The sequence below is a fragment of the Streptococcus porci DSM 23759 genome, from assembly GCF_000423765.1.
GTDB lineage: Bacteria > Bacillota > Bacilli > Lactobacillales > Streptococcaceae > Streptococcus > Streptococcus porci.
Window position 1 is genome coordinate 1 of the sequence record NZ_AUIP01000018.1, and the last position, 57,671, is coordinate 57,671.

Annotated in this window: 51 protein-coding genes, 10 tRNA genes and 2 pseudogenes (1 of these 63 running past the window's edge); 49 read left to right on the forward strand and 14 right to left on the reverse strand. The window is 41.0% G+C overall.

What is annotated here, in order from left to right; translation table 11 throughout:
- The first annotated feature begins 87 nt into the window (after positions 1-87).
- The 10 genes from G576_RS0107945 to G576_RS0107990 all read left to right on the forward strand — a co-directional run bounded on the left by G576_RS0107945 (position 88) and on the right by G576_RS0107990 (position 924).
- Positions 88-160 (forward strand) — tRNA-Lys (locus tag G576_RS0107945).
- A gap of 5 nt (positions 161-165) precedes the next feature.
- A tRNA-Leu gene (locus tag G576_RS0107950) sits at positions 166-247 on the forward strand.
- Positions 248-258: 11 nt separating this feature from the next.
- Positions 259-331 (forward strand) — tRNA-Thr (locus tag G576_RS0107955).
- A gap of 12 nt (positions 332-343) precedes the next feature.
- Positions 344-415: transfer RNA gene (locus G576_RS0107960), tRNA-Gly, on the forward strand.
- A gap of 6 nt (positions 416-421) precedes the next feature.
- Positions 422-507 (forward strand) — tRNA-Leu (locus G576_RS0107965).
- 5 nt (positions 508-512) lie between these two features.
- Positions 513-593 (forward strand) — tRNA-Tyr (locus G576_RS0107970).
- 4 nt (positions 594-597) lie between these two features.
- Positions 598-668, forward strand: a tRNA-Trp gene (locus G576_RS0107975).
- 6 nt (positions 669-674) lie between these two features.
- Positions 675-747: transfer RNA gene (locus G576_RS0107980), tRNA-His, on the forward strand.
- 10 nt (positions 748-757) lie between these two features.
- Positions 758-829, forward strand: a tRNA-Gln gene (locus G576_RS0107985).
- 11 nt (positions 830-840) lie between these two features.
- Positions 841-924, forward strand: a tRNA-Leu gene (locus tag G576_RS0107990).
- 65 nt (positions 925-989) lie between these two features.
- Here G576_RS0107990 and G576_RS0107995 read toward each other — a convergent pair.
- From G576_RS0107995 to G576_RS0108020, 6 genes are all read right to left on the reverse strand, one after another.
- Positions 990-2,138 (reverse strand): tyrosine-type recombinase/integrase, encoded by a 1,149-nt coding sequence (locus tag G576_RS0107995; protein ID WP_027974155.1) that lies wholly within the window; start codon positions 2,136-2,138, stop codon positions 990-992.
- A 51-nt stretch (positions 2,139-2,189) separates the two neighbouring features.
- On the reverse strand, positions 2,190-2,525 hold the full coding sequence (locus tag G576_RS0108000) for a DUF771 domain-containing protein (RefSeq protein ID WP_027974156.1): 336 nt from the start codon (positions 2,523-2,525) through the stop codon (positions 2,190-2,192).
- A gap of 66 nt (positions 2,526-2,591) precedes the next feature.
- The gene (locus G576_RS0108005) at positions 2,592-3,842 is read right to left on the reverse strand and encodes a replication initiation factor domain-containing protein (RefSeq protein WP_027974157.1); all 1,251 of its coding nucleotides are present in this window, start codon (positions 3,840-3,842) and stop codon (positions 2,592-2,594) included.
- A gap of 313 nt (positions 3,843-4,155) precedes the next feature.
- Positions 4,156-4,899 carry a P-loop NTPase family protein gene (locus tag G576_RS0108010; protein WP_027974158.1) on the reverse strand — a complete coding sequence of 248 codons (744 nt, stop codon included), beginning with the start codon at positions 4,897-4,899 and terminating at the stop codon, positions 4,156-4,158.
- Positions 4,900-4,911: 12 nt separating this feature from the next.
- On the reverse strand, positions 4,912-5,382 hold the full coding sequence (locus G576_RS0108015; protein WP_027974159.1) for a hypothetical protein: 471 nt from the start codon (positions 5,380-5,382) through the stop codon (positions 4,912-4,914).
- A gap of 44 nt (positions 5,383-5,426) precedes the next feature.
- On the reverse strand, positions 5,427-5,723 hold the full coding sequence (locus G576_RS0108020; protein WP_027974160.1) for a hypothetical protein: 297 nt from the start codon (positions 5,721-5,723) through the stop codon (positions 5,427-5,429).
- Positions 5,724-5,933: 210 nt separating this feature from the next.
- Between G576_RS0108020 and G576_RS0108025 the strand changes: the two genes are divergently transcribed.
- A complete protein-coding gene (locus G576_RS0108025; protein ID WP_027974161.1) occupies positions 5,934-6,581 on the forward strand; it encodes a hypothetical protein in 648 nt (215 codons plus the stop codon).
- A 35-nt stretch (positions 6,582-6,616) separates the two neighbouring features.
- Here G576_RS0108025 and G576_RS0108030 read toward each other — a convergent pair whose 3' ends face one another.
- Positions 6,617-6,952, reverse strand: coding sequence for a helix-turn-helix domain-containing protein (locus G576_RS0108030; protein ID WP_027974162.1), 336 nt, complete (start codon positions 6,950-6,952; stop codon positions 6,617-6,619).
- Positions 6,953-7,111: 159 nt separating this feature from the next.
- Here G576_RS0108030 and G576_RS0108035 point away from each other — a divergent pair, with 159 nt between their 5' ends.
- From G576_RS0108035 to G576_RS0108105, 15 genes and pseudogenes are all read left to right on the forward strand, one after another.
- Entirely contained in the window at positions 7,112-10,075 is a 2,964-nt protein-coding gene (locus G576_RS0108035) for an SEC10/PgrA surface exclusion domain-containing protein (RefSeq protein ID WP_027974163.1), read from the forward strand.
- Between the two features lie 105 nt (positions 10,076-10,180).
- Positions 10,181-10,337: pseudogene (locus tag G576_RS13315) on the forward strand (putative holin-like toxin).
- A gap of 764 nt (positions 10,338-11,101) precedes the next feature.
- Positions 11,102-15,496: a PolC-type DNA polymerase III gene (locus tag G576_RS0108045; RefSeq protein ID WP_027974164.1), complete on the forward strand. Its 4,395-nt coding sequence runs from the start codon at positions 11,102-11,104 to the stop codon at positions 15,494-15,496.
- 141 nt (positions 15,497-15,637) lie between these two features.
- Entirely contained in the window at positions 15,638-16,183 is a 546-nt protein-coding gene (locus tag G576_RS0108050) for a hypothetical protein (RefSeq protein ID WP_027974165.1), read from the forward strand.
- A 2-nt stretch (positions 16,184-16,185) separates the two neighbouring features.
- Positions 16,186-16,548: a hypothetical protein gene (locus G576_RS0108055; RefSeq protein ID WP_027974166.1), complete on the forward strand. Its 363-nt coding sequence runs from the start codon at positions 16,186-16,188 to the stop codon at positions 16,546-16,548.
- 108 nt (positions 16,549-16,656) lie between these two features.
- Positions 16,657-17,094 carry a MarR family winged helix-turn-helix transcriptional regulator gene (locus G576_RS0108060; protein ID WP_027974167.1) on the forward strand — a complete coding sequence of 146 codons (438 nt, stop codon included), beginning with the start codon at positions 16,657-16,659 and terminating at the stop codon, positions 17,092-17,094.
- Positions 17,095-17,164: 70 nt separating this feature from the next.
- The gene (locus G576_RS0108065; protein WP_027974168.1) at positions 17,165-17,764 is read left to right on the forward strand and encodes an NADPH-dependent FMN reductase; all 600 of its coding nucleotides are present in this window, start codon (positions 17,165-17,167) and stop codon (positions 17,762-17,764) included.
- Positions 17,765-17,899: 135 nt separating this feature from the next.
- Entirely contained in the window at positions 17,900-18,727 is an 828-nt protein-coding gene (locus G576_RS0108070; protein WP_051178062.1) for a transporter substrate-binding domain-containing protein, read from the forward strand.
- A gap of 174 nt (positions 18,728-18,901) precedes the next feature.
- Positions 18,902-19,870, forward strand: coding sequence for a thiamine pyrophosphate-dependent dehydrogenase E1 component subunit alpha (locus tag G576_RS0108075; RefSeq protein WP_027974170.1), 969 nt, complete (start codon positions 18,902-18,904; stop codon positions 19,868-19,870).
- A 210-nt stretch (positions 19,871-20,080) separates the two neighbouring features.
- On the forward strand, positions 20,081-21,079 hold the full coding sequence (locus tag G576_RS0108080; protein ID WP_027974171.1) for an alpha-ketoacid dehydrogenase subunit beta: 999 nt from the start codon (positions 20,081-20,083) through the stop codon (positions 21,077-21,079).
- Between the two features lie 267 nt (positions 21,080-21,346).
- A complete protein-coding gene (locus G576_RS0108085) occupies positions 21,347-22,738 on the forward strand; it encodes a dihydrolipoamide acetyltransferase (protein ID WP_027974172.1) in 1,392 nt (463 codons plus the stop codon).
- A 223-nt stretch (positions 22,739-22,961) separates the two neighbouring features.
- Positions 22,962-24,728: a dihydrolipoyl dehydrogenase gene (gene lpdA, locus G576_RS0108090; RefSeq protein WP_027974173.1), complete on the forward strand. Its 1,767-nt coding sequence runs from the start codon at positions 22,962-22,964 to the stop codon at positions 24,726-24,728.
- Between the two features lie 207 nt (positions 24,729-24,935).
- Entirely contained in the window at positions 24,936-26,585 is a 1,650-nt protein-coding gene (locus G576_RS0108095; RefSeq protein WP_027974174.1) for a MutS-related protein, read from the forward strand.
- Positions 26,586-26,851: 266 nt separating this feature from the next.
- Positions 26,852-27,175 carry a PadR family transcriptional regulator gene (locus G576_RS0108100; RefSeq protein WP_027974175.1) on the forward strand — a complete coding sequence of 108 codons (324 nt, stop codon included), beginning with the start codon at positions 26,852-26,854 and terminating at the stop codon, positions 27,173-27,175.
- A complete protein-coding gene (locus G576_RS0108105) occupies positions 27,172-28,233 on the forward strand; it encodes a DUF4097 family beta strand repeat-containing protein (protein WP_027974176.1) in 1,062 nt (353 codons plus the stop codon). Before G576_RS0108100 ends, G576_RS0108105 begins: the two co-directional genes overlap by 4 nt.
- A gap of 182 nt (positions 28,234-28,415) precedes the next feature.
- Here G576_RS0108105 and G576_RS0108110 read toward each other — a convergent pair whose 3' ends face one another.
- The gene (locus G576_RS0108110; protein WP_027974177.1) at positions 28,416-28,778 is read right to left on the reverse strand and encodes a YbaN family protein; all 363 of its coding nucleotides are present in this window, start codon (positions 28,776-28,778) and stop codon (positions 28,416-28,418) included.
- A gap of 303 nt (positions 28,779-29,081) precedes the next feature.
- Between G576_RS0108110 and G576_RS0108115 the strand changes: the two genes are divergently transcribed.
- The 10 genes from G576_RS0108115 to G576_RS0108165 all read left to right on the forward strand — a co-directional run bounded on the left by G576_RS0108115 (position 29,082) and on the right by G576_RS0108165 (position 39,710).
- Complete coding sequence (locus tag G576_RS0108115; protein ID WP_027974178.1) at positions 29,082-29,687, forward strand: NADPH-dependent FMN reductase; 606 nt, start codon at positions 29,082-29,084, stop codon at positions 29,685-29,687.
- Positions 29,688-29,702: 15 nt separating this feature from the next.
- The gene (locus G576_RS0108120; protein ID WP_027974179.1) at positions 29,703-30,938 is read left to right on the forward strand and encodes an NAD(P)H-dependent oxidoreductase; all 1,236 of its coding nucleotides are present in this window, start codon (positions 29,703-29,705) and stop codon (positions 30,936-30,938) included.
- Between the two features lie 178 nt (positions 30,939-31,116).
- The gene (locus G576_RS0108125; protein ID WP_027974180.1) at positions 31,117-31,911 is read left to right on the forward strand and encodes a formate/nitrite transporter family protein; all 795 of its coding nucleotides are present in this window, start codon (positions 31,117-31,119) and stop codon (positions 31,909-31,911) included.
- Positions 31,912-32,176: 265 nt separating this feature from the next.
- Positions 32,177-33,007, forward strand: coding sequence for an endo alpha-1,4 polygalactosaminidase (locus tag G576_RS0108130; RefSeq protein ID WP_027974181.1), 831 nt, complete (start codon positions 32,177-32,179; stop codon positions 33,005-33,007).
- A gap of 108 nt (positions 33,008-33,115) precedes the next feature.
- Positions 33,116-34,105, forward strand: coding sequence for a lipoate--protein ligase (gene lplA / locus G576_RS0108135; RefSeq protein ID WP_027974182.1), 990 nt, complete (start codon positions 33,116-33,118; stop codon positions 34,103-34,105).
- Between the two features lie 13 nt (positions 34,106-34,118).
- Entirely contained in the window at positions 34,119-34,826 is a 708-nt protein-coding gene (locus G576_RS13025) for a hypothetical protein (protein WP_051178064.1), read from the forward strand.
- Between the two features lie 109 nt (positions 34,827-34,935).
- Complete coding sequence (locus tag G576_RS0108145) at positions 34,936-36,126, forward strand: argininosuccinate synthase (protein ID WP_027974183.1); 1,191 nt, start codon at positions 34,936-34,938, stop codon at positions 36,124-36,126.
- A gap of 489 nt (positions 36,127-36,615) precedes the next feature.
- Positions 36,616-38,001, forward strand: coding sequence for an argininosuccinate lyase (gene argH, locus G576_RS0108155; protein ID WP_027974184.1), 1,386 nt, complete (start codon positions 36,616-36,618; stop codon positions 37,999-38,001).
- A gap of 93 nt (positions 38,002-38,094) precedes the next feature.
- Positions 38,095-38,361, forward strand: coding sequence for an ACT domain-containing protein (locus G576_RS0108160; RefSeq protein ID WP_027974185.1), 267 nt, complete (start codon positions 38,095-38,097; stop codon positions 38,359-38,361).
- A gap of 11 nt (positions 38,362-38,372) precedes the next feature.
- A complete protein-coding gene (locus G576_RS0108165) occupies positions 38,373-39,710 on the forward strand; it encodes a PFL family protein (RefSeq protein ID WP_027974186.1) in 1,338 nt (445 codons plus the stop codon).
- 70 nt (positions 39,711-39,780) lie between these two features.
- Here G576_RS0108165 and G576_RS0108170 read toward each other — a convergent pair whose 3' ends face one another.
- From G576_RS0108170 to G576_RS0108185, 4 genes are all read right to left on the reverse strand, one after another.
- Entirely contained in the window at positions 39,781-40,773 is a 993-nt protein-coding gene (locus G576_RS0108170; protein WP_027974187.1) for a helix-turn-helix domain-containing protein, read from the reverse strand.
- 231 nt (positions 40,774-41,004) lie between these two features.
- Positions 41,005-41,304 (reverse strand): rhodanese-like domain-containing protein, encoded by a 300-nt coding sequence (locus G576_RS0108175; protein WP_027974188.1) that lies wholly within the window; start codon positions 41,302-41,304, stop codon positions 41,005-41,007.
- Positions 41,297-42,949 carry an FAD-dependent oxidoreductase gene (locus G576_RS0108180; protein WP_027974189.1) on the reverse strand — a complete coding sequence of 551 codons (1,653 nt, stop codon included), beginning with the start codon at positions 42,947-42,949 and terminating at the stop codon, positions 41,297-41,299. The genes G576_RS0108175 and G576_RS0108180 overlap by 8 nt, the downstream gene beginning before the upstream one ends.
- 1 nt (position 42,950) lies before the next feature.
- Positions 42,951-43,283, reverse strand: a complete 333-nt coding sequence (locus tag G576_RS0108185; protein ID WP_027974190.1) for a rhodanese-like domain-containing protein — start codon at positions 43,281-43,283, stop codon at positions 42,951-42,953.
- Positions 43,284-43,429: 146 nt separating this feature from the next.
- Between G576_RS0108185 and G576_RS0108190 the strand changes: the two genes are divergently transcribed.
- From G576_RS0108190 to G576_RS0108200, 3 genes are all read left to right on the forward strand, one after another.
- A complete protein-coding gene (locus G576_RS0108190) occupies positions 43,430-43,690 on the forward strand; it encodes a metal-sensitive transcriptional regulator (RefSeq protein ID WP_027974191.1) in 261 nt (86 codons plus the stop codon).
- 234 nt (positions 43,691-43,924) lie between these two features.
- Positions 43,925-44,971: a zinc-binding dehydrogenase gene (locus G576_RS0108195; RefSeq protein WP_027974192.1), complete on the forward strand. Its 1,047-nt coding sequence runs from the start codon at positions 43,925-43,927 to the stop codon at positions 44,969-44,971.
- Positions 44,972-45,113: 142 nt separating this feature from the next.
- On the forward strand, positions 45,114-45,806 hold the full coding sequence (locus tag G576_RS0108200) for a histidine phosphatase family protein (RefSeq protein ID WP_027974193.1): 693 nt from the start codon (positions 45,114-45,116) through the stop codon (positions 45,804-45,806).
- Positions 45,807-45,887: 81 nt separating this feature from the next.
- On the opposite strand, the gene G576_RS0108205 is transcribed toward G576_RS0108200, so the two are convergent.
- Positions 45,888-46,580 (reverse strand): ABC transporter permease, encoded by a 693-nt coding sequence (locus tag G576_RS0108205; protein WP_027974194.1) that lies wholly within the window; start codon positions 46,578-46,580, stop codon positions 45,888-45,890.
- Positions 46,564-47,460 (reverse strand): ATP-binding cassette domain-containing protein, encoded by an 897-nt coding sequence (locus G576_RS0108210; RefSeq protein ID WP_027974195.1) that lies wholly within the window; start codon positions 47,458-47,460, stop codon positions 46,564-46,566. The genes G576_RS0108205 and G576_RS0108210 overlap by 17 nt, the downstream gene beginning before the upstream one ends.
- Before the next feature lie 98 nt (positions 47,461-47,558).
- Here G576_RS0108210 and G576_RS0108215 point away from each other — a divergent pair, with 98 nt between their 5' ends.
- The 10 genes and pseudogenes from G576_RS0108215 to G576_RS13320 form a co-directional block, all read left to right on the forward strand.
- Entirely contained in the window at positions 47,559-48,419 is an 861-nt protein-coding gene (locus G576_RS0108215) for an Rgg/GadR/MutR family transcriptional regulator (RefSeq protein WP_027974196.1), read from the forward strand.
- A gap of 94 nt (positions 48,420-48,513) precedes the next feature.
- Complete coding sequence (locus G576_RS0108220; RefSeq protein WP_037618781.1) at positions 48,514-48,786, forward strand: hypothetical protein; 273 nt, start codon at positions 48,514-48,516, stop codon at positions 48,784-48,786.
- A 391-nt stretch (positions 48,787-49,177) separates the two neighbouring features.
- Positions 49,178-50,224 (forward strand): heat-inducible transcriptional repressor HrcA, encoded by a 1,047-nt coding sequence (gene hrcA, locus G576_RS0108225; protein WP_027974198.1) that lies wholly within the window; start codon positions 49,178-49,180, stop codon positions 50,222-50,224.
- A complete protein-coding gene (gene grpE / locus G576_RS0108230) occupies positions 50,224-50,748 on the forward strand; it encodes a nucleotide exchange factor GrpE (RefSeq protein ID WP_027974199.1) in 525 nt (174 codons plus the stop codon). The genes hrcA and grpE overlap by 1 nt, the downstream gene beginning before the upstream one ends.
- A gap of 269 nt (positions 50,749-51,017) precedes the next feature.
- Entirely contained in the window at positions 51,018-52,841 is a 1,824-nt protein-coding gene (dnaK, locus tag G576_RS0108235) for a molecular chaperone DnaK (protein ID WP_027974200.1), read from the forward strand.
- A gap of 258 nt (positions 52,842-53,099) precedes the next feature.
- A complete protein-coding gene (locus G576_RS0108240) occupies positions 53,100-53,735 on the forward strand; it encodes a DJ-1/PfpI family protein (RefSeq protein WP_027974201.1) in 636 nt (211 codons plus the stop codon).
- 192 nt (positions 53,736-53,927) lie between these two features.
- On the forward strand, positions 53,928-55,064 hold the full coding sequence (gene dnaJ, locus G576_RS0108245) for a molecular chaperone DnaJ (RefSeq protein ID WP_027974202.1): 1,137 nt from the start codon (positions 53,928-53,930) through the stop codon (positions 55,062-55,064).
- Between the two features lie 79 nt (positions 55,065-55,143).
- Entirely contained in the window at positions 55,144-56,592 is a 1,449-nt protein-coding gene (locus G576_RS0108250) for an amidase (protein WP_027974203.1), read from the forward strand.
- 100 nt (positions 56,593-56,692) lie between these two features.
- Positions 56,693-57,439 (forward strand): annotated as a pseudogene (locus tag G576_RS12570) (transporter substrate-binding domain-containing protein); the annotation flags it as partial.
- Positions 57,440-57,568: 129 nt separating this feature from the next.
- The coding region annotated (locus G576_RS13320) for a hypothetical protein (protein ID WP_425423377.1) crosses the window boundary (this coding region is incomplete at its 3' end): on the forward strand, positions 57,569-57,671 show 103 of its 180 nt. Its footprint extends 77 nt past the window's final position.

The window sequence follows — 57,671 nt, forward strand, 5'->3', positions numbered from 1 at the left end:
CGTAGTGTAGCGGTTATCACGTCGCCCTGTCACGGCGAAGATCGCGGGTTCGATTCCCGTCGGGACCGTCAATCGAGGGATTGGAGAGACTCGTTAGCTCAGTTGGTAGAGCATTTGACTTTTAATCAAAGGGTCGCTGGTTCGAGCCCAGCACGGGTCATAGATGCGGGTTTGGCGGAATTGGCAGACGCACCAGATTTAGGATCTGGCGCCGAAGGGCGTGGGGGTTCAAGTCCCTTAACCCGCATAGGAAGATAGGCCGGCTTAGCTCAGTTGGTAGAGCATCTGATTTGTAATCAGAGGGTCGCGTGTTCAAGTCATGTAGCCGGCATTTAAGTGATATGCGAATGTAGTTCAGTGGTAGAACACCACCTTGCCAAGGTGGGGGTCGCGGGTTCGAATCCCGTCATTCGCTTGAGGCGCCGGGGTGGCGGAACTGGCAGACGCACAGGACTTAAAATCCTGCGAAGGGTAACTTTCGTACCGGTTCGATTCCGGTCCTCGGCAGAAATGGAAAGATAGCGAAGAGGCTAAACGCGGCGGACTGTAAATCCGCTCCTTCGGGTTCGGGGGTTCGAATCCCTCTCTTTCCATCATACGGGCATAGTTTAAAGGTAGAACTAAGGTCTCCAAAACCTTCAGTGTGGGTTCAATTCCTACTGCCCGTGTTAATGGCGGATGTGGTGAAGTGGTTAACACATCAGATTGTGGCTCTGACATTCGGGGGTTCGATTCCCCTCATTCGCCTATTTATTAATGGGGTATAGCCAAGCGGTAAGGCAAGGGACTTTGACTCCCTCATGCGTTGGTTCGAATCCAGCTACCCCAGTTAAACTTTAAGCCGGCGTGGCGGAATTGGCAGACGCGCTGGACTCAAAATCCAGTGTCCGCAAGGACGTGCCGGTTCGACCCCGGCCGCCGGTATAGTATAAGCATTAGAAACGTTGATTTATCAGCGTTTCTTTTGTTTTTTGGTCAACTTTTGGTCACTATTTATCATTTTCAATTAAACTCTTTAATACTGAACGGACTTTATTGTTTTCTATTTCAGCTTTTTCTTTGATTAGATGTCCGTATGTTTCAGTTATTTCTTTTATATCTTTGTGACCCATAAGTTTTGAAACCGCCCAAATGTTCACGCCCATTGCTAACATAGTTGAACAATAGGTGTGCCTTAAACCTGTGCTTGTCATTGTACTTGGGTAAATTCTTAAGTCACTAAGCACCTGTTTTAAGTGTTTGTTGATGCCTGCATTAGTCACGATATTATAATGTAAATCTACGAAAATCATATTTTCATCATTTGTGATTGTTCCATTTTCGATAAACACATCTTGTTCTTGTTTTAGTTTTTCAAGAACATTAAGTGTATCAGCATCAATAGGGATTCTTCTAATTGAATCTTCTGTTTTAGCTTTGCTCCAACGCTGTCTAACTGTATCATACCGTCGATATGTTTTTATTTCAAATGTATCCCATAGCACACAGTCCCATGTTAGTCCTGCCACTTCACCTGCCCGTAGTCCAGTTTTTAGTTGGATTAGTAGTAAGTGAGGAACGATAGAACTAGTCATGTCTAAATTTTCTTCTAAGTAACTAACCAGTTTTTGATATTCCTTAAAACTATGAATATACTTATCTTCTTTCCGTTTTTTAGGAGGACGACCAGATAAAATAACTCCTTCTGTAAAATCCTCGATATTGAGCTTATCACGTTTAGCAAAGATAATGACATTTCGGATTTCCGCATTCATTCTACTTACGTTATCACGACAATTTGTTTCAGCATATTTATTGATAAAAGCTTGATATTCACTAGCTTTTATCTGAATAGCTGGTTTATCTTCAAATTGTGCTTTGATGAATTTTCCACGTAACATATGCTTGTTTAGTGTTGTATCAGCTTTACCAAGCGGTTTTACAGTCAGTTCTAGCCATTTTTCCCATAAGTCATAAAACGTAATGTTTTTATCTATGATTGCACCTTGCATTAATTTTATTTCGATGCTAAGCGCTTCAATTTCGGCTTCACGTTTAGTTTTGAAGCCTGAATTTGATGCAATTACTTTTTTGTTCTTATCAAAGATACGGTAGTCCCAAGTTTTATTTTTACCTCTTTTTCTATATGAAATTGCCATTGATTACCTCTTTCTAAAAGCGATAACCAAGATATTATCTTGGTTATCATATCATAAATCAAAAATTTCTGCAAAATGTTCTTCAAAATATTTTTTGGTTTTACTTGCTAAAAAATAGTAACGTCCGCCTTGATTCTGAGGGTATTTCACAAAGCCATCAAAATTTTGACCAATATCAATCTCTTTACGAATATTAGGTTTGTAGAGTACATTTTCAAGTAGCCATGGCCGGGAGACAGATAGCATTTCTAGAACATCTGAAAGGCTTAAATATCTGCCAATACTACTTTGTTTGACAAGTTCATCATATTCAGATTGGGGTACAATACAATAGTCTTCTGGTAGTGTAACGGTAATATTTGTTAAATCAATTTTAATCTCTCTCATCATAAGTAGATTTTCCTTTCTTATTATGAGATAATAACAGTAGAGGTAGGCTACTGCTTATCTCGGCTACTTTGTAACATCACTCTTTTGTTTCTTGGTGGAATCTTTGGGAGTGATGTTATTTTTTTGATAAAAAATTTGAAAGGCATCTTCAAAGAAATCTTCAAAATTGAGTTTCTCAAGTTTCCCACCAAATTTATTTAGCCATATTCCTACATCTGTGTTTGGGGTGTAGTTGGCCTCATACTCTTGAATTAGCCTAATGATAAAGTGATTACGGGCTTGTGTTCCCCATATCTCTTCAATTTTCTTTAGAAGAGGAAAGAACCCACTACCTTTCATCAAATAAGAAATGGTTGATAGAAGGTCATTGTTTCGGGAGTTTAAAGATTCGAGTGCTGGGAAGCTACCAAATCCTTCAAGTAAGTCACTAGTGAATGGCAACGGTTGACCAGTCTCTGAATCATGAAAACAATACTTATCGACCATCTTATTTACAATGAGTTTGCTTAAATCTTTGGGGTTATCAATATCAAGAAGTAAGGCTAGTATTTGAATACTGTAAGTTCCCTTGTAAGAAGCTTCCATACGTAGCCAAGAATCAATGTACTTTGTTAAGTGCTGATAGCGACCTTTATTGTCTAATTGTTCTTGATACTTATTGTAAATACGTAGTAGGGCATTAACATTCTTTTTCTTACTACCTACATATACTGTTTGCGCCAAACCATTTACTTCTTGAGCGCTGATAGTAGAAACATTTTTACGCCCCTTGTGATTGGTAATGATATACCGTTTACTTTTCAGACCTTGGTAAAGGTCATTGACAGAAATGGGGAAATTGAAGTAATCAACTGCTAAATCTATTCTTGACAATCGAAGTTCCCAGTAGTCTTCGTTAAGCAATTGAGCTATTTGCTGAATATCAACCGCTTTATTATAATACTCTTGATAAGAAGCTTTATAATGAGAAAAAGCTGAAGCAGAAAACTTAATGATAATGCCCATTGTAAAATTGGTCTCATGCCAAGCAATCGCGAAGTAATAAGGGAGATTCTGAAAGGTAAACCCATCTGTATAACCTGCTGGAGGTGTCTTTAGAGGAATACACTCTCCAAAGAGAGTAGGCAAAGATAGTTTCTCGGAAACTGTTTCTCCAATTGTTGTCGCAATTTGAGACCAATTATCAGGGTATTCTCCTACAGTTTCTTCAGTAGGTTTGATGACGAATGTCGCCTCATCAATACTAGTCAGGATCGCAGGTTTACGATTATTGTTTTTTTGGAGATACTCTTCAATTTCGTTTTTACAAAACATAATTTACGTCCTTCTATCCGCCTACAAAGTGATAGTTAACATGGCGGTCATTATTGGTTTAGTTAACTATTGCTACTGAGTAGCGAAATTCCTATGCTTTTATTATCCCACTATTTCAGAGGATAATCACCCTAAGTTTTACTCAGTAAGAAAGTCTTGATTTGACAGTCTTTTGTAGTGGAAGTAAGCTCCTTCCCTAAAGTGGAATGTGTAAAGCAAAGAATTTAGAAAATAATGGAACGTGGGTTATTACAGTACCCACGTCAGCCAGCTAAAGCTGGCGAGGCTGTAAGCCTAATCCTCCGCTTTGGGGCTACGGGGCAACAGCCTCATCATCACGAAAATATTGTTCTGAACGTTGGACTGCTTCCAAAATCAAACTTTCGAGTGGAGGCATGTTATAGCTTGGAACAAGTATATGGCGACTATCTTGCCCATCTATCTTCAAGTATCCGACACCTCTAGGATTGTTTCGCACAATATCATCTTTTTCATCAGAGAAGAGCATTGAAACCGTCTCTTTAGACAATTTACCCAGTGCAATCACTGTACCAATGGAATCGCGTGATAAGCCAAGACTAGCTTTGTGAGCATCTTGCTGGGAAATAATGACATAAATTGAAAAGGAGCGTCCTAGTTGGATAAGGCGAGTATAGTCTTTAATTGCTTGGTCGCGCTCTTTTTTATCGAGGCTATTTTGCCAAGCATTGAATTCATCAAAACAAATCACAACAAATTCCCTAGATTTATCAGTTCCTTTTTGGCGATTTTCAAGGATTTTTAATCCTAGACTAAGTAATTCTGACACCTCGTTAAATCGCTTAAATCCTTTGAATCCAATTAAAAAGGCAAAATCAGTATCAGCTTTGTAGTCGCCAATTAGGAACGTAGCTTCTGGGTATGTATAAGCAAAACGTGCCAAAAAGACTTTAGTTGCATAGGTCTTCCCAGACCCGCTGGAACCTACCAAAAGAGCGTGAGGTACACGCTCAACTGGTATATCCCAGAAGAAGTGATTTCCATCATCAAAAAGCTTTTTATCAAGAAAACATTTCATCTGTTCACACTCCTAATTAGAACTATAGGAAAATTGAATTTCCAAATTGAGATAATACTGATTGTTATACCGTAACAGTTTTCCAAATTTGGGTGTGGCATATAGCTGCTTTCCTTTGTTAGACCAGCTTTCATATGTTGAAGATTCAGTCAGATATTTGCTAAACTGTGTTAAAAAGACTTGCTGGATATAGCTCTCTTCTTCATAAACAGGCTTCCTAGATAGCATAATAGGAAAACTAACAAGGTGAGAACGATTGTCATTGCTACTTTGCAAGAATCGAATGTAGCGACTATCAAAAAGAAGTTTTTGACCTGAAACAGTGGCACTTTCTTCAATTACTTGCTCAATATCTGCTGTGATTGTTGGGAAGTTTAACTGAAGTATTTGAGCCTGTTTCTGTTTTTCTTTAATCTCGCTAATTCTAAGAGCAAGATAAAGAAATCCAGCAAATAGGATAATGAACCAAGACACAATTGTCATAAAAATTCCTTTCTAAGGATAAGGGGAAATATTCCCCCTATCCATTAAACCAACTCAATAAAAGCAGACTTAGCTTTTATTGAAAGCGCAGCACGATTCCCATTGATGTAAGAGTTGATAGAAACATTTTCGAGAATGATTTCTACCTTCTCATCGAACAAAGAAGCAAAGTCAGAGACATTAACCGTATCAGCTTTGATATTTGTTTGATTGAATCGACCATCTGGAGTTCGTACACCGATAGTTAATTGGGTTTGACCAGTGCTGAGACCAGAAGTGAAATCTTTTACTTCTGATGCACCGATTAAACGCCCTTGAATTGTTACTTGTGTAGCTTCCATGAGCCACCTCTTTTCTAACCCTTGTGGGTAAATAATGTTGTGTGATAGCTATCTCACACTACGAGAATAACACATAAACAATTCAGTATCTACCTAACGTCTAAGTACTGATGTAATAGGCTTTTTTCGCCTTCACTAACGTAATAAAAAGCACTTGAATTTGTTTGTCGGTTATGCTAAGCTAATGAAAAAATATGTGAGGAGCTATTTATGTCTATAGATACGGTTGAACAACAAGAAAAATTATTACTGGCTTGTATAACTCTGAACTTTGTTGAAGATTTAGAGGAATTCAAGGAATTTCAAGAACTTTCAGCTGAAGAAAAAGGATACAAAGCAATATTAGAATACGTCGCTGATATGATTGATTCTGAAGTAGGTGTTAAAACACTAGAAAAAATCTTCCAAGGAAACCCTTCTACGCCCAAAACAGCTATTAGTGATAGAGCTTATAATGCTATCTTTGAAAATGAAATATTTAGTGAATTAAGTGAAAAAATTTACGAAGGCATTCAAAACAATGATAAAGTAATAATGGACAGGGTTACGGACATTATTGAGCATCGAATTGAAAACAAAGAATTCCCTAAGATATTGGAGAAGATGAAGAAATCCAGTAATCGTCATTATGCTCTACCTATGTTATTACAAAATGAGCAACTATTAACGAATGTGCTTGATTACCTACCTCTAATCGAAAAGATTTTTGAGACTAAAGAAAACATTGAACTATTTTCTCAAGTAGCTGAACGATTGAAATTATTCAAGCTAGTAAAGGACTTGGAAGATTGGGATAATGTAGAAAATTTCATTAGGTCAGTTCAAGAACGAAATGGCTTTGACAACTACTTAGATTAGAGCGTACAAAAAAGCCAAGTCACGTTAAACTTGGCTCAATCTATCTGCTTTATAATATCTCTGAGAGCTTTGATTGTAGGCTCTCTTTTTTCTTTAGGAAGATTTTCAATATCTTCAATGAGTTTAGTAAACTCTGTTTCTCTATCTTGTGTTTCTACATTAAAAAAGGTGTTGACATCAACTTCTAATGCCTGCATTATTTTCTCTATCGTATCTATTTTAACATTTAACTGTTTGCTTTCTAATCGGTAAATGTAGTTAAAACCAAGCTCGGCTTTTTCTGCTAAATATTCTTGTGTTAGTCCTTTTTCCAGTCTTAAATGTCTGATTTGTTTGGCTACAAACTCTTTTAAGCTATTATTCTTAGTCATTGCAATACCTCTCTACTATCATACAAGGTTATTCTCTGAGAGTTACCACCTGTAAAAGACTGATTTCAAAACAAAAATAATATACAAAAGACTGTAAAATGTGGTAAAATACCAATGAAACAGTCTTTTAAGATAGTTAATCAAAAAGGAGTTTATATTATGTTCAAAAACGATGTTAAGGGTCATGGTACCATTAAGAAGTTACGCACGGGTGCGGTTGTATCGGTGTTGGCGTTGTCTGCGGTAGGCGGAACTGGGGTAGTTAGTGCTGATGAGGTTGGTGCTAGTGGCACAGCTGAGGTTGTAAGTACTACAAACGCTACTGAACCAGTTTCAGAGGTAGTTACTGAGCCAGTAAAAGAAGAACCTCGTATTACGGATGAGCAGGTTGCTACGGCTAAGGCTGAGTCTGATAGTGCTAATCAGGCGGTTCAGGCTCAGGAGGGTGTGGTTTCTGAGCTAGGGGGTACGGTTGCTACCGCTGAAGGTACTGTTAATGGCTTGACTAATCAAGTAAATGAAGTATCTAATGTAACGCCAGAAGTTGTTGAGTCTGCTAAGGTTGAGGCTGACCAAGCTGGTACGGCTCTTGAGACAGCTAGTGAGGGAGCTAAGTCTGCTGAAACTAGTCTTAGTGATGCTACTTCTAAGGTAGAAGCGCAAGAGGGGGTAGTATCTGATGCTAAGGCTGAGGTGGATAAGTCTGCTAGTGCGGTAGCTGATGCGGAGAAAAAGGTTTCTGACTTGTCGGGTACGGTTGATACTGCTCAGCTTGAACAGGACGTTAAGGACTTGACTAGCACGGTAGCTAAGGATAAAGAAGTGGTACAATCTGCTAAAGATGCTCTTACCACTGCTCAGACTGCAGAAACTAACAAGGCTGAGGCTATTAAAACACAGGAAGGGGTAGTTTCTAAGGCTACTGCTGACGAGAAGACTGCTTCTGATGCCCTTGCGACTGCTCAGACTGCTCTCGATAGCAAAACTCGGGAAGTTAAGACTGTACAGGGTCAACTAGATGAAGCTAAAAAAGGTAAAGAAGTGACAGAGACCGTTCAGACTGGTACTGAGACTATCTCTACTGGTGGTAAGACTACGCTTAATGATGGTGTTGCGGCTTCAGCTTGGTACGAGAGCAATGGGGTATTGACCAATGACGAGTACTTAACTGCTATTAAAAACCTTGCAGAAGGTAAAGGTTCTGTTGAAGATGTAAATAAAGCTATTAAGCATGGTTTCTTCGGAATGGATGACGAATCTTTGGATGACTTAAATAATGTTATGGCACCTAATTCTACCGCCTTTAAGAGCTGGAGAAATATTTTTGAAGGTAGTTTATCCAATACAGATGCCACTACTCTTGTAGATGTCGATAATTTGACTGATGCGCAGTTGACTGATTTAGCTTTGTTCTATACTGCTTTGGTTAATGATTTGCGTTCAAAAGTAGGAACAGAGCCTTTGAAAGTTACTAAAGGTAGCTTGCAGAATAGTAAGGATGTCGTAGAGTCTATCTTTAACGCCACTTTCCCTGCTTATAAGGGTATGACTAACGATCAGAAAGTTGCTAATGGTTTTTGGAATACTCTGTCTGGTCTTAACAGTGATACTGGTGCTACTGGACAGCCTGCTTTGAAGGCGGGAAGTGGTGTTAGTGTTGAAGAGGCAGTTGCTTCTTCTGTTGGTAGTAATACTATTATTGGGTTGGAGACTGCCAATTCCTTACAGTACGCTAAAAGTGATGGTCGTAAACAGACTATGGCAGATTTGAAGTTTAACCTTTTGGCTACTCTAGGGGTACAGCTTTATGGTATTGATGGTCGTGGTGAGCTTGGAGAAGCTTTTGGTGGTTTAAATGGTGGTCGTGCTAGTGGTTACGCTACTGCTTTGGAGGTTTTAGGGTTAGGTAGGAATAAACATAATTCCGTTGGTTTGGGGTTTGAGTTTGTTGATATCTTCAATGGTGGAGTTGACCGTGCGCCTAAGACCTTTATCGTCTTTAGCGATAGCAGTGATTCTGCTATTAGCAGTCCTTATGAGACGGTTACTGGTGGTAAGGTTGAGACTGTCCCTGTGTATGAGACTAGGACAACTACTGTCGTAGACCAAGCAGAGGTAGCTCGCTTAGGGGGTATGCTTGTAGAACTTACGGCTGAACAAGCGCAATCTCAAAAAGCCGTAGAAGACGCTCAAAAAGCCTATGACGAAGCTAAGACTGCTCTTGATACAGCTAAGCAACAACTTGACAATTTGAAGTCAGGTACGGTAGATATTCCTGCCCTTAAGCAGGCGGTAAAAGATGCTGAAACTCAACTTGAGAAAGACCAAGCTTCACTTCAAACAGCTAAAGAGACCCTAGCGGTAGCTAAGGCGAGTGCAGTAGATAAGGCTAACGCTCTTGCTAAAGCTAAGGCTGATTTGGTATCTGCTCAGGCTTCTAATGATAAAGCTAATGTTGTCTTGAAAGAGGAGCAAGAAACTCTTGAACTTCTTCGTAAGGCTGAGGGGGTAGCTAAACTTACGGTTACTGAGGCTAATGCTAAACTTGCAGACGCTAAACTTGCTAGTGACGAAGCCACTGCTAAATACGAGGAGTTGTCTAAAGCTTTGGCAAATAAAGATGCTGTTCTTCCAGAACTTACTGCTAAACTTGAAGAAGCTAAACAGGCTCTAGCAGTAGCTCGTGCAGAGTATGAGACTGCTAAGGACTTGCTTGCTAGTCTTAGGGTTACGGCTAAGGAAAAACTTGATGCTTACCGTGAGTTGGCTGATTTGAAAGCTGAGCAAGACAAGGCTGAAGCTGAGGCTAAGCGTCTCCAAGAACTTAAAGATAAGGCTGATGCTATCACTAAGGATGGCGGTATTGCCACAGCTGTTGTAGACGGAAATGGCGTAGTTATTGATTACGTTGATGGTAAGGAAGTGACTCCTGATACACCTACTAAAGTTGTGAAACAAGCAGGAGTGACACAAGTTGGAGACAAAATTACGTATTCACGTGTTGAAAAGAACAAAAACTTACCAGAGACTGGTTCAGAGGAGTCATTATTGGGCCTACTAGGAGCAAGTATTATTGCTGGTCTTGGGTTGAGTGTTACAAACAAACGCAGAAAAACTAGATAAAAAGAAAACTCTTCTTACTAAATTGTAGGAAGAGTTTTTACACTGTGATATAATAATAAACGTAGAAAAGTGAAGACGGTTGCTCCTGAAACCGAAAGAGAGGTGATGCCTATGGGCAACTCATCAAAATCTGACGGAAAGGAGGGAGCATTGATTGACAGCTTTTGAAGTTGTGCAGACGATTTTAAGTTTCGGTGGTTTCACAGTTGCTTTGATTGGTTTGTGCTATAAAATCTTCAAAGATGAAGACAAAAAGAAATAACCGTCAAACTTTGGACAGTCACGGTTATTTCTAAATAATCTAAATTGAGCCACCGTCTTTTTAACGGTTCTACATGGGGTTGGTTTGCAGACCAACTCCTTTTCTATTTCCATTATATCAGATTACTTGTAAAATGCAAATAATCTGATAATGTTGGTTATTAGCTTGTGTTATGAAATTTTAATCTAAGTTGTATTTGAAATTTAGCATCTTTAAAACTTATTGAAAAGCCAGACTCGGTATCAAACTACTTGTATAAAATTCAATATAAGTAACGGAATGATGGAAGTTTTCCTTTTTTAGTTCAGGAAATAACTTGGTCAACTGATGGTCAACTTTACCGATTTTTATACTAACTAGCGAGTGATAATATCTTGATTTTATCGCATTTTTGCTATCTATTTTAACTTATTTTAACGCTAGTTTGTAGGCCGCCGGTATAGCTTAAAGTTGGGAAACGTTGTTTTATCGGCGTTTCTTTTCTTTTTGTACAAAATTTGAACGAAGAATTGTGCTTGTGTCAATTTGCTTTGGACATGGTATAGATGCTTTTTTGAATCTAATTTTTGCTATAATATTGTTGTGAGTGGAGTAGAATCTTGTATATCTTGTAAATATAGTGAAAAAATTTTTGGGAAATGCATGTGACTAGAAAATGGTGACATGCATTTTCTTTATGCGTACGGCGTGTTGTTTTTGTCTTTCCTTTTATCTTTTTTGGCAATTGTGATAAAATGTTAGTAATTGATTGTTAGGAGAAACCTATGTCTGAACTGTTTAAGAAATTGATGGAGCAGATCGAGATGCCGCTTGAATGGAGAAGTTCAAGGGCTTTTTCGTCTGGGGATATTCTTGAAGTGAAGGTGCATACTGTTAGTCGCCATTGGGAATTTCATTTTTCTTTCGGGGGGATTTTGCCAATTGAGGTTTATCGTGAACTTGCTACTCGTTTAGTAGCGACTTTTGAGCGGGCTGATATTAAAGCGACTTTTGACATTAGTGCTGAAGATAGCTCTGCTTCTGAGGATTTGATTCAGGCATACTATGAAGAGGCTTTTAACTTGCCGCTTTGTAATAGCGCTAGCTTTAAGGCTTCTTTTGCTAACCTAAGGGTAAAATATCTCGGTGATAAATTTGTCATTGAAGCGCCAGCTTTTGTCAATAACGATCATTTTAGAAAGAATCATCTGCCTCATTTGGAGAAGCAATTTGCAGCTTTTGGTTTTGGTAAGGTTACATTTGATATTGAGTCTCAAGAGGAGATGACTCAGGAACTTCAGGAGGAGTTTTTGTCGTCTCGGGAAGCTTTGGTGGAAAAGGCTGCGCAGGAGAATTTGGAGGCTCAGAAGTCCTTAGAGGCTATGGCACCAGCTCAAGATGAAAGTCCAGCGCCTGCTACTGATTTCAAGGAGCGTGTAGCCCAGCGTCAGGCTAGTTTTGATAAAGCAGAGATTACGCCAATGGTAGAAATTGAAACTGAGGAAAATCGCATTACCTTTGAAGGGTTGGTTTTTGATGTTGAGAAGAAAACCACGCGGACTGGTCGTCATATTATCAATTTTAAAATGACCGACTATACCTCTAGCTTTGCCATGCAAAAATGGGCAAAGGATGATGAGGAGCTTAAAAAGTTTGAGATGATTGCTAAGGGGAACTGGTTGCGTGTTCAGGGGAATATTGAAAATAACCAGTTTACTAAATCTCTGACCATGAATGTTCAGCAGGTTAAGGAAATCGTCCACAATCCACGTAAGGATTTGATGCCAGATAATCAGAAGCGGGTTGAACTTCATGCGCATACGAATATGTCGACCATGGATGCTTTGCCAACGGTTGAAGATTTGATTGATACAGCGAAGCGTTTTGGACATAAAGCGATTGCTATTACGGATCATGCTAATGTTCAGTCTTTTCCGCACGGATATCACAAGGCTCGTAAGGCAGGAATTAAGGCCATTTTTGGGCTTGAGGCTAATATTGTCGAGGACTCGGTACCAATCACATACAATGAAGTTCCGATGGCTTTAAAAGAAGCGACTTATGTGGTTTTTGACGTGGAGACCACAGGTCTTTCTGCGGTTAATAATGATTTAATTCAGATTGCAGCTTCTAAGATGTACAAGGGTAATATCGTTGAACAATTTGATGAGTTTATTGACCCGGGGCACCCTTTGTCTGCTTTTACGACGGAACTGACCGGGATTACGGACAATCATGTCCGTGGAGCTAAGCCGATTTTGCAGGTTTTGCAAGAATTTCAAGATTTTTGTGAAGACACGGTCTTGGTTGCCCACAATGCGACTTTTGATGTGGGCTTTATGAACGCCAATTACGAGCGTCATGGCTTGCCGTTGATCAGCCAGCCTGTGATTGATACTCTGGAATTTGCCCGCAATCTCTATCCTGAGTACAAGCGCCATGGCTTGGGACCATTAACCAAACGGTTTCAAGTTGCTTTGGAACACCACCACATGGCGAATTATGATGCTGAGGCAACCGGGCGACTGCTTTTCATCTTTATCGCTGATGTTTTTGAAAAGCATGGTTTGACTGACTTAACAGAGCTTAATACGAAGTTGATTTCCGAGGATTCTTATAAAAAGGCACGTGTAAAACATGCGACAATCTATGTGCAGAATCAAACGGGCTTGAAAAATATTTTTAAGTTAGTGTCTTTGTCCAATGTTAAATACTTTGAAGGTGTGGCGAGGATTCCAAGGACGGTTCTAAATCAGCATCGAGAGGGACTTTTGTTGGGAACAGCTTGCTCAGAAGGAGAAGTTTTTGACACAGTCTTGTCAGCTGGTGTGGAGGCTGCTGTAGATGTTGCTAAATACTATGATTTCATTGAGGTCATGCCTCCTGCTATTTACGCACCGCTTGTTGTCCGTGATTTGATTAAGGATGAAGAGGGTGTCCGTCAGGTTATTCGTGATCTGATAGAGGTTGGTCGTTTAGCTGGTAAACCGGTTATGGCGACGGGAAATGTGCACTATTTGGAGCCAGAAGACGCTATTTACCGTGAGATTATAGTGCGTAGCTTGGGTCAAGGGGCAATGATTAACCGCCCAATTGGACGCGGTGAAAATGCTCAACCGGCACCACTTCCAGAAGCTCATTTTAGAACGACTAATGAGATGCTGGATGATTTCGCTTTCTTAGGTGAGGAGCTTGCTTATGAGCTGGTAGTGACTAATACCAATGCTTTTGCGGATTGCATTGAGGAAGTAGAGGTTGTCAAAAAAGACCTTTATACTCCATATATCCCACAGGCTGAAGAAACAGTTGCTGAATTGACCTACCAAAAGGCTTTTGAAATTTATGGCAATCCTCTTCCTGATATTATTGATTTGCGAATAGAAAAAGAATTGACGTCAATCTTGGGGAATGGCTTTGCTGTGATTTATCTGGCTTCCCAGATGCTGGTAAACCGCTCCAATGAACGGGGTTACTTGGTTGGTTCTCGTGGGTCAGTTGGGTCTTCTTTTGTTGCGACTATGATTGGGATTACAGAGGTTAATCCCATGCCCCCTCACTATGTTTGCCCACAGTGTCAGCATAGTGAATTTATCACAGATGGTTCATATGGTTCTGGCTACGATTTGCCAAATAAGGATTGTCCAAAATGTGGCACTCTTTATAGAAAAGATGGGCAGGACATTCCCTTTGAGACCTTCCTTGGCTTTGACGGGGACAAGGTTCCTGATATCGATCTGAACTTTTCTGGAGATGACCAACCCTCCGCTCATTTAGATGTTCGTGACATTTTCGGCGAGGACTATGCCTTTCGTGCAGGTACGGTAGGTACGGTGGCCGATAAGACGGCTTATGGCTTTGTAAAAGGCTACGAGCGTGATTATGGAAAATTCTATAGAGATGCTGAGGTGGATCGCCTAGCTAAAGGGGCGGCTGGTGTAAAACGAAATACGGGTCAACATCCAGGCGGTATCGTTGTTATTCCAGACTACATGGATGTGTACGATTTTACGCCGGTGCAGTACCCTGCAGATGATGTTAATGCTGCTTGGCAGACCACTCACTTTAACTTCCACGATATTGATGAAAATGTCTTGAAACTTGATGTTCTTGGACATGATGACCCAACCATGGTTCGTAAATTGCAGGATTTGTCTGGTATTGACCCTAAGACGATATTAGCAGATGATCCAGGTGTTATGGCGCTGTTCTCAGGGACTGAGGTTTTAGGTGTCACGCCAGAGCAAATTGGGACACCGACAGGTATGCTGGGGATACCAGAGTTCGGAACGAACTTCGTTCGTGGTATGGTTGAAGAAACCAAACCAACCACTTTTGCGGAGCTTTTACAATTATCAGGATTATCGCACGGGACCGATGTCTGGCTAGGAAATGCTCAGGATTTGATTAAGCAAGGTATTGCTACACTGTCAACGGTTATCGGTTGTCGTGACGATATCATGGTTTATCTCATGCATGCTGGGCTTCCTCCGAAGATGGCCTTTAATATCATGGAACGCGTACGTAAGGGTATGTGGCTCAAAATCTCTGAAGAAGAGCGCAATGGCTATATTCAAGCTATGCGGGAAAATAATGTGCCTGACTGGTACATAGAATCTTGTGGGAAAATTAAGTACATGTTCCCTAAGGCCCATGCGGCGGCTTATGTGCTTATGGCACTTCGAGTGGCTTATTTCAAAGTGCATCATCCCATTATGTACTATTGTGCCTATTTTTCTATCCGTGCTAAGGCCTTCGAACTTAAGACCATGTGTGCTGGTCTGGAGGCTGTTAAGGCACGCATGCTTGATATTACGGCAAAAAGGCAGCGCAACGAAGCCTCTAATGTTGAAAATGATCTTTTCACAACACTTGAGATTGTCAATGAGATGATGGAGAGGGGCTTTACCTTTGGTCGATTAGATCTTTATAAATCTCATGCAACGGAGTTCCTTATTGAGGGAGATACCTTGATTCCACCTTTTGTAGCTCTTGAGGGCTTGGGTGAAAACGTTGCGAAGCAACTGGTTGCTGCGCGTGCAGAAGGAGAATTTCTTTCAAAAACGGAATTACGTAAGCGTGGTGGCTTATCATCAACACTTGTTGACAAATTAGATGAAATGGGTATTTTGGGTAATATGCCAGAAGACAATCAATTGAGTTTATTTGATGATTTATTTTAAGAAAGCAGTCCAGTTGGACTGCTTTTTTCGGTTGTAATTCTTGTAAAAAATTCTGAAAAATACTACTAATAGTAGCTTGAAAACGGTTGACAATATATATATATATAATAGATTTACAGAATTTTTAAAGGAGGTATCTATATGAGAAAGCTTTGGAAAGGTTTAGTAGGGTGCTTAAGCCTAATTGGTTTAGTGATTGTTGTTGGTATTGTAGCGGTAATGTTTATTTTTAGTGATTCAAAAGGTAGTGACAAAAAATCAACAACAGATGATAAGGTTGTAAAGGTTGCGGAGAATACCTCTGGTAAGACAGATGAAGCTAGTGAATCTAAAGAGGAAGTAGCTTCGGCTTTTAATCCAACGGATACTTCTGATGAAACAATCAATAGTATAAAAACTTATGGTGATTATCTAGATATGTATGAATATGTTATTAATGACTACCTATCATATTATCAAAGTAAAATTGAAGCAGTTGGCTTAAGTGATGCAGAGTTTGAAGCAGAATTTGAAAAAGCAAAAACAGATTTACAAAAAGAGCTAGATGAAGCTGAGAAAGAATATGGGGCAATGAGATTGATACCGTTGCCAAAAGAATATGGAGAAACTTTAACTCAGATGCTTATTAGTGAGAGAGACATGCTAAGGGCTTCTGTAGATACTGTGTTTAGTGTATATGGAGTTTAAATATGGACATTACCTTTATATTTATCATTCTAGCCTTTATTTTTATTATCGGTTTGTCTGCTTTAACAGAGATAATTGATAAAATTTCCAAAGCAATTAAATGGTTGGGAATAGGTGCTATTGCTGGTAACGCTATCAACAACAAAATAAATGCGGATGCACAAGTGTCATCTGGTCAAAGATTTAAAAAGAAAAATATTAAAACTAATAATAAAATGCTTGATGGTATTATTAATTTTGTATCACCAGAAACTAGTGATAGTGAAGGATCGGAGATTTCTTCGGATGATTTTCGAGAGTATGAGGAGTTTTTGAAATGGAAACAAGCTAAGGAGAACATTTCAAAACAAAATGATATAGAGTAGAGTTTATTTGATGATTTATTTTAAGAAAACGGCTCAGTAGAGCTGTTTTTCTTGTTTATCTAGCTGTTCTTTGATAGAATGACACTAAATAGTATAAAAGGTGGGGTTATGGCAGAATTTAAGAATAACGCAGTCAAGTCAATGGTGGTTCTTCGAAAGGCATTTCGTACGATTGATTCTAAGGTTTCAGAAAGTTTTAAGGATTTTGAATTAACATCTGCCCAGTTCGGCGTTTTAGATGTCCTTTATGCCAAGGGGCAAATGAAAGTTGGAGATTTGATTGAAAGCACCCTTGCAACCTCTGGTAATATGACTGTGGTCATCAAGAACATGGAGAAAAAAGGCTGGATAACTCGAACTGCCTGCACCAATGATAAACGAGCTTTTTGGATTGATTTAACGGAAGAAGGCAGAGCTGTTATTGCAGAAGCCCTGCCAGCTCATATCAAAAAAGTGGAGGAAGCTTTTTCGGTACTAACGTCTGATGAACAGGCGCAGCTGATTGATTTATTAAAAAAATTCAAAAATCCTGAGCAAAGAGATTGACCTTATCACTAAATAGTGATATTATATACCCACAACGCTACTATATAGTGTTTTTTTAGAAGGAGATGTCATGTCAATCATCAGTACCATTACATCATTTTTTAATAAAGAAGAGGAAAAAGAAATGAAAAATATTTTATTTGTTGTCGGCTCACTTCGTGAAGGCTCATTCAATCACCAATTGGCACAAATTGCTGAAAAAGCACTTGAAGGTAAGGCGAATGTTTCATACCTTAACTGGAAAGATGTTCCAGTGTTTTCACAAGATCTTGAAACTCCGGTCCTTCCAGTTGTTCAAGCTGTTCGTGATGCAGCCTTGGCTGCAGATGCTATCTGGATTTTCTCACCAGTTTATAACTTCTCTATCCCAGGTTCAGTGAAAAACTTACTTGACTGGCTTAGCCGTGCGGTTGATCTTTCAGATACAACTGGTGCTTCCGCTATCAACGAGAAAGTAACAACTGTTTCGCTTCTTGCTAATGGTGGACACGAGCAAGCAGCAGATCAATACCGCGCTCTTCTTCCATTTATCCGCACAAACTTTGTTGACCAATTAACATTCTCAAAAGTCAACGACTCGGCTTGGGCTGATGGCAAATTTGTAGCAACTGAGGAAGTTCTTGCAGACCTAGACAAACAGGTTGAAGCTCTTCTTACGGCTCTTGACTAATAAAAATAAGTAGATAAAATCCTGTCTTTGGACGGGATTTTTATTTTTGAAAAAGATAACGATAAGTGTTGACATTTGAATAAATATAATATAAAATATAATTAAGATAATAAAAATACGATAGAGGTTACAAAAATGACATCAAAATCACTGAAAAAACTGTTTACTTATGCAATGACAGCCTTCTCAGCCTTGACATTAGCAGCTTGTGGTTCTTCTGAAACTAAAGAGGATACATCGCTAAAAGATATTCAAGACAAGGGGAAATTGGTGGTGGCTTTGAGTCCGGATTACGCACCTTTTGAATTTAAAACGTTAGTAGATGGTAAAGACACTATTGTAGGTGCGGACGTTGAAATAGCTAAAGCTATCGGAGAAAAGTTAGGCGTGGAGGTTGAATTTTCAGCCATGTCGTTTAACAATGTCCTAGCTAGCCTATCTTCTGGTAAAGCTGATATTGCTATCTCTGGAATTTCGGCGACTGAGGAACGTGCAAAAACATTTGACTTTTCTGAAGTCTACTATAATGCTAAAAATATTGTTTTGGTCAAAAAAGAAGATTTGGCAAAATACTCAACAGTTGATGGATTGAAAGACAAGTCAGTTGGAGCTCAAAAAGGTTCTATCCAAGAAGGTGTCGTGACTGCTCAGTTGCCAGATAGTAACTTAGTGTCATTGACTCAGGTGACAGAAATGGTGACTGAGTTGAAGTCTGGTAAATTGGATGCTGTTGTCATGGAAGAAACCATTGCACAGGGTTATGTCACTAAAAATGACGACTTGGCTATCGCAGAAATTACCTTGAAAGAGGATGATAGCGAGCCAGGTTCTGCTGTTGCAATGCCAAAAGGAAGTGCTGCTCTCAAGAAAGCTATTGACGAAGTTATCGCAGAATTGAAATCATCAGGTAAGATTGATACCTTCATTCAAGAGGCCTATGAACTATCACTTTCAGCAGAATAATGATTAGCCCGAGGAGATTTCTCGGGTTATTTTTTTGATTAAAAAGTTTGTGAAATCACAAACGTTTTTTATTTTGTAAGCACTTAAACCCTTGAAAAATCTCAGTTCAAAAATTTGCACTTTGTGAAGAAAAAGAATATGATACTGAAGTAATATGATTTTATGGAGGCCGTAATGGTAACACTTTCAAAAGAAGAACATTTAGAAATGTTTCTGAAAATGGAACGCATTCGTGAGTTTGATTTGCGTATTAATAAACTGGTTCGTCGTGGTTTTGTTCAAGGGATGACTCACTTCTCCGTAGGTGAAGAAGCTGCTAACGTTGGAGCTGTTCAGCACCTAACTTACGATGACATTTTCTTCTCGAATCACCGCGGACACGGTCAATCAATCGCTCAAGATATGGACTTGAAAGCGATGATGGCTGAACTTGCTGGTAAAGCCACGGGTGTCTCAAAAGGACGAGGCGGTTCAATGCACGTTGCTGATTTTGCAAAAGGGAACTACGGAACTAACGGTATCGTTGGTGGTGGCTATGCTATGGCTGTCGGCGCAGCTTTGACCCAACAATACAAGGGAACGAAAAACATCGTTGTAGCTTTTTCAGGAGATGGCGCAACTAATGAAGGTTCTTTCCATGAGTCAGTCAATATGGCCGCAACTTGGAAACTTCCAGTAATTTTCTTTATCATCAATAACCGCTACGGCATCTCTATGAGTATCGAAAATGCGACTAACACACCTCACCTTTACACACGTGCAGAAGCTTACGGAATCCCTGGCTTTTATTGTGAGGATGGGAATGACGTTCTTGCGGTATATGAAACAATGGGTAAAGCTGTTGAGCACGTTCGTGGAGGTAATGGACCGGCGATTGTTGAGGTTGAATCTTACCGTTGGTTTGGTCACTCAACTGCAGATGCTGGTGTTTACCGTACTAAAGAAGAAGTTGACGAGTGGAAGAAAAAAGATCCAATGATTAAGTACCGTCAATACTTGACAGCAGAAGGGATCGCAACGGATGAAGAACTTGATGCTATTCAAGCGCAAGTGAAACAAGAGGTTGACGATGCTTACGAATTTGCACAAAACAGCCCGGATCCAGATCTCTCAGTAGCTTTTGAAGATATTTGGGTGGACTAAGATAGTTTTGTAATGAGGAGCGACCGTAGGTCGCAGTAAATAGTAGTTGATGCTGTAGTGAGCAAACCAACAGCAATTTATGCTATTGGTCGGGGGAATTGTCAAGACCTTGGGCATAACATTTAGTCATGGAACTGAAGGTTAGTTGACAATCCCACTACATCAGTCAACTACAAAAAAAGATATTTATCATATTTCGGAGAAAATAACATGTCAGAAACAAAATTGATGGCTTTGCGTGAGGCGATTAACCTTGCAATGAGTGAAGAAATGCGTAAAGATGAAAATATCTTCCTTATGGGGGAAGATGTTGGTATCTACGGTGGTGACTTTGGTACCTCGGTTGGTATGCTTGCAGAATTTGGTGACAAACGTGTTAAAGATACGCCAATTTCTGAAGCTGCTATTGCTGGTGCGGCGGTTGGTGCTGCCATTACTGGTTTGCGCCCAATCATTGACCTTACTTTCATGGATTTCATTACTATCGCCCTTGACGCTATCGTCAATAACGGTGCTAAGAATAACTACATGTTTGGTGGTGGTTTGAAAACTCCTGTCGTTTACCGTGTGGCATCAGGCTCAGGTATCGGTTCTGCGGCGCAACACTCACAATCCCTTGAAGCTTGGTTGACACACATTCCAGGTATTAAAGTGGTTGCTCCAGGTAACGCCAACGATGCTAAAGGGCTTTTGAAATCTGCTATCCTTGATAACAACATTGTTATCTTCATGGAGCCAAAAGCTCTTTACGGGAAGAAAGAGGAAGTGACTCAAGATCCTGATTTCTACTTGCCACTTGGTAAGGGTGAAATCAAACGTGAGGGTACCGATATCACAGTTGTGACTTATGGACGCATGCTTGAGCGTGTGCTTCAAGCGGCTGAGGAAGTAGCTAGTGAAGGTATTAACGTTGAAGTTGTGGATCCACGCACTCTTATTCCACTTGATAAAGAAATCATCATCAATTCAGTTAAGAAAACAGGTAAGCTTATGCTAGTCAACGATGCCTATAAGACGGGCGGGTTCATTGGTGAAATCGCGACAATCGTTACAGAAAGCGAAGCCTTTGACTACCTTGATCACCCAATCGTACGTTTGGCGTCAGAAGATGTGCCAGTACCATACGCTCGTGTGCTTGAACAGGCAATCTTGCCAGACGTAGAGAAAATCAAAACAGCTTTGCGTAAAATGGCTAACAAAGGAAACTAAGTAGATTACCTACTAGCTGACATCTAACTAGATAGAAAGGAAAAGAGAGTAATTGAACCCGAACAGAAGGTCCGACATTTAGAGAGCCTATAGTCGAACGAATTAGCTTTCAGACAAGGAACTGAGGTGCAGGCAGTACTAGAGTACGGCAAGCCGAAAGTAACGTTATATTAAAGCTAATTCAAATGACTATACTTGGTGTGCTTTCACACGGAAGCCATCTCTAAAGCTGTTAGTCGCTTTCTGTTCGCTCTTGGTATCTTAATTATGGCTTTTGAAGTAATCATGCCTAAACTCGGTGTTGACATGCAAGAAGGTGAAATCATCGAGTGGAAAAAAGCTGAAGGTGACACGGTCACCGAAGGCGAAGTCCTTCTTGAAATCATGTCTGACAAGACAAATATGGAACTGGAAGCAGAAGAATCAGGTGTTCTTCTAAAAATCACTCGTCAGGCAGGCGAGGTGGTGCCAGTGACTGAAATCATTGCATACATCGGTGAAGCTGGTGAGAGTATAGATACAGTAGCAAACGCAGCTCCTGCTACTGCGACAGTTGAAGCTCCACAGGCAGTCGCTCCAGCCAAAGAAACACCTGTTGTAGCGCCAGCTCTTGCTGCTAAACCACAACATCATGGGGACAAGGTTCGTGCGACGCCTGCTGCTCGTAAGTTAGCGGCAGAGCAAGGTATTGACCTTGGGCTTGTATCAGGTACTGGTGTTAATGGTCGTGTCCACAAAGATGATGTTGAGAACTTTAAGGGAGCTCAACCTAAGGCGACCCCTCTTGCAGCTAAAATTGCGACTGATAAGGGCATCGACCTGACGACGGTTGTTGGTACAGGTGTCGGTGGTAAGATCCTCAAGGAAGACATTCTTGCCCTGTTAGCGCCGACCGTAATGGCAGAAGTAGCAAGAGCCCCTAAAGCGGAAGAAAAACCTGCTAAGGAATTGCCAGAGGGCGTTGAAATCATTAAAATGTCTGCAATGCGGAAGGCCATCTCTAAAGGAATGACGCACTCGTACTTGACAGCACCTACATTCACGCTTAACTACGATATTGACATGACCAATCTCATGGCGCTTCGTAAGCAAGTCCTTGAACCGATTATGAACAAAACAGGTCTCAAAGTAACCTTCACAGATCTTATCGGTCTTGCGGTAACTCGTACTCTTATGAAAGAAGAACACCGTTACCTCAATGCGTCATTGATTAACGATGCACAAGAAATTGAGTTGCACAAGTTTGTCAATATTGGTATCGCAGTTGGTCTGGATGAAGGATTGGTTGTACCAGTTGTTCATGGTGCAGATAAGATGAGTTTATCAGAGTTTGTTGTAGCTTCTAAAGATGTTATTAAAAAAGCGCAGAGCGGCAAGCTCAAAGCAGCGGAAATGTCGGGTTCCACTTTCTCAATCACAAACTTGGGAATGTTTGGCACAAAGACTTTTAACCCAATCATCAACCAACCGAATTCAGCAATCCTTGGTGTTGCAGCAACGGTTCCAACGCCAGTTGTTGTCGATGGCGAAGTTGTTGTTCGACCAATCATGGCACTTTGCTTGACCATTGACCACCGTATTGTTGACGGTATGAATGGCGCTAAATTTATGGTTGACTTGAAGAACTTGCTGGAAAATCCGTTGGAATTGTTGATTTAACTGTAGAGATTGAACGTACTGTTTTTACAAGGGCGGCGAAGTCGCCTATTCCGCCAGTTGCCACCGTGGAAATAGCATTATTAGCTTTGTTAATAATGCTGGCAAAGTCGAAGACTTTAGGCTTCGACTTTAGCCATGAAAGCCTAGGTTTGCTGGCTGCCAGACCACTTAAGGCTACTTGGCAAAAAGGAAAAAGAAAAAAGTCCTGAAAGGAAAAAGAAAAATGGCTTTTGAAGTAATTATGCCTAAACTTGGCGTTGACATGCAAGAAGGTGAAATCATCGAGTGGAAAAAAGCTGAAGGTGACACGGTCACCGAAGGCGAAGTCCTTCTTGAAATCATGTCTGATAAGACAAATATGGAACTGGAAGCAGAAGAATCAGGTGTTCTTCTAAAAATCACTCGTCAGGCAGGCGAAGTGGTTCCAGTGACTGAAATCATTGCATACATCGGTGAAGCTGGTGAGAGTATTGATGTTGAAGCAAGCACAGCTCCTACTCCGACTGAAGTAGCCCAAGCTACAGCAGACCTTAAAGCAGCTGGACTTGAAGTACCTAGCACCCCTGTGGCAGCTGAAGCTCCTAACACTGATAAAGCTCCGCTTGCTGATAATGAGTACGACATCGTTGTTGTCGGTGGTGGACCTGCTGGTTACTATGCCGCTATCCGTGGTGCACAACTCGGCGGTAAAATTGCTATCGTTGAAAAATCAGAATTTGGTGGAACATGTTTGAACGTTGGGTGTATCCCAACTAAGACTTACCTTAAAAATGCTGAAATTCTTGATGGTTTGAAAATCGCTGCTGGACGTGGAATCAACTTGGCATCAACAAACTACGCTATTGATATGGACAAAACAGTTGATTTCAAAAACTCTGTTGTTCGTACCTTGACTGGTGGTGTTAAAGGTCTCCTCAAAGCTAATAAAGTAACTATGTTCAACGGACTTGGTCAAGTTAACCCAGATAAGACCGTTACCATTGGTTCAGAAACAATCAAAGGACGCTCAATCATCCTTGCGACGGGTTCAAAAGTATCACGTATCAACATTCCTGGTATCGAATCACCGCTTGTATTAACTTCTGACGATATCCTTGACCTTAAAGAAATGCCTAAATCACTTGCTGTAATGGGAGGTGGTGTCGTAGGTATTGAACTTGGACTTGTCTGGGCTTCATATGGCGTTCCCGTTACCGTCATTGAAATGGCTGACCGCATCATTCCAGGTATGGATAAAGAAGTCTCACTTGAGCTTCAAAAAATCCTTGCTAAGAAAGGCATGACTATCAAGACATCAGTTGGGGTTTCAGAAATCATTGAGGCAAATAACCAGTTGACCTTGAAACTTAACAATGGCGAAGAAGTTGTTGCTGAAAAAGCTCTGCTTTCTATCGGACGTGTGCCTCAACTTGCTGGTCTTGAAAACCTTAACCTTGAAATGGATCGTAACCGTATCAAAGTTAATGCTTACCAAGAAACATCAATCCCAGGAATTTACGCTCCAGGTGATGTCAACGGCACTAAGATGCTGGCCCACGCAGCTTACCGTATGGGTGAAGTTGCGGCTGAAAATGCAATGCGTGGCAATGTTCGTAAAGCTAAGTTGGACTTCACTCCAGCTGCGGTTTACACACACCCAGAAGTGGCAATGGTTGGTTTGACTGAAGAACAAGCGCGTGAGCAATATGGTGATGTGTTGGTAGGACGTTCAAGTTTTGCTGGAAATGGTCGAGCAATCGCTTCAAACGAAGCTCATGGTTTTGTTAAAGTTATCGCTGATCCAAAATATCATGAAATCCTTGGTGTTCACATCATCGGTCCAGCAGCTGCTGAGCTTGCTAATGAAGCATCGACGATTATGGAAGCTGAGTTGACAGTAGATGACGTGGCACAATCAATCCACGGACACCCAACCTTCTCAGAAAATATGTACGAAGCCTTCATGGACGTACTCGGAGAAGCGATCCACAACCCACCAAAGCGTAAATAATGCTTAAGCCAAAAGCTTGACCTAGGGCGCCATGACTAAAGTTATGATGAGCCCGACTCTATATATTCATCTCCCCCAAGATAGGGGGGAGATTTTTGCTGTTAGAGACCTGATTTAGACCTGAGATTAGTGGTGCAAGTAGAAGTTTCGTCCCAATTGTGATACCATATACCTATTATGACAGGTGTGAGGTAAAAGGAATCTATTATGAAAATTGTTGGTTTGGTTCTTTTTGCAATCTTTTGTTTAATTCTTTTCATTTTTTTAATGACTAGGCTAGAGAAGAAAAAGCTTCGAGAGAAGGTTGAAAGAGACTGGCGGCTGGGGCAGGTGTCGGGGAAGACCTATGATACTCTGGCTAGTCTAGAAGAGTCCTTGGAACAGGATAGTCACCTTTTAGATGCTGATTATTTGCTAGACCAACAAACCTGGTCGGACTTGGATTTGCAGTCTCTCTTTGAGGAGATGAATCTGACCTATTCCTCTTTAGGGACAGAGTACCTTTTTACCAAGCTGCATTACCTCAAGGCAGACCCCTTGGATCAGGAATTTCAAGATTTTCAAGAATTTTTTAGGAAAAATCCAGAGCTAAGAGTTAGAGTTCAAGAAATCTTTTATCAGCTAGGAAAACAAAACAATCACGGCATAAAGGCTCCGCATCAACACATTCCTTACCAGAAGAGAAAGTTATTTATTTCCTTAGTTCAAGGCTTATTACCAGTACTATCCCTGATTATAGTTCCCTTTAATCAAAAACTTGCTATTGCGCTTTTTGGCGTAGCTTTTTTCCTAAACATCATGACTTATACGCTACAAAAATCTAAATTGGAATTTGAGATGGCTAGGTATAGTTATCTCGTTAGGGTTCTGGGGACTGCCCAGCTTTTAGCCAAGATGGATTTGCCTCATTTTGAGTCTGTCAGGGCTATCCTAGGACGGTATGGAGGCATTCTGCGCTCGAAGGGACTGATGACTCGGTCAGGCAATGTTTCTGAGATGGATTTTATTTATGATTATTTAAATGGTCTCTTTATGATTCCTTTTATTGTCTATCAAGTTTTTTTGAAGAAGTTGCAAAGGGGATATGAGGACTTGTTGGTTTTGTATAGACTTCTTTCAGCTTTGGAGGCTAGCATTTCCTTGGTTCGATATCTGCAGAATTTGGACTACTATTGTCGTCCCCGGGTTACTGAAGATGGGGCTTGTCAGGGAGAAGAGGTCTATCATCCCTTGGTGAGGAAGGCAGTTTCAAATCCAATTCGATTTGACCAAAACTTACTTCTGGTTGGAGATAATGCCTCTGGTAAATCCACCTATATTAAGATGGTGGCTTTGAACTTGGTTCTGGCTCAGAGTCTAAATTTTGTGACAGCAAAAAGCTTTTCTTATCAGCCTGGACCTGTTTACACTAGTCTCAATTTGGCAGATCTTCTACTTGAAAACCAGTCATATTTTATGTCGGAATGTCAATCAGTGAAACGAATGATAGAGGCCAGCCAAAGGGGACATTTGGTCTACCTCTTTCTTGACGAACTCTTTAAAGGGACAAATACAAAGGACAGACTTTCTATCGCTGTTAGCCTCCTGGAGTGGTTGAATCAAAAGCAGGTTCGTTACCTGGTTTCGACCCATGATATTGAACTCTTAGATTTGACCCGAGACTATAATAAGATTTATCATTTCCAGTCCAATTATCAGCAAGGGAAACTCTCTTTTGATTACCTGCTCAGAGAAGGGGATTTTCGAAAGACCAATGCCATCGAAGTCTTGCAAGACTTTGATTTTCCTCAGGCAATCCTTGATAGGAGCAGAGAACTTAGACGTTCGAGTTTTCTGGACGAGACTGGTCACAACTAGTTAACCCCCTAGCCGTTCAGGCTAGGGGGTTCTTGATTCTAAGTTTTTCTTAGTTGTCGCCGCTAAGAGTTTATCATAATTGTCAATGAGAGAATGGTTCCTTTCAGGTGAAGTGCTTGCAAAAGAGACTGACTAGGCAAACTTATAAGTGATTATGAGTTTTCTTTAAAAAATTGTGTAATTCCTTGACTTTTTTAAATAATAGTCTTATTCTTTACATATACTTAATTTAAATATATAAAGAAAATAAATCTATGGAGGTGCTTATGGCATTTTATTACCCAGTGCCGTCGCCGGTCATTGAGTTTCTAGTCTTGGGTTTGGTTGCTGAGGAGGCATCTTATGGTTATGAGATCAGTCAGAACCTCAAGCTTATCACAGCCATTAAGGAGTCCACTCTCTATCCCATTCTTAAAAAGATGGAGTTATCGGGCTACCTTGAGACCTACACGGAAGCTCATCAAGGCAGGCAACGTAAATATTACCGTCGAACTCAGGCAGGAGCTCAGCATTTTTCCTTTTTAGAGGAAGAATGGAAGCGTTACTCAAGGGCTATTGAAGATATGGCGAAAGGAAGGTTAGGCAAATGACAGGCGCAGCATTTTTATCAGCATTAAAACATGAATTGGCAAGTCTATCAGACAATCAACGCAAGGAGGCTATGTCCTATTTTGCAGAATACCTGGCAGAAGTGGGTGATGACCAAGCTGCCATCGCGGAGTTAGGCACTCCTAAGGAGGTTGCTAAAGAATTAATAGAGCAGTTCAGAGAGCAGGATATTCTGGAACAAACTCTGGCAGAAGTTTCTAGTCAAGAATACTCTAATGTGGAAGAGATTAAGCTGGACCTAACAAGTTTGGATCTTGTCGTTGAAGAATCAGATGTGGCAGAAGTCGAAGTTGAAGCCAATGAATCTGTTTTAGAATCCTTGGAGATAGAGCGCAGGGAAGGTCGTCTTGAAATCAAGCAAAAACATGATTTTCGAACCATTAACTCATTTACAATCTTTGGTTTTGGCTTTAATTTCACACAGACTGGTAAGGTGATAGTCAAAACACCAAGAAATCAAAAAGTTGAGCAAATTTCCATTAACTCTCTTTCAGGAGATGTTGACCTCAAAAACCTCAAACTAAATCACTTAGGCTGTCACTTGACTAACGGTGACCTCGACTTGAAAGGAATGGAGGTTGATAGCCTCAAACTTCACTTGACTAATGGGGACTTAGAGCTGAAAACTTGTCAGTTTGAGAATATAAAAGCTGAGCTCTACAATGGAGATGCAGACTTAGTTGATATTTTGGTGGCTGAGATTTTAGATTTGGATCTCAAAAATGGTGATGTGAAAATGACCTCTAGTCAATTTAAGGATATGTCGCTTAACAATTTACATGGAGATGTCGAATTGCGCCAGCCAAACTTCACAGGTCAGACTAAGATGACCCTTCTCTATGGTGATGTCCAAGTTGACCTAACTGAAGAGTTGCGTCAGCTTTTGTCCATAGATTTAAAGGCAAGCAATGGAGACTATAGCGTTCGTGATGCTAGCGGCCGCCACTATGGTGAAAATGGTTTTTATCGATACGGCAATCTGACTCAGTCACCTAGTCTAGAGATTTCTAATAGTTATGGAGACATTGTTATCAATTAAGATACCCATCCGGTGTTAAGAAGAAAAATTAAGAAAAATCTACTGTATCGAATCTTGATTCAGTAGATTTTTCTAGTTGTATTAAAGGTAGTAAGTGAATGGTACAGAGGCAAATTTGGTTCAATTAAAAGTATTAATGTGGTGTAAAATTACATCAGTGTGTTACAGTGTTGTTTCATTTTTTATGACTTATCGGGAATTTTATAGAAAAGAAAATAAGTGATAAAAATAGTTAGTCCGAATAGACCAAGCTTAACCCAGAAAATAGGAGCTAGTACAATAGATATAAACATGAGAAGGTAAATCTGCCAGATGATTTTTTTCTTTCTTTCCTTGCTGATAGATTTTGTTTCAGCATAGTCAGCTACATAAAACTGATAGATTTTGCTTTCCCTTAACCTGGATTCAAAACTTTTGGAACTTTTGGCAAAACAAAAACCTGCTAGCAAAAGGAGTGGAGTTGTTGGAATAACAGGCAAAATGATACCGGCAACTCCAATCATTAGACTTAGTAAGCCGCCTGTAAAAAAGAATAGTCTGTACATTTTTTCCTCCGTTGAGATGATTAATCACTATTATACCAAAATATCATGAACAAGATAACACGAATGTGAAAATAATGAAAACGCTTGACTAGGGGATTTGGAAATGCTAGTATAAAGGTATTCGTTACTTACGAATGCTAAATACTAAATACTAAATACTAAATACTAAATACTAAATACTAAATACTAAATACTAAATACTAAATACTATTATAAATGGTCAGAGGAACTCTGCAGGATATAACAGTTTGTAAATTTCATATCTTGCCCGTGAATGTGTATCTTAGAAAAAGGAGCAACCACATGAAGCTTATCGGAATTGTTGGGACTAACTCAGCTAAGTCAACCAATCGTCAACTTTTACAATATATGCAAAGTCATTTTGCGGATAAAGCGGAGATTGAATTGGTAGAAATAAAGAATCTACCAATGTTTAATAAGCCGGCAGATAGAGTTCTTCCTGTGGAAGTTCAAGAATTAGTAAAAAAATTAGAGGATGCAGAAGGGGTTATCATTGGGACTCCTGAATACGATCATTCTATCCCAGCAGTCCTTATGAATGCTCTAGCGTGGGTGTCATATGGAGTGTATCCTATGCTTAACAAGCCTGTAATGATTACTGGTGCATCTTATGGTACCCTTGGGTCTTCACGTGCCCAATTGCAATTGCGCCAAATTCTTAACGCTCCAGAACTCAAGGCTACTGTTTTACCAGATGAATTTCTTCTTTCTCATTCCCTACAGGCCTTCAATGCAGCTGGCGAGCTTAATGATATCGAGACAAGTCAAAAATTAGATGCCATCTTCGATGATTTCCGCCTCTTTGTCAGAATGAATGAAAAGTTGTCGAATGCCAAAGAACTTTTGAAAAAAGAAGCTGAGAACTTTAATTGGGAAAACCTGAACTAATAGGGAGATAATAATATGAAATTTGTAGCTATCGTCGGATCCAATGCCGAACAATCTTATAACCGTATGCTCTTGCAATTTATGCAGCGTCAATTCAAAATCAAATGTGAAATAGAACTTCTTGAAATTAAGGATGTTCCTATGTTCAATCAGGATGATGACCAGTCGGATTGTTTTGCTGTTCGTTATCTAAATAATAAAATAACGCGTGCTGATGGTGTTATCATCGCCACACCAGAACACAATCATACCATTACCCCCGCCCTAAAAAGCACCTTGGAATGGTTGTCCTTCAAGCTTCATCCACTAGAAAACAAACCAGTTATGATTGTTGGGGCTTCCTACTACGACCAAGGAACATCACGTGCTCAAGTCCATTTGCGAAAAATTTTGGAGGCGCCGGGTGTCAATGCCTACACTTTGCCAGGGAATGAGTTCCTTCTTGGCAAAGCAAAGGAAGCCTTTGATGTCAATGGGAACATCACCAATGAAGGCACTGTTTCATTCTTGGAAACTTGCTTGGATAACTTTATCAAATATGTGGGGGTTGTATCGACATTGCGTAAACCAAAACCAATTGAACCAGAAGATTTAGACTGTGGAAAACCAATTGCTACAACCATTCAAGGTGTTGACCCAGATGATCCAGATTGGTTGGAAAAAGCTTCTAAAATTGTCAATGCTGTCGAAGGCGATACCTATGTCAAATTGGATCAAGGTCTCTTGACTGTTGACCAAATCAATATGTTCCTCAATGCCATGCCATTTGAGTTGACCTATGCTGATGACAACAACCAATTCCTTTACTATAACAACAAACATCAAGAAGCAGATACCATGCTTGGTAAACGGGTGCCAGAGCAGGTTGGTAACCGCATATCAACCGTTCACGGTACCCTTCCGCCTGCCCGTATGAAGAATGTGGAGTGGGTAATCGGTACCCTTCGCAACGGAAACCAAGAGTATGTTCGTACCATTGTTCCAGGGACGCCTGCTGAAATAATTAATACCCACAACTATCAAGCTATGTACTACCCAGACGGTTCATATGCTGGTATCAATGAAATCATCTTTAACTTCAAACCTTGGCTGGATTGGTATCTTGAAACAACTGGACAGCGTTTAGTGGGTGGTAACATACCACTTATGCCAGGAGGGCATGGGAATGCTGATGCTACCACAGGTGCTTCAGATGCTGGTCATGGCGGTGCTGGTGCAGTAGATGCTACCTCAGGAGCCTCTTCGCACTAATTCATAAAGAATCAAAAGATAATGTGTCAAACTAATGGGGTGAATATCCTGAACAGTTTAGAAGTCACACTAATTATTTTTTAACTATCAAATGTTTTGTGATTAGCTAAGGCGGGAAGATGTCTTTTCCGCCTTTCTTAACATGGTTTGTTGTCTGTAACATCATAAGGAGAAAATTATGAGTCCTTTTCAAGAGAAAATTGGTATTGCTGTTTCAAAAAAGGAGGCGTTATTTGACGAGAGTCTAGGGCGTTATGCCCTACGTTCTACATTTGCGGGGGCTTATCTGACAATGTCAACAGCAGTAGGTATTATTGGTGCAGATGTCATTTCTGGTCAATTTCCTGCCTTGGCACGTTTTGTTTTTACCTTTATCTTTGCAATTGGTTTGGTATATGTACTAGTTTTTGGTGGAGAACTGGCAACTTCTAATATGATGTATCTAACAACTGGAGTATATTATAAGCATATTTCTTGGAAAAAAGCAGTGTTGATTTTGCTCTATTGTACATTATTTAATTTTGTTGGTGCCCTTATTCTAGCGTGGCTTTTTAACCAGTCTTTTTCATTTTTAACTTTATCAGATAAGAGTTTCTTGGTAAATGCTGTTAATATCAAATTGGGAAAATCGGATTGGAGTAATTTTTTTGAAGGTATTACAGCAAATATGTTTGTAAATATGGCAATCTTGGGATTTTTATTATTGAAAGAAGAATCATCTAAGTTTTTTATTGCCGTTTCAGCCATCTTTATGTTTGTATTTCTAATCAATGAGCATCTAGTGGCAAATTTTGCCTCATTTATGCTACTTGCTTTCAACGATTTATCTCAAAATGTTGTAGCGTTTAATATCACTAACGTATTGCATCAGTGGCTTGTAGTTTTCTTTGGCAATTGGGTAGGAGCAGGGCTACTTATCGGAATTGCTTATGCCTGGCTTAACCAAACAAACACAAAGTATAAGGAAAACTAAGTTTAAAGGATACTTCTTTAAGAAGAGTATAGCTTAGATTAATGGAAGAGGGAAGGCTATTCAAACTTGACATTCAATTCAAAAAATAAATTTTGAATTTGTAATTTTAGGATGATATGCACTTTATCTTATAGTTATGGCGATATTGTTATCAATTAGCTGATAAGCTAGCCAAAGTCCCTGAGGTAACCTGGGGATTTTTCTTTGCCTTTTTGATTGACTTTTATTTCTGGACCTAGTAAGCTGAGGCAAGGGAGGTGGTTGAATGAAGCGCTGGATAGGTTTCTTTGCCCTAATGATCCTTGTTATCTCTGGGATGTCTTACTGGTTCTCTCTACAAAGTCGGTCTCAGTCTTACGGGGTCTTTATTGGTATGGAGAGGGAGGACTTGCTCCACTTAAAAAAATCTTATGATTGTTTGGTGATAGATGCCAGCAATTTAAATGATGATGATATTGAAAAGCTTGGCAATCAGTCCGAAGACTTATTTGCTTACCTCAATGTTGGTGCACTTGAGAAATCCAATGCCTACTACCAGGACTTTAAAGAGTTGGCCTTTAAAGCTTATGACAATTGGGAAGATGAGTCTTGGATAGACGTGACAGATGATTCTTGGCAAGATTTCTTAATAAAGGATTTAGCTCTAAGTTTGAAAAATAAGGGTCTTGATGGGCTTTTCTTGGATAATTTTGATGTCTATGATCAGGATTTTCGTCCTGAGGTCTATCAAAGTTTGCTAGCACTGCTAGAAGGCTTTAGTGACTTGGGCCTACCTGTCATCATCAATGGAGGTTCGACCTTTGTAGCTGAGCTTGTTACTAAAAATCCTGAGAAAGCTCAAATCTTGCTTGCTGGGGTTAATCAAGAGTCGGTCTTTCTTGCCTATGATTTTAATGCCAATCGGGCAAGTGAACAAAAATTAGAAGATAAGACCTTTTATCTGGACTACCTTAAGGCAGTCTCTCAAGCGGAGATTCCAGTCTATCTGATTGAATATGGAGCTAATTCAAAGGAAGAAATTCAGATAAAGAAGGCTTGTCGAGATTTGGGTTACGACCTTTTTATTGCTACAAATATTATGCTAGATAGAGAATAAGCTATCAAGCTATTCTTTTGTAAAATGCGACCGTTTTCATTATAATAAGAATAACTCTGATTAAGGAAAGGAAGCCATTCCAAAGAGGATATGGCTAGCTAGAAATTCATGAAATACATTGTCAACACCTCTAATAACCCTGCCTATAACATTGCGCTTGAAGCTTATGCTTTTAAAGAATTGCAGAGCGAAGACGAGTTGTTTATCCTTTGGATTAATGAGCCTGCTATCATTATTGGTAAGCACCAAAATGCGGTGCAGGAAATCAACAAGGAATACACAGATGCAAATGGTATCCATGTGGTTCGTCGTTTGTCAGGTGGCGGGGCTGTTTATCATGACCTCAACAACCTCAACTACACCATCATCTCAAATAAATCTGAGGAAGGTGCCTTTGACTTTAAAACCTTTTCTCAACCTGTTATCGAGACTCTAGCTGACCTGGGTGTCAAGGCAGAATTTACCGGCCGTAACGACCTTGAAATTGATGGCAAGAAATTCTGTGGGAATGCTCAAGCCTACTATAAAGGTCGCATGATGCACCATGGTTGCCTGCTCTTTGATGTAGACATGACAGTTCTTGGTAATGCCTTGAAAGTTTCCAAGGATAAAATTGAATCCAAGGGTGTTAAATCAGTCCGTGCGCGTGTGACAAATATCCTTAGCGAATTGCCAGAAAAAATCACTGTTAATGATTTTGCTGATAAAATCTTGGACAAAATGAAGGAACACTACCCAGATATGACGGAGTACGTCTTGTCAGAGAATGAATTGGCTAAGATTCAACAATCATATGAAGAGCAATTCTCAACTTGGGATTGGACCTACGGAAAATCACCGGAGTATACGGTTGAACGCTCGGTCCGCTACCCAGCAGGTAAGATTACAAGCTATATTCAGGCTGAAAACTCCATTATCACTGGTCTTAAAATTTACGGGGATTTCTTTGGAATCGGAGACGTTTCTGATATTGAAGAACTTCTTATCGGCACCCGTTATGAATATGCTGATGTTTTGGAAAAATTGCAGAGCATTGACACCACACATTACTTCTCACGTATGACGGTAGAAGAGGTTGCAAAGGCAATTGTGGCTTAATAAGGAGCAAGTTATGATAAAAACCATTGGTCAAGGGCTCCTCTTGGGCGCGCTGTTTCTTCTTGTAGGCTGTCAAAAACCAAAGGAGGCAGAGCAAGCTCCAACTAGAGGGCTAGAAAGGACCAGTAGTCTGAGTGACAGTTCCACTACAGTGAGTGAAACGACAGCTACAGAAAGCGAAACCTCAACTATAGTAAGTGAGAACTCAAGTAGAGAGAGTGAAGCAGAGCTAGCTAGTAACCATAAGGCTGAACAAGTCTGGTCAGATCCAGATGCAAGATGGGAAGAGGCCTATAGTTGGAGCTTGGCTCAGATTGCTGCGGATACTTCTGAGGGTCACGCGAGCTACTATACCTTCTATGATATCGATAATAATGGTTCTAAGGAGTTACTGACTGGGCATCTATCAGAAACTGGTATCTATTACTTGGCAGCCATTTATTATCTTAAGAATGGACAGCCAACCTATTTAGCCCAATCATTTGTAGCATCTTCTGGAGGGCGCAGAGAAGGAACAGCTATTTACACAGATGGGACAGTAGCCTATTACTTTTGGCACTCAGCCTCTGGTGATGGCTATGCCCGCCTCTACCAGCTCCTGGCAGATAATTCCGGACACCAGGTTCTAGACGCTCAGGATTTTGAGGCTATACAGTTTCCAGACTATGGAAAAGGTAGGACAGAATTGGATATCGACACTCTAGATTGGCGATCTTTTTAGGATAAAAATACAAATCGAAGAATTTTTCTTCGATTTTTTGATTAAAACAGTTGACAAAAGAATAAACATGCAGTATTATATGTATATAAATTAAGAAAAGAGAATAAAAATGTCAAAAGAAAAAGTTATCCTAGCTTACTCAGGAGGCCTTGATACCTCAGTTGCCATTACGTGGCTTAAAAAAGATTACGACGTTATCGCTGTTTGTATGGATGTCGGCGAAGGGAAAGACCTTGATTTTATTCATGACAAAGCACTCACAGTCGGAGCAATCGAATCTTACGTACTTGATGTCAAGGATGAGTTTGCTGAAGAATATGTTTTACCAGCACTTCAAGCTCACGCCTACTACGAACAAAAATATCCACTCGTCTCGGCTCTTAGCCGTCCAATCATTTCTAAAAAGCTAGTTGAAATTGCTCATAAAACAGGGGCAACAACTATTGCTCACGGTTGTACTGGTAAAGGGAACGACCAAGTTCGTTTTGAAGTTGCTATCGCTGCTCTTGACCCAAGCCTCAAAGTTGTAGCCCCAGTTCGTGAATGGAAATGGTCACGTGAAGAGGAAATTGAATATGCTAAAGCAAATGGTGTTCCAGTTCCAGCCGACCTTGATAACCCTTACTCAGTTGACCAAAACCTTTGGGGACGTGCAAATGAGTGTGGTGTTCTCGAAAACCCTTGGAACCAAGCACCAGAAGAAGCTTACGGCATCACTACATCACCAGAAAAAGCTCCAGACACACCAGAATACGTTGATATTGAATTTAAAGCAGGGAAGCCAGTTGCTATCAATGGTGAGGAAATGAAACTGGCAGACCTTATTCAAAAACTCAACATTATTGCAGGAGCTCATGGCGTTGGCCGTATTGACCATGTTGAGAACCGTTTAGTTGGGATTAAATCACGTGAAATCTATGAATGCCCAGGAGCTATCACCCTCCTGACAGCCCACAAAGAAATCGAAGACTTGACTTTGGTACGTGAAGTGTCACACTTCAAACCAATTCTTGAAAATGAGTTGGCAAACCTTATCTACAATGCTCTTTGGTTTAGCCCAGCGACAGAAGCTATCATCGCCTACATCAAAGAAACTCAAAAAGTGGTAAACGGAACCGCTAAAGTAAAACTCTATAAGGGTCACGCGCAAGTTGTTGCTCGTAAGTCGCCAAATTCACTTTACGATGAAAACTTGGCAACTTATACCTCGGCTGACAGCTTTGACCAAGATGCAGCAGTAGGTTTCATCAAACTCTGGGGCCTACCGACACAGGTTAACTCACAAGTAAATAACAAATAAATAATAGGCCTGACTTTGTCCTAATTCGTCCATAGTTCACCTTGCCCTGCCATCAGTAGTGCCTTTGGTTCGCTACCTAGACTTAGGACCAATCAGCCAGTATTATCAATACAAGAGGAGCTGCTTTAGCAGCGACACAGCCCTACTTTTTGCTGTGGTAAAAAGACGATTAGTCAGGATGCTGATTGTCTGGGAAAATTCGAGACTTTGGCTTAAGCTTCAGCCGTGGAATTTTCTAGGAAGCCGCTGGTCTACCTACCACCTAAGAAAAGTATGAAAAGAAAGCATCAGATAAAAGGGGTCAGGGAGCCCCATCAGAGACTTCTTTTCTTAATCACTCGTAAAGGTGTCCAGAGAGGCAACTCGAGCTTAAATAATGTCTTCCTGAGAGAAGCATTTAAGAAAGTCGCCCAGAGAGGCAAATCGTAAGTCTAAGGTCAGCCCTTGGACTTATTTGTTGGATAAAGCAGAAGGGAGAAGAGGTTAGAGATGACGCAAAAAGAAAATCACAAATTATGGGGTGGGCGCTTTGAAGCCAGCCTTGAGAAGTGGGTTGAGGAGTTTGGTGCTTCCATCTCCTTTGACCAGAAAATGGCAGAGCAGGATTTGCAGGGGTCTATTGCCCATGTGACTATGCTGGGTCAGACTGGTATTATTAGCAAAGAGGAAGCTGCGCAAATTAAGGCAGGGTTGGAAGAACTGTTGGAAGATTACCATGCCGGGGAGATCGTTTTTGACGTGTCTAACGAAGATATTCACATGAATATGGAATCTCTTTTGACCACAAAAATCGGTCCAGTGGCTGGAAAACTGCACACAGCTCGTTCACGTAATGACCAAGTGGCGACAGATATGCACCTGTACCTGAAAGCAAAATTGTCTGAAGTCCTCGAAAAGTTAGCCAACCTGCGCAAAGTTCTAGTGAACTTGGCAGAGGCGCATGTGGAGACCATCATGCCAGGCTATACTCATTTGCAACACGCCCAGCCTATATCTTTTGGCCATCACCTCATGGCATACTATAATATGTTTACTCGCGACAGTGAGCGTTTTGAATTTAACATTAAGCATGCTGATTTGTCACCGCTTGGTGCAGCAGCCTTGGCTGGAACGACCTTCCCTATAGACCGTGAGATGACAGCGGAGCTTATGGGATTTGCCAAGCCCTACAGTAATTCTCTTGATGCTGTAAGTGACCGTGATTTTATTTTAGAATTTCTAAGCAACAGCTCCATTCTCATGATGCACATGAGCCGTATCTGTGAAGAAATCATCAACTGGTGCTCTAATGAGTTCAAATTTGTGACGCTTTCAGATACTTTCTCGACAGGCTCTTCCATCATGCCTCAGAAGAAAAATCCTGACATGGCAGAGCTTATACGTGGAAAGTCTGGTCGTGTTTATGGCAATCTAATCGGTCTTTTGACAGTGATGAAGTCGCTTCCTTTAGCTTATAACAAAGACCTGCAAGAGGATAAAGAGGGGATGTTTGATACTGCTGAGACCATCACTGTTGCCATTGATATTCTAGCAGGTATGCTAGAAACGATGACGGTTCATGAGGCTCACATGGCAGAATCGACAGAAAAAGATTTTTCAAATGCAACAGAGCTAGCAGATTATCTAGCAGTTAAAGGTATGCCTTTTCGTGAAGCACATGAAATTGTCGGGAAATTAGTTCTGGAATGCACAAAGGCTGGTTACTATCTTCAAGATGTGCCTTTTGAACGCTATCAGGAAATTTCAGACTTGATTGAAGAAGATATCTATGTGACCCTTCAATCTAAGACGGCAGTGGAACGTCGTCATTCTCTTGGTGGTACAGGTTTTAATCAGGTCAAATGGCAGATTGAGCAAGCAAGAGCTGAATTATAGGCCTATCGTTCGCTGTTTGCGAACGATTCTCTTTTTTGATAGAATATTCAGACGGATTGTGCTAAAATAGAGAAAAATATGATGGAGGCTCCTATGAAAGCTATTGTAACGGTTGTTGGTAAGGATGGGAAAGGAATTGTAGCTGGTGTGGCAGGTCGTTTGGCAGAACTCAATCTGAACATTGATGATATTTCACAGACAGTTCTAGATGAGTACTTTACCATGATGGCGGTAGTTTCTTCAGAGGAAAAGCAGGATTTTACAGCTCTTCGTAGTGATTTAGAAGAATTTGGTAAGACCCTGAACGTTAAAATCAACATTCAAAGCGCAGCTATTTTTGATGCTATGCATAATTTGTAAGAGGTGGTTTCATGGATATTAGACAGGTAACAGAAACCATTGCTATGATTGAAGAGCAGCACTTCGATATCCGAACCATTACCATGGGGATTTCACTCTTGGATTGTATTGATTCGGATATTGAAAAAGCTGCGCAGAAAGTTTATGACAAAATTACCTCTAAGGCTGGGGATTTGGTTAAGGTCGGTGATGAGATTGCAGCGGAATTGGGTATTCCAATCGTCAATAAACGTGTCAGTGTGACGCCGATTGCTTTGATTGGGGCTGCCACAAATGCAACGGACTACCTACCGCTTGCTCATGCTTTGGACAGGGCAGCTCATAAAATCGGTGTGGATTTCATCGGTGGCTACTCTGCTTTAGTGCAAAAAGGTTACCAAAAAGGTGATGAGATCCTTATCAATTCCATTCCACAAGCTTTGGCGCAAACACAGAAGGTCTGTGCCTCGGTAAATATCGGTTCTACCAAATCTGGCATCAATATGACAGCGGTGAGCGATATGGGGCGAATCATCAAAGAGACGGCACAGGCCTCGGACCTGGGGGCTGCTAAGCTGGTGGTTTTTGCCAATGCGGTTGAGGATAATCCCTTTATGGCAGGCGCTTTCCACGGTGTCGGTGAGGCCGATGTGGTTATCAATGTCGGTGTCTCTGGTCCTGGTGTGGTTAAGCGAGCTCTAGAAAAAGTTCGGGGTGAGTCCTTTGACGTGGTGGCGGAAACCGTTAAGAAAACGGCCTTCAAGATTACCCGTATCGGTCAGCTGGTCGGAACTTTGGCTAGTGAGCGTTTAGGTGTCAAGTTCGGTATTGTTGACCTATCCCTTGCTCCAACACCAGCTGTCGGCGATTCTGTGGCACGTGTTTTGGAAGAAATGGGTCTGGAAACAGTTGGAACTCATGGGACAACGGCTGCGCTTGCTCTTCTTAATGACGCTGTCAAAAAAGGCGGTGTTATGGCCTGCAACCAAGTCGGAGGCTTGTCGGGAGCTTTCATCCCCGTCTCTGAGGACGAGGGCATGATTGCGGCTGTGCAGAACGGCTCTCTTAATCTGGAAAAGCTGGAAGCTATGACTGCCATCTGCTCGGTTGGTTTGGATATGATTGCCATTCCAGAAGATACCCCTTATGAGACTATTGCTGCCATGATAGCAGACGAGGCAGCCATTGGTGTCATCAATCAGAAGACGACAGCGGTTCGTATTATTCCAAAAGGAAAAGAAGGGGACATGATTGAATTTGGTGGTCTCCTTGGGGTTGCTCCGGTCATGCGAGTCAACAAAAATTCATCAGCAGACTTCATCAATCGAGGTGGGCAGATTCCAGCGCCGATTCATTCCTTTAAAAACTAAAGAAAGAGCCCATTGAATCATTGGGCTCTTTCTTTTAATAGTGTGAACGAACATAATTGAATTTGTCAACTTAATCCTCAACTTTTACAATCATGCGTGTAATAATGGTGACAATAGCATATAGTACCCCAGCAATTGGCCAAACAATCCAAGATTTTGTCCAATCCTGACTCATTAAAGACCAGATTAGGTAAATAGCTGTCGCTGCCAGCCAGAAAATACCAGAGATATTTTCCAAAATGGGTGAAACCTTCTTTTTGCTCTTGGTATAGTCACCTTCTTGAAGTAGTTTATCATAACTGTCCATCCGTATTTGATTGGAGATGAAAATATAGACTGCTATAGCAAGAAGCAGGAGCATTAACCCAAGTAGGTTAACCAAAACATAGTCTTCCTCGGTAAAGAAGGACACAGCTACTAGGGGAACAAAGCTCGCGATAGAAAGGAGTACTCCAAGCAGAATATTTCTGTGATAAGTTGCCTCGTATTGCTCCTTATTCTTTTTAGCTAGACCCTCAACACCATATTCAGTTTCGATAGAATCTTTTTCGAGATAGTCAAATTTTTTCATTTTGAAACTACTCTTGATCAACAAAGAAACGCCAATACCAATTAGGATGAATAGGGAGATAAGACCAATGCTACCAGCTACGTTTTCTGTTACTCCATACCTGTGGCTTTCCGCAAAACCGGCTAAAACAATGAGTGGAATACAGGCAATGATACATAAGGCAACTCCAAAGGCTGTCTGGTGTGCCGCAACATCGCTATAAGCTAATAGTTCCTGCGCTTCTTCTAGAGAGACTTTACGAAGGGGCTTTTCGTTAAATGTCTTGACACTATCAGCTGCCACAACTTTCTCTTTGTAGTCGTCTTTTAATAAGTAATCTGTTGAAACTCCAAAAATATCTGCCATCAGGATGATGCGTTTCAAATCTGGAACAGATTGTGCACTTTCCCATTTAGAGATTGATTGACGCGACACATCTAATTGCTCTGCCAGTTGTTCTTGGCTCCAGCCATTGCGTTTTCTTCCTTCAATAATTTTATCTGCTAAAATCATTTTTCTGACCTCCAGTTATTTTTTTGTCACCTTAAGCTTATCTTTTTCTGCAGTTGCAATCTATACCGTTTACTTTTCAATTTGTCAACTGTCGGTTGCAATTCCTATCAGGATGGTCTTTTGAAAACGTTAATTGAGGCAAGGTTAGCGTTAATCTGAACCGTGTTCTTCAGCTAGATTGTAGCATTTTCCTAACGTAAAAACCACCGCTTTAATGGTGGTTTTCGTGTGCTATTTTTCCAAAAAGCCTGTCCAAGCAGCTGTGCCACCATTGACATTTGTGACATGGTAACCCTGTGCGTCTAGGAAAGCGCAGGCTTGGGCCGAACGTCCGCCCATTTGGCAGATGATGTGATAGGATTTGTCTGTTGCCAATTCTGTGTAGCGTCCAGCAATTTCGCTTAAGGGCAGGTTGACTGCACCTGGAACATGACCTGCTGCAAACTCGTCAGCTTCGCGAACATCCACCAAATGAACCCTGGCTTGAGCAAGCAAATCTTGCAATTCAGCGATTGAAATGTTTTTAGTCATGAATAATCTCCTCTGGTCTAACCGTATTGTAAAGTGAGTAGGCTCCATCTAAGTTAGCAACTTTAAAGCCTTTTTGTTTGAGAATTCGCTCTGCTAAGTAAGAACGTAAGCCACTGTGACAGCTGACGATGTACTCTTTGTCAGCATCCAGCTCAGCTAGGCGCGAGCGTAAATCATCAAGTGGAATGTTGACAGCATCAGAGAAACGCCCATTAGCGACTTCAGAAGCTGTGCGGACATCAAGCAAGATTTTGCCTTTAGCCAACTCTTCTTTGAGCTCATACCATTGAACACTATCACTGAGTCCTTCAGCCAGGTTAATCGCCGCATAACCAATCATATTGACAGGATCTTTAGCTGAACCAAATGGCGGTGTATAAGTAAACTCCAATTCTGGCAAATCAAAGATAGTAAGACCAGCCTTGATAGCTGTAGCAAGGATATCGATACGTTTATCCACACCTTTTTGACCAACAGCCTGAGCACCGTAAATAGCACCCGTCTTAGGATTGAAGACTAACTTCATGGTAATGCCAGTAGCTCCTGGATAGTAGCTAGCATGGTCATTTCCTGTCGTATGAACAACAGCCACATCAGCAAAAGTTTGACGAGCCACACGTTCGCTTAGTCCGGCTGAAGCTGCTGCCACATTGAAGGCGCGAACGATTGCAGTCCCGATAGCACCCTTGTTGTCACGATCTTGACCAGCAATGACATCTGCCACCTGACGACCTTGACGGTTGGCTGGATTAGCAAGAGAAATGAGAGCATCTTGACCAGTAATCTGATTCTTAACCACAATGGCATCCCCCACCGCGTAGATGTCAGCTTGGCTAGTTTGGTAGTTCTCATCTACCAAGATACCACCACGAAGACCAAGTTCGACACCTGCTGACTTAGCCAAATCATTTTCCGGCTGAACGCCTACTGATAGAATGGTAATGTCTGATTCAAGGACTGTGTCATCTTCGAGAAGGATAGAGTGTCCCTCTTCCTTGAAGACTTGAGCAGATTGACCAGTGATGACGCGAATGCCATTAGCAAGCAATTCAGCCTGAACAAAGGCAGCCATTTCTTCATCTAATGGTGGCAAGACATGCGGAGTTTTCTCCACAATAGTAACTGACAACCCTTTTTTAGCAAGTGCTTCTGCCATTTCAAGACCGATGAAACCTGCCCCAATAACCGTAGCATTTCCACTGGTAACCGTTTCTAATTTATCCATGATTTTGTCCAAATCTGGAATGTTGCGAAGGGTGAAGATATTGTTTGCTTCATCCAAGCCTTCCATCGGTGGTACAAAGGGTTTAGCTCCTGGTGACAAGATGAGCTTGTCATAATTTTCACTGTAAGTCTTGTCTTGATGACGAACAGTAACCTCTTTTTTGACTGGATCGATAGAGAGAACTTTTGTCTCTGGACGAACATCCAGTTCAAAACGTGCCTTTAGGCGTTCTGGAGTCTGAACCAATAGACTAGAACGCTCTGCTATTTCCCCAGAAACGTGGAAAGGAAGACCACAGTTAGCAAAGGAAACAAAAGGCCCCTTGTCAAAAACAATAATTTCAGCCTCTTCCATGAGACGGCGAAGACGTGTAGCTGCTGACATACCCCCAGCAACACCACCAACGATAATAATTTTCATCTTATTTTCCTCCAATGATTTTTCTTGTGTAAGCTGACATGCCGCCAGAAACGTTGACGACTTGGTAGCCTTTTTGACTTAGAATGTTTGCGGCGCGCTTACTACGCATACCTGATTGACAGATGATATAGACTGGATTAGACTTAGGGGCTTGATAAGATTTCAGGCGATTCAGCGGGAGATTTCGGGCTTCCTTAATATGCCCCCTATGGTATTCTTGTTGACTACGAACATCAAGCAGTCTTATCTTTTTATCTTTTAAAAGATGCTCAAGCTCCTTTGTCGTTATGGATTCTATCTTCTGTGAAAATAGTTTTTTTAGAAAACGAAACATGATTTCCTCCCTCTCTAGATACCCCTATAGGTATATATAGATGATATCACATTCAAAAGAATACTGTCAAATGGAAAGATTGAAGGGGAATAATTATTTGACAAAGATACCCCCTGCTGGTATAATTAAAGAAAATGGAGGTTCCTATGAAAACAGAGAAAAAAGATATTTTAAACCGCCTTAAACGTGCCGAAGGACAACTTAGAGGTATTCAAAAAATGATTGAAGATGAACAAGAGTGTATCGATATCGTGACCCAACTGACTGCCGTTCGCTCTAGTATCAACCGTACACTAGGTCTTGTTATCGGAAATAAAATCAACCAAGTGATGGAAAATCCTGTGGATAACCCAGAAGAACAAGAAGCCAAGATTCAACAAGTTTTGGATATGATTGTGAAAAAATAAGAAAGTTACAGATATTTGTTTGTAGTGTTTCATTAAAAAATCAGTCAGACTTCTCGAAAAGATGTATAATAAGAGTATCATTAAAGGGAAAGGAAAGATTCTACTGTCCTTCTGTTTGGCGGTAATTGAATCAGGGATAGCGACTGCATCATAAGATAAATCTTCCTTGACGCCAGAGTCAACGTTCGATTTCCTATTTTTGTGGTTCTGCTCATCCCTTAGGTATCTTATTTTATGAAAACTGCGATTTTTGAAAAAGCTGGTTCTATGATTATTGAAGAGGTCGCTAAGCCGACTATTCAGGCTGGTGATGATGTGATTTTGCGCATTGTACGTGCCTGTGTCTGTGGTTATGACCTTTGGTCTTATTCGCACGGTGATGCGCGTGATAATCATACTAACAATTCTGGTCATGAAGCACTTGCCGTTGTTGAGGAGGTTGGTCCTGATATCACAACTTTGGTGCCGGGTGACTTTGTCATTGCTCCTTTTACCCATGGCTGTGGCGATTGTGCGGCTTGTCGTGCTGGCTTTGACGGTACCTGTGACAATCATCCTGTACCAACTAATTGGGGCGGAGGTTTTCAGGCGGAGTATCTGCGTTTTCACTATGGCAACTGGGCGCTGATTAAGATTCCTGGTCAGCCGTCGGATTACTCAGAAGGCATGATTAAGTCCCTCCTGACTCTAGCTGATGTTATGCCGACAGGCTACCATGCTGCGCGTGTAGCTCAGGTGGAAAAAGGCGACAAGGTGGTTGTTATCGGCGATGGTGCCGTTGGTCAGTGTGCGGTTATTGCGGCAAAGATGCGCGGAGCTTCTCAGATTGTTATGATGAGTCGACATGAAGACCGTCAGAAACTAGCACTTGAGCTAGGAGCTACCGCTGTCGTAGCTGAACGCGGTGAGGAAGGCATTGCTGAGGTTCGTGAGATTCTAGGCGGTGGCGCAGATGCAGCACTTGAATGTGTGGGGACCGAAACGGCTATTGAACAGGCGCTTGGTGTTCTCCATAATGGTGGTCGTGTTGGTTACGTGGGAGTGCCTCACTATAACAACCGTCCTATCGGTTCAACCTTTGCCCAGAACATTTCTTTTGGAGGAGGATCGGCTTCTGTGACAACTTATGTTAAAGGCGGACTTTTGAAAGCTGTCCTTGATGGCGAGATTAATCCGGGTAAGGTTTTCACCCACACTTACAAACTTGATGACGTCAACCAAGCTTACCAAGATATGGCAGATCGTAAAGCTATTAAATCAATGTTAATCGTAGCAGAATAGAGGCTCAATCGGACCTAGAAATAGGTTCGTTTTTTCTTTTGAAATCATTTTGTGGTAAACTAGATTAATAAGTATATAGAAAGGCTGGTTTTGATTTTCTTATTTTATAAGGGTAAGTTAAATCAGACTCCATATCTGAAAGATGACAACACGTTTATTTATTGCACGACACGGCAAGACCATGTTTAATACCATCGGGCGCGTGCAGGGCTGGTGTGATACGCCGCTGACCAAGGCTGGTGAGGAAGGGATTCGTGAATTGGGCTTGGGGCTCAAGGATGCGGGCCTTGATTTTAAACTAGCCGTATCTAGTGATCTAGGGCGAACCGTTCAGACCATGACCATTGCCCAGCGTGAGTTGGGAATTTTAGGAAAAATCCCTTACTACCAAGACAAGCGTATCCGTGAATGGTGTTTCGGTAGTTTTGAGGGTATGTATGATGCCGAGCTTTTCCAAGGCGTCTTGCCTCGTTTGAAAGGGACAGTCGATGCGACAGGCATGTCCTTTGCGGAAATCGCAGCAGGTATCCAAGAAGCAGACACCGCTGGCTGGGCGGAATCTTGGGAGGTCTTGAGCAACCGCATCTTAACAGGTTTTGAATCCATCGCTCAAGACTTGGAAAAACAAGGCGGAGGCAATGCCCTTGTGGTCAGCCACGGTATGACCATTGCAACATTGGCTCATTTGTTAGAGCCAGAGCGTGGGGCTAATGTTTTCCTCGACAACGGTTCAATTACCGTCCTCAAATACGAAAATGGCAAGCTCTTGATTGAAGCGGTTGGGGATCTTTCCTACCGAAAACGTGGAGCAGAATTGATTGCCCAAGGGAAATAAATGTGAAATGAAAACAGGTATGTCATACGTTTTTTCGGATGTGTGACATACCTGTTTTTTATATATGAAATCTAAGTTACATCATTTTAACTCTTTCCTGCTGAAGATAAAGTAACTCAGATAGAGATATAGTATAGTAGCCATAAAGCTAACACCCATGGATAGCCTTGAAATATTTTCCCCTTGTTGGAGGGAAAGGAATAGAAAATAATCTGTTGGTAATGTCATATGGAGTAGGTTACTAGTAATAAGGTTGGTGACATTGTCAAAAAGAAGGCTCATTAAACTAAAGGCAAGATAGGCTTGATTGACCTTATTGGACTTGACAAATATCAGGATGGATAACAGAGAGATACAGATAAATAAAGGTGTTTGAGCAATGAAACTTTGTATTATCACTGCAAAATCAACAGGATCACCCAGAAGTAAGCCAACACTGCTACTCAATAAATAGGCTAGAAGGATATAAGCGAGATCTAGCACAAGGGTTGCTAAGACTTTATAGAAAAATACTCCTTTTCTTGTTTGTTGCTTGATAATAATATGATTGATGGTACGGTAAGTAAAATCTTCTCCAAAGAATAGGTTTGTCGGGACGATAAAAAATAGTGTGATAAATTGAGAAAGCAATTGAATCAGAGAGCTAGTGAAGTCTTCGTTGCCGTGCAACAAAAAAGCGGATAAAAAGGACAGTAAAGCCAAGATTCCCAATGAAATTGTTAATCTCTGTTCTTTTTGAATCTTAAATAAATCAGCTTTAAAGTAATGTATCATGCTCTTCTCCTTCTTGAAGCAATGTCAGGTAATAATCTTCAAATGACATTTGTTGTTTAAAAATTTCTTTGACCTCAATCTCATGGTTTATCAAGAGATGAATGAGGCTCATAACAGTCGTATCTGATGACAGACTGATATAATCTTTATCTATTTTGTAAGCGATGCCCTTTTCTTCAAGGACGATCAAGGTCTTAGGATGGTTGTTCGTTTGTAGATAGAGTTGTTCCTCTAAAGTTTGTTCAAGTTCTTGTTTTGAGAATTCTTTGACAACAAGGCCTTTATGCATAATAATGTAGCGATCAACTACCATCTCAAGCTCTGATAGGATATGACTGGAGATAAGGATGGTCATCCCATATTGATTTCGAAGATTTAAAATAATACTTCTCATCTCTTTGATTCCAACAGGGTCAAGACCATTAATCGGTTCGTCTAGGATTAAAAAATCAGGGTCATCTAGGATAGCTAAGGCAATGGCTAAACGTTGATGCATTCCCAATGAAAAATCTTTGGATTTTTTCTTAGGATCCACATCCTCTAAACCGACAATTGCTAATGTCTCTAAGATTTTTTCATCAGCTTGCTTAAGGTTTAATTGTAGAGCCATGTAACGAAGATTATCGATCGCAGATAAATTGGGTTGTAGAGCAGGGGATTCAATTAAAGCTCCAATACGACAATCTTTTGAGATAGTAATGGTACCTGAAGTTTGGGCTATGAGGCCTGATAACATTCTGAGAAGCGTTGTTTTCCCAGCACCATTTTCACCGACTAAGCCACAGATTTCACCTTTATTAATCGTTAAAGAAACCTGATGAACGGCCTTTTGTTTCCCATATTGCTTTGATAATTCTTGGGTAGATAAGAGAGATGACATAACTACCTGCCTTTCTATAAAAAAATGATAAATCTATGATATACTAGATTCAAAAGTTAGCAAATTTCGTTACATAAATGTAACGCGTGGAGAATATAATGGGAACTTACGGAAAAATTTTTAAACTCATTCGTGAATCAAAAAATATGTCTCTAAAAGAAGTAGCTGGTGATTTCGTGACACCTGCTCAGTTATCACGCTTTGAAAACGGAAAGAGCAATCTTTCTGTAGATACATTTTTTAATTGCTTGAGACGGATGAATGTGGTAGAGGGCGAATTTTCTACCCTCTACCAGTCCTACTTTCAGATAGATAATTTGTTTTCATCAGAGGAATTTGTCCGTGCGGTCTATAGCCATAATACACAGTATATGGATAAAAGAATTTTACAACACCACGCGGAGTATGAAAAAGATGGTCGCCCGTTTGACAGAGTTATGGTCGCTGCCTTTCACATCTTTAAACAACAATGGTGTGATCCTGATTATGATGTTTCAGATGAAGAAAAGGCTATTCTCGCAGATTATCTAATGTCTATAGGTGATTGGGGGAAATTTGAACTCTGGATTTTCGGAAATTGTAGCAGAGGTCTTCCTAGCAAGATGTTGGAAGTTCTGGGAATGGAAGTTCTCAATCGAACAAAGTTTTATATGGACATCACAGAAAACAGAGATAATGTCTATAAGGTGCTCATCAATGTTTCGAGTAGTTTGTTAGATAGGGGAGAGGAGATTGCTGCGATTCGCTTTCTCAAAATTCTTGACTCTGTCAATATCATGGAAAAGAATATGCGGGATCGCTTGCTGCTTAAGCTCCTAAAAGCACGCTTGTCCTACATGAATGGGAATAATCGTGGTTTAGAAATAATGAAGGAATGCCTGTATGTTGCTAAATTTTTAGATTGTTATGATTTGATTCATCAGATAGATAAGGAAATCAACAAAATTACAGATATGTAACGATTTTTAAGTCAACCAATATTTCCTGTAAGATAATACTTGTAAGTTTTATTACTTCACTATACAACCATAATTTATCTTGGAGGAAATAACAATGAAAAAATTTTTGATATTAAGTAGTGTTATAATTTTAGGACTAGTAGCTTTATTTTTTAGCAATGCCATCAGCACACATAGTTCAGTAAGTGCTGGGACTAAAGATAAAGTAGTTCTTTTTGGGAAAGTAGACATTCCAGATGATAATGAAGATGATGTTGATTTAAACGACTCAACAGAAGGGGATTCGGAAGATAGTAATGAAGGAGGTTGGCTTGAAAACTTCATTAAAACGCATAAGACTCCATTTTCAAAAACCATTAAAAAATAATGTCTATGTTTATTTTCTATTGATAAAATAGGTGTGTCGTTACGGTTGTTTATCTTTTTTAGCTAAAATAGATTCTGCAGAAATATCTTTGAAGTAGATTATTCTTTACGAAATTGTCTAGCCACTGCTCCCAAAAAATCACCTGGTCATAATTTAATTAATGGATTATTGTGATTTTATCTGACCCGATATCCTAGAAGATGTTTATAGGACTTGAGACTGATTTTTAGCACTCTTGAAAAAAGAGTGCTAATTTTGTTGACATCAGGTCAAAAAGGGGTATAATAGAGTCATGAGTTAGCACTCGTATGATAAGAGTGCTAATCACCCAAAGAATCGGGTGTCTTGGTTACAAGTAGTAATCTTCAGTCAGAAGGAGGTGACATCTTACATGATAACCGATCGTCAGAATGACATTTTGAATTTGATTGTTCAGATGTTTACCCAGACGCATGAGCCCGTTGGCTCAAAGGCTTTGCAGGAACTCATTTCTTCTAGCTCTGCGACTATTAGAAATGACATGGCTAAGTTAGAAAAACTAGGTTTCCTTGAAAAAGCACACACTTCCAGTGGCCGTTTGCCCAGTCGAGCGGGGTTTCAATACTTTGTCACCCACTCACTCAATCTTGATAGCATTGACGAGCAGGATGTTTATCAGGTCATCAAGGCCTTTGATTTTGAGGCTTTCAAGCTAGAAGATATTCTTGGTGTGGCAAGTAGGCTGTTGGCGGAGATGACAGGTTACACGGCTATTGTTCAGGATGTGGAGCCGACGCGTCAGAAGCTGACAGGCTTTGACATTGTTCAGCTATCTAGCCACGATGCTTTGGCGGTTCTGACTCTTGATGAGTCCAAGCCTGTGACGGTGCAGTTCGCCATTCCCAAAAACTTTTTGACCAGCGATTTAGCGACGTTAAAAGCTTTGGTTGATGAGCGTTTTGTGGGAAAAGCGGTGCTGGACATTCACTATAAATTGAGAACAGAGATTCCACAGGTAGTTCAGAAGTATTTCAAGACCATTGATAATGTTCTGGATCTCTTTGATTACATTTTTAGTCAGCTTTTTAAGGAAACGATTTTTATCGATGGAAAAGTTGCTGCCTTGGCCTATGCAGACCTAGCTACCTATCAGTTCCTAGATAATGAGCAAAGAGTAGCTCTGGAACTTCGCTCTGCCATTTCCCAAGACCAGATGACTAAGATCCAAGTGGCTGAAAGCAGAGAGTCAGCATTGTCGGAGTTGACGGTTATCAGTCATCAGTTTCTCATTCCCTATAGGGGCTTGGCGCTGATGAGCTTGATTGGACCAGTCGAGATGGATTACCGTAGGGTTGTCAGTCTCATCAACATCATCAGTCGGGTTATGGTGGCTAAATTGGCAGATTATTACCGTTATTTGAATAGTAACCATTATGAAATGGATAAAGGAGGTTTCTAGTGTCAGAAGAAACAAAAAATGAAGAAGTTATCGAGGAAGTTGAGACGGCTGAGGAAGTCCTAGACCAAACTCCCGAGACTCCTGAAAAATCAGAATTGGACTTGGCAAATGAGCGTGCAGAAGAATTTGAAAACAAGTATCTCCGAGCGCACGCTGAAATGCAAAATGTCCAACGTCGCGCCAACGAAGAACGTCAAACCTTACAACGTTATCGTTCTCAGGATTTGGCCAAAAAAATCTTGCCAAGTTTGGATAACTTGGAGCGTGCTCTGCAGGTTGAAGGTCTGACAGATGATGTCAAAAAAGGTTTGGAAATGGTGCAAGAAAGTTTGGTGCAGGCTCTGAAAGAAGAGGGCATTGAAGAAGTTCCGACGGAAAGCTTTGACCACAACTTCCACATGGCAGTCCAAACCTTACCTGCTGATGATGAACACCCAGCAGACACGATTGCGCAAGTCTTCCAAAAAGGCTACAAACTGCATGAACGTTTGCTGAGACCAGCTATGGTTGTGGTCTATAACTAAGATTAGCAAAAATAGCTCTGCTATTTTCCAAAAGAATAAAAATCTGACCGAAATGTCGTTAAACTACTTGAAAAGCAAAATGTGAGTTAATAGCTTGCAAAATCAGCACTGTTCAAGAAGTGCATATTACATTAAGAAATTTAAATTTTTGAAAGGACTTGAACCCGAACGAAATGCTCGGAAAATAGATAAACCGCCTTGCATTCATCGAATGTTACCTTGGTTTTCTAATTTTCAGTCGCATTTTCGGTGTTCTTGGTATCATTATTATGTCTAAAATTATCGGTATTGACTTAGGTACAACAAACTCAGCAGTTGCAGTTCTTGAAGGAACTGAATCAAAAATCATCGCAAACCCAGAAGGAAACCGCACAACTCCATCTGTTGTTTCTTTCAAAAATGGTGAAATCATCGTTGGTGATGCGGCAAAACGCCAAGCAGTAACTAACCCAGATACTATCATCTCTATCAAATCAAAAATGGGAACTTCTGAAAAAGTTTCAGCAAACGGTAAAGAATACACACCACAAGAAATCTCAGCTATGATCCTTCAATACTTGAAAGGCTACGCTGAAGAGTACCTTGGTGAAAAAGTAACTAAAGCCGTTATCACTGTTCCTGCTTACTTCAACGATGCCCAACGTCAAGCAACCAAAGACGCTGGTAAAATCGCTGGTCTTGAAGTAGAACGTATCGTCAACGAACCAACTGCAGCAGCCCTTGCTTACGGTTTGGACAAGACTGACAAAGACGAGAAAATCTTGGTATTCGACCTTGGTGGAGGTACTTTCGACGTATCTATCCTTGAACTAGGTGACGGTGTCTTTGACGTACTTGCAACAGCAGGTGACAACAAGCTTGGTGGTGACGACTTTGACCAAAAAATTATCGACCACATGGTAGCTGAATTCAAGAAAGAAAACGGTATCGACTTGTCAGCTGACAAGATGGCCCTTCAACGTTTGAAAGATGCGGCTGAAAAAGCTAAGAAAGACCTTTCTGGTGTAACATCAACTCAAATCAGCTTGCCGTTCATCACTGCAGGTGCAGCAGGTCCGCTTCACTTGGAAATGACATTGACTCGTGCAAAATTTGACGAATTGACTTACGACCTTGTAGAACGTACAAAAATTCCTGTTCGTCAAGCTCTTTCAGATGCAGGTCTCAGCTTGTCAGAAATCGACGAAGTCATCCTTGTTGGTGGTTCAACTCGTATCCCTGCCGTTGTAGAAGCTGTTAAGGCTGAAACTGGTAAAGAGCCAAACAAATCTGTAAACCCTGACGAAGTAGTTGCTATGGGTGCGGCAATCCAAGGTGGTGTTATCACTGGTGATGTGAAAGACGTTGTCCTTCTTGACGTAACACCATTGTCACTTGGTATCGAAACAATGGGTGGCGTCTTTACAAAACTCATTGACCGCAACACAACGATCCCAACTTCTAAATCACAGGTCTTCTCAACTGCGGCGGACAACCAGCCAGCTGTTGACATCCACGTGCTTCAAGGTGAGCGTCCAATGGCAGCGGACAACAAGACTCTTGGCCGCTTCCAATTGACTGACATCCCTGCAGCACCTCGTGGTATTCCACAAATCGAAGTAACATTTGACATCGACAAGAACGGTATCGTTTCTGTAAAAGCCAAAGACCTTGGTACACAAAAAGAGCAAACAATCGTTATCAAGTCTAACGATGGTCTTTCAGAAGAAGAAATCGAGCGTATGATGAAAGATGCTGAAGCTAACGCTGAAGCGGACGCAAAACGTAAAGAAGAAGTTGACCTCAAAAACGAAGTTGACCAAGCTATCTTTGCCACAGAAAAAACTATCAAAGAAACTGAGGGCAAAGGTTTCGACGCAGAACGCGATCAAGCTCAAGCAGCCCTTGATGAGTTGAAAGCAGCCCAAGAAGCTAACAACTTGGACGATATGAAGGCTAAACTTGAAAACCTCAACGAAAAAGCCCAAGCCCTTGCAGTGAAACTCTACGAGCAAGCTGCAGCAGCACAACAAGCAGCCGCAGGCCAAGAAGGTGCTCAAACAGCCAACAACGCAGGCGATGATGTTGTAGACGGCGAGTTTACTGAAAAGTAGTACTCTTCGAAATTCTTCACTAGGCTTCGTTAACTCTCCTCGATGAACTCCAGTTCAATCTTCGTCCAGTTGCCTAGCCTAGTCTTGAATTTCTTTGAGTATCTAGAATTTGGAAAGTTATCTTTTTCCCGAAGTTCTTAGCCCGAACTCAATTCTCACCTTCCCGAGAATAGAAATCATTCGTCAATAAAATTTCCAATCACAGAGGTTGCAACCCAGCCTCTGTTTTTGGGTAAATAGCTGACGAGGAGGTTTTTTATGAAAAAAATTGCTTGTTTGCTTTATCCTAATTTTTCTCTTTATGAGATAGCTCCTTTGACTAGCATATTGGTGTTGAATTTTGGGAGAAAGATTGATTTTATTGCTTCCACTACGGAAACGATTTATTCGGAGGATGGTCTACCTTGTCATGCTAACAAAATCTTAGAAGAGGTAAATATAGAGGAATATGATTGTATTCTTTGTCCAGGGACGATTGACTTCACTCCGGCTTTGAGAGATGAGCACCTCATTCGATTTCTGGCTGGCTTAGATGGTAAGCCAATCAAAATTGCAGCGATTTCCTCTGCTCCGATCTTGCTTGCTAAGGCTGGATTATTGGAGAATACCTTATATACAGGTGGTATTTGGCAAAATTTCATGGACTATTTTGACTTTCTACCTGGAGAAAATTTTCGTCCCTTACCAGTCTGTGAAGATGGGAATATTATCACAGGAACTGGTTTTACAGTCAATGCCTTTTCACGTCAGGTTCTTACCAGTCTAAGATTGGTTGAAGATGCGACTATGTACTTCAAAGAAAATGATGATTACTCTGCGGAAGACTTTATTTTCGAATTGTCTGACGAGGAATTTGAAGAGTTCAAAGCAACATTTGAAAAAGGTCCTAACTAATTTTACAGAAAGGAAAGTGTTCGTAATCGAACACGGGCTACTTTCAACATTTCAATGAAAGGAATACAAGTTCGTTTATTCGAACACAGGCTGAAAACCTAGTGAAAAAGATAAACTTCCTCGTGTGTTTTACACACTGCGTCAGTTTCCTATTTTCATACGGTTTTCTTAACGCCTTTTGTATCATAAACTATGAACAATACAGAATATTACGATCGTCTGGGAGTTTCTAAGAATGCCTCTCAGGACGAAATCAAAAAAGCCTACCGTAAGATGTCGAAAAAATACCATCCAGACATCAATAAAGAGGCTGGAGCAGAACAAAAATATAAAGAAGTTCAGGAAGCCTACGAAACACTAGGTGATGAACAAAAACGTGCTGCCTATGACCAGTACGGCCCTGCTGGAGCCAATGGAGGATTTGGCGGTGGAGGATTTGACGGCTTCGGAGGAGCTGGTGGTTTTGGTGGATTTGAGGATATCTTCTCGTCATTCTTTGGTGGGGGAGGGGGGATGCGCAATCCCAATGCTCCTCGTCAGGGTGATGACCTCAACTACTCTATCCAATTAACTTTCGAAGAAGCGATTTTTGGGACAGAAAAAGAGGTCAAATACCAACGTGAAGCCTCATGTAATACCTGTGGTGGTAATGGCTGCAAACCTGGTACTAGCCCAGTAACCTGCAGTCGCTGTCATGGGCAAGGTGTTATCAATGTGGATACCCAAACGCCACTCGGTATGATGCGCCGTCAAATGACTTGTGACGTCTGTCATGGTCTCGGGAAAGAAATCAAAGATCCTTGTCAAACCTGTCGTGGTACTGGTCACGAAAAACGTGCCCATCAAGTTTCTGTAAAAATTCCAGCTGGGGTGGAAACAGGTCAACAGATTCGCTTGCAAGGTCAGGGAGATGCTGGCTTTAACGGTGGTCCATACGGTGACCTCTTTGTCATCATCAATGTGAAACCTAGTGATAAGTTTACCCGTGAAGGGACAACAATCTTCTATAACTTGGATTTGAATTTTGTTCAAGCTGCTCTGGGGGACACCGTGGAGGTACCAACAGTACACGGCAACGTCGAGCTGACCATTCCTGCGGGGACACAAACAGGTAAGATTTTCCGTCTCAAAGGTAAGGGAGCACCGCGCTTGCGTGGTGGCGCCCAAGGCGACCAGCACGTGACCGTCAATATCGTCACCCCAACCAAGCTCAATGACGCACAAAAAGAGGCACTCAGAGCCTTTGCGGCAGCTAGTGGCTTAAAGGATATCCATCCTAAGAAAAAAGGTTTTTTCGATAAAGTCAAAGACGCTTTTGAGGAAATCTAAAGAGCAAATCAGCAGGAAATTCTCTTGCTGATTTTTTGTCTTTCTGATAATCTAGTGAAAAGGATAGAGGAGGTAAGTCATGGATTTTAAAGACGCTAGTGAGCAGGCTCAGGCTGTTAAGACAGGTGAGGTATCCGCTAGGGAAGTGGTCTTGGAAAGTATCAAAAGGATTGAAGAGTTAAATCCTGAGCTAAAGGCGGTGGTCTCGATGCAGTTTGAGAAAGCTTTGGCAAAAGCTGACGCCCTGATTGACTTATCAGCTCCCTTTGCAGGTGTCCCTATCCTGCTTAAAGATTTAGGGCAACATCAAGCTGGGCAGTTATCAACATCGGGCTCCAAACTTTTTGCCAACTATTATGCCAATCAAGACGACAACTACACCAAAAAGATTGAGGAGTTGGGCTTTATCATCTTAGGACGGACCAATACACCGGAATTTGGCTTTAAAAATATCTCAGATAGCCAGTTGCATGGCTTGGTCAATCTTCCTAAGGACAAGACCCGAAACGCGGGTGGTTCTTCTGGAGGTGCGGCAGCTGCGGTGGCTTCAGGTATGGTTCAGCTAGCGGGAGCCTCTGATGGCGGTGGTTCCATTCGGATTCCCGCCAGTTTCAATGGGTTGATTGGTCTCAAACCTAGCCGTGGTCGTCTGCCAGTGGGGCCTGGTTCTTACCGTGGTTGGCAGGGGGCATCGAGCCACTTTGCGCTGACCAAGTCTGTTCGCGACACTCGGCAGTTTCTTTACGGCATGCAGACTTGCCAACTGGAGAGTCCTTTTCCTCTACCGACGCTATCACATGACGCTCTTTTTAGAAAAATAGCGGAGCCTTTGACCATAGCTTACCGTCTAGAGTCTCCAATTGGGACAGTCCTTTCAGATGAAGCGAAATGGGCGGTGCTGGAAATGGTGGACAAATTGACTAAGCTAGGTCATAAGCTGATTCCTCTTGAGCGAGACATCCTTGATGGTGTGGAAGTCATGAAATCTTACTACATCATGAACAGTGTCGAGACGGCTCAAATGTTTGACCAGATTGAAAAATCTTTTGGTCGCGACATGACTCTCTCTGATATGGAGCTGATGACTTGGGCTATTTATCAAAGTGGACAAAAGATTCCAGCTAAACATTATTCACAAGTCTTGCAGGATTGGGATAGGTATGGAGCGGTTATGGCTGACTTTCATAAGACTTATGACCTACTCCTAACACCGACAGTAGCCAGTGTGGCACCCAAGCATGGGCAATTCGCTCTGTCACCTGATTTGCAGGAAAATCTGAAAAATATGGATAGTTTTTCCGTAGCTGATCAACAGGATTTAATTTGGGAGATGTTTGCGGACAGCTTGGCCTGGACTCCTTTTACTCAGTTGCAAAACCTGACGGGGCAGCCAGCTATTTCTTTACCGACTTTTGTACGTGAGGATGGTCTGCCAATAGGGGTTCAATTGACGTCGGCTAAGGGGCGTGAGGACTTGCTTTTAGCCCTTTCTGAGCAAATTGAAGAAAGTGGTTTGCTGAAAATGTAAGCGTGTTTAATTTTCAGTTCAATTTTTTGCGTCAGCTTTTTCCTTGTGATATAGTGAAATAGTTGGTCGTCAAAGACCGGCTAAGAATAGGAGAATCATAATGTTTAAGAAGTTGTTGACCTCGGCAGCTCTGCTTTCTGCCATCGGATTGACTTCTTGTTCATCTCAGGGCAAAAGCACTAGCCAAACACAATTTGATAAAATCAAAGAAGTTGGGGTCTTGAAAGTCGCGACGCCGGGAACGCTTTTCCCAACCTCGTACTATAACGACGATAAGGAGCTTGTCGGTTACGAAATCGATATGATGAATGAAATTGGCAAACGTCTGAATCTTGAAATCGACTATCAAGAGATTGGTGTTGCAGAAGCGCTGACCTCTGTTGACTCTGGTAAGGTTGATGTATCTGTCAATAACTTAACGCCGACGGCTGAACGTAAAGAAAAGTACAATCTTTCTGAAGCCTACAAGTATTCAGTCAGTGGCATGATTGTCCGTGAAGACGGTTCGTCAAAGATCACTGCAGAAGACCTTTCTGACTGGAAAGGTAAGAAAGCAGGTGGTGGTGCTGGTACGACTTTTATGAAAATTGCTGAAAAATTGGGCGCAGAGCCAGTTATTTACGACAACGTAACCAATGATGTTTATCTTCGTGACGTCTCAACAGGTCGTACTGATTTTATTCCAAATGATTACTATACTCAGGTTATCGCTGTTAAGGTGATTACTGAAAAATTCCCAGATATCAAGGTTAAGATGGGAAATGTCAAATATAATCCGACAGAGTCTGCAATTGTGATGAGTAAAAAAGATGATAGCTTGAAAAACATACTAAGATTAGTAGTGAAGAAATCTCCGACGGGAGAGAGTAGTCACTACTTTTTCTTTATGTTAAAGTAGAGGTGTCTTGTTAAGTCGAGAACTCTTTTGACGCTAGACGTCGCATCAAAAACTGGCAAGACACCTGTTTTAGAAAGAATGTTATCAAAGTATGTGGGACGCCAGACGTCGAGTATTGAAAATGACATCACTAAAACAAGGAATCATTCAAGACAAAGAGGTAATATCATGCGTGCAGTTT

Excerpts from the sequence above, each read along its gene's own strand:
- G576_RS0108175 (WP_027974188.1), bottom strand. The coding sequence starts at position 41,304 with ATGACTAAAAACATTTCAATCGCTGAATTGCAAGATTTGCTTGCTCAA.
- G576_RS0108035 (WP_027974163.1), top strand. The coding sequence starts at position 7,112 with ATGTTCAAAAACGATGTTAAGGGTCATGGTACCATTAAGAAGTTACGC.
- G576_RS0108250 (WP_027974203.1), top strand. The coding sequence starts at position 55,144 with ATGGATTTTAAAGACGCTAGTGAGCAGGCTCAGGCTGTTAAGACAGGT.
- G576_RS0108110 (WP_027974177.1), bottom strand. The coding sequence starts at position 28,778 with ATGTACAGACTATTCTTTTTTACAGGCGGCTTACTAAGTCTAATGATT.
- G576_RS0108010 (WP_027974158.1), bottom strand. The coding sequence starts at position 4,899 with ATGAAATGTTTTCTTGATAAAAAGCTTTTTGATGATGGAAATCACTTC.
- G576_RS0108215 (WP_027974196.1), top strand. The coding sequence starts at position 47,559 with ATGGGAACTTACGGAAAAATTTTTAAACTCATTCGTGAATCAAAAAAT.
- G576_RS0108080 (WP_027974171.1), top strand. The coding sequence starts at position 20,081 with ATGTCAGAAACAAAATTGATGGCTTTGCGTGAGGCGATTAACCTTGCA.
- argH (WP_027974184.1), top strand. The coding sequence starts at position 36,616 with ATGACGCAAAAAGAAAATCACAAATTATGGGGTGGGCGCTTTGAAGCC.
- G576_RS0108210 (WP_027974195.1), bottom strand. The coding sequence starts at position 47,460 with ATGTCATCTCTCTTATCTACCCAAGAATTATCAAAGCAATATGGGAAA.
- G576_RS0108050 (WP_027974165.1), top strand. The coding sequence starts at position 15,638 with ATGAGAAAGCTTTGGAAAGGTTTAGTAGGGTGCTTAAGCCTAATTGGT.
- G576_RS0108030 (WP_027974162.1), bottom strand. The coding sequence starts at position 6,952 with ATGACTAAGAATAATAGCTTAAAAGAGTTTGTAGCCAAACAAATCAGA.
- G576_RS13025 (WP_051178064.1), top strand. The coding sequence starts at position 34,119 with ATGATAAAAACCATTGGTCAAGGGCTCCTCTTGGGCGCGCTGTTTCTT.
- G576_RS0108095 (WP_027974174.1), top strand. The coding sequence starts at position 24,936 with ATGAAAATTGTTGGTTTGGTTCTTTTTGCAATCTTTTGTTTAATTCTT.
- lpdA (WP_027974173.1), top strand. The coding sequence starts at position 22,962 with ATGGCTTTTGAAGTAATTATGCCTAAACTTGGCGTTGACATGCAAGAA.
- G576_RS0108165 (WP_027974186.1), top strand. The coding sequence starts at position 38,373 with ATGGATATTAGACAGGTAACAGAAACCATTGCTATGATTGAAGAGCAG.
- dnaK (WP_027974200.1), top strand. The coding sequence starts at position 51,018 with ATGTCTAAAATTATCGGTATTGACTTAGGTACAACAAACTCAGCAGTT.
- G576_RS0108000 (WP_027974156.1), bottom strand. The coding sequence starts at position 2,525 with ATGAGAGAGATTAAAATTGATTTAACAAATATTACCGTTACACTACCA.
- G576_RS0108130 (WP_027974181.1), top strand. The coding sequence starts at position 32,177 with ATGAAGCGCTGGATAGGTTTCTTTGCCCTAATGATCCTTGTTATCTCT.
- G576_RS0108160 (WP_027974185.1), top strand. The coding sequence starts at position 38,095 with ATGAAAGCTATTGTAACGGTTGTTGGTAAGGATGGGAAAGGAATTGTA.
- G576_RS0108100 (WP_027974175.1), top strand. The coding sequence starts at position 26,852 with ATGGCATTTTATTACCCAGTGCCGTCGCCGGTCATTGAGTTTCTAGTC.
- G576_RS0108085 (WP_027974172.1), top strand. The coding sequence starts at position 21,347 with ATGGCTTTTGAAGTAATCATGCCTAAACTCGGTGTTGACATGCAAGAA.
- G576_RS0108020 (WP_027974160.1), bottom strand. The coding sequence starts at position 5,723 with ATGGAAGCTACACAAGTAACAATTCAAGGGCGTTTAATCGGTGCATCA.
- G576_RS0108060 (WP_027974167.1), top strand. The coding sequence starts at position 16,657 with ATGGCAGAATTTAAGAATAACGCAGTCAAGTCAATGGTGGTTCTTCGA.
- lplA (WP_027974182.1), top strand. The coding sequence starts at position 33,116 with ATGAAATACATTGTCAACACCTCTAATAACCCTGCCTATAACATTGCG.
- G576_RS0108185 (WP_027974190.1), bottom strand. The coding sequence starts at position 43,283 with ATGTTTCGTTTTCTAAAAAAACTATTTTCACAGAAGATAGAATCCATA.
- hrcA (WP_027974198.1), top strand. The coding sequence starts at position 49,178 with ATGATAACCGATCGTCAGAATGACATTTTGAATTTGATTGTTCAGATG.
- G576_RS0108005 (WP_027974157.1), bottom strand. The coding sequence starts at position 3,842 with ATGTTTTGTAAAAACGAAATTGAAGAGTATCTCCAAAAAAACAATAAT.
- G576_RS0108075 (WP_027974170.1), top strand. The coding sequence starts at position 18,902 with ATGGTAACACTTTCAAAAGAAGAACATTTAGAAATGTTTCTGAAAATG.
- G576_RS0108025 (WP_027974161.1), top strand. The coding sequence starts at position 5,934 with ATGTCTATAGATACGGTTGAACAACAAGAAAAATTATTACTGGCTTGT.
- G576_RS0108120 (WP_027974179.1), top strand. The coding sequence starts at position 29,703 with ATGAAATTTGTAGCTATCGTCGGATCCAATGCCGAACAATCTTATAAC.
- G576_RS0108045 (WP_027974164.1), top strand. The coding sequence starts at position 11,102 with ATGTCTGAACTGTTTAAGAAATTGATGGAGCAGATCGAGATGCCGCTT.
- G576_RS0108145 (WP_027974183.1), top strand. The coding sequence starts at position 34,936 with ATGTCAAAAGAAAAAGTTATCCTAGCTTACTCAGGAGGCCTTGATACC.
- G576_RS0108115 (WP_027974178.1), top strand. The coding sequence starts at position 29,082 with ATGAAGCTTATCGGAATTGTTGGGACTAACTCAGCTAAGTCAACCAAT.
- G576_RS0108125 (WP_027974180.1), top strand. The coding sequence starts at position 31,117 with ATGAGTCCTTTTCAAGAGAAAATTGGTATTGCTGTTTCAAAAAAGGAG.
- G576_RS0108015 (WP_027974159.1), bottom strand. The coding sequence starts at position 5,382 with ATGACAATTGTGTCTTGGTTCATTATCCTATTTGCTGGATTTCTTTAT.
- G576_RS0108240 (WP_027974201.1), top strand. The coding sequence starts at position 53,100 with ATGAAAAAAATTGCTTGTTTGCTTTATCCTAATTTTTCTCTTTATGAG.
- G576_RS0108205 (WP_027974194.1), bottom strand. The coding sequence starts at position 46,580 with ATGATACATTACTTTAAAGCTGATTTATTTAAGATTCAAAAAGAACAG.
- dnaJ (WP_027974202.1), top strand. The coding sequence starts at position 53,928 with ATGAACAATACAGAATATTACGATCGTCTGGGAGTTTCTAAGAATGCC.
- G576_RS0108065 (WP_027974168.1), top strand. The coding sequence starts at position 17,165 with ATGTCAATCATCAGTACCATTACATCATTTTTTAATAAAGAAGAGGAA.
- G576_RS0108070 (WP_051178062.1), top strand. The coding sequence starts at position 17,900 with ATGACATCAAAATCACTGAAAAAACTGTTTACTTATGCAATGACAGCC.
- G576_RS0108180 (WP_027974189.1), bottom strand. The coding sequence starts at position 42,949 with ATGAAAATTATTATCGTTGGTGGTGTTGCTGGGGGTATGTCAGCAGCT.
- G576_RS0108195 (WP_027974192.1), top strand. The coding sequence starts at position 43,925 with ATGAAAACTGCGATTTTTGAAAAAGCTGGTTCTATGATTATTGAAGAG.
- G576_RS0108170 (WP_027974187.1), bottom strand. The coding sequence starts at position 40,773 with ATGATTTTAGCAGATAAAATTATTGAAGGAAGAAAACGCAATGGCTGG.
- G576_RS0108105 (WP_027974176.1), top strand. The coding sequence starts at position 27,172 with ATGACAGGCGCAGCATTTTTATCAGCATTAAAACATGAATTGGCAAGT.
- G576_RS0108200 (WP_027974193.1), top strand. The coding sequence starts at position 45,114 with ATGACAACACGTTTATTTATTGCACGACACGGCAAGACCATGTTTAAT.
- G576_RS0108220 (WP_037618781.1), top strand. The coding sequence starts at position 48,514 with ATGAAAAAATTTTTGATATTAAGTAGTGTTATAATTTTAGGACTAGTA.
- G576_RS0108055 (WP_027974166.1), top strand. The coding sequence starts at position 16,186 with ATGGACATTACCTTTATATTTATCATTCTAGCCTTTATTTTTATTATC.
- G576_RS0107995 (WP_027974155.1), bottom strand. The coding sequence starts at position 2,138 with ATGGCAATTTCATATAGAAAAAGAGGTAAAAATAAAACTTGGGACTAC.
- G576_RS0108190 (WP_027974191.1), top strand. The coding sequence starts at position 43,430 with ATGAAAACAGAGAAAAAAGATATTTTAAACCGCCTTAAACGTGCCGAA.